The sequence below is a fragment of the Paraburkholderia sp. GAS206C genome (genome assembly GCF_050435645.1).
Classification (GTDB): Bacteria; Pseudomonadota; Gammaproteobacteria; order Burkholderiales; family Burkholderiaceae; genus Paraburkholderia; species Paraburkholderia phenazinium_B.
On sequence record NZ_JBNDKR010000003.1, the window covers coordinates 803,026 to 844,883 of the forward strand.

Sequence of the window (41,858 nt, forward strand, 5' to 3'; positions counted from 1 at the left end):
ATGGTTTCCACGCCGAGAATGCCGACAATCACTTCCGGCGGCACGCCGAATTGCTCATAGGCACGCTGCAGTGTGGCCTGGTTGTTACGCCAGAAGCGCACACCCGCGTTGATGCGGATCGGATCGAGGAAGCGCGCCTGATAGGAGCGCCAGTTCTTCACGGACGGCGCGGTCGACGGCGCCGGCGTGACGAGCTTGACTGCGGTCGCCGAGTAGCTGACGCCGGCAAACAGCGCGTGCAACGCGGTGGGATCGAAGTCATAGCGCGCCACCATGTCGTTGATAAAGCCGTCGACATCCGGATTGTTTGCGTAGCGCTGCGGAATGATCTCTTCTTCAAAGGTCTGCCCTTGCGGTACCGCCTGCTGGGGCTGACTTTGCGCGACCAGCAACGGAGGTCTGGCGACGCTGGTCTGTGCCTCGGCCGGACTGGCTGCCGCGAACGCGCACCATGCAACGTATAGCGCAGCGGCCATGTTCTGGATGCATAGCCGGTTTCGTGCGGACAGAGCAAGCTTAACGGTCATAGTGAACTGGGAGCGCAGTGCGAAGGGGTCGGAGGGCGGCAGAAGATTACGGGGCAGTATACCCGAGGCCCATTGCAGAACTGTGCAGAACCGTTGCTACAGTCCGAAGCGTGCAGAGGGTGTGGTAACTTGATGGTGTTGGGCGCGCCGCACGTGCGCGCCTTTGGACGGAGACACGCGGTTCGCGTTCGCGCGACGCGTCGCAGAAGAGAATCATGGCAACAGCCTTCTATTCCCACGCAGACTGCCTGCTGCACGAGATGGGCGCATGGCATCCGGAATGTCCAGCGCGCCTGCAGGCAATCGAAGATCAACTGATCGCAAGCCGGATCGACGCGCTGATCGAACGCGAGTCGCCGCCGCTTGCCGATGAAGCCGCGCTCCTGCGCGTACATACCCAGGCGCACGTCGACTATGTGCGGAGCCGTTCACCAGACGCAGGTTACGCGGAGATCGACCCGGACACGTCGATGAATCCGCACACCTGGCAAGCCGCGCTGCGTGCCGCGGGTGCCGCGGTGGCCGCGACCGATGCCGTCATTGAGGGACGCTACGACAACGCCTTCTGCAGCGTGCGCCCACCGGGTCACCACGCCGAGCCGGCCCGTGCGATGGGCTTCTGCTTCTTCAACAACGTTGCGATCGCGGCGCGTCATGCGTTGGAAGTGCATGGTCTGCAGCGGGTGGCGATTATCGATTTCGACGTCCACCACGGCAACGGCACCGAGGCCGCTTTTTCCGGCGACTCGCGGGTGCTGATGTGCAGCTTCTTCCAGCATCCGTTTTATCCATACACCGGGGCCGACAATCAGGCGCCCAACATGGTCAACGTGCCGATGCCGGCGCGCTCGAAGGGCATGGAAGTGCGCGAGGCGGTGGACATGCTGTGGCTGCCGCGCCTGCATGCGTTCAAGCCGGAGATGGTGTTCGTGTCGGCGGGTTTCGACGCGCATCGCGAGGACGATCTCGGCAATATGGGCCTCGTCGAGGCCGACTACGTGTGGCTGACCGAGCAGGTTCGCGAGATCGCCAACCGACATGCGAATGGGCGGATCGTGAGCTGTCTGGAGGGTGGGTATAACCTGTCGGCGCTTGGGCGCAGCGTGGTCGCGCACTTGAAGGCGCTGGCGGAGATCTGATTGCGTCGATGCGCCTCTGAGCGGTGTTCGCGGACTTCTTCGCGAGGTCGGAGCGCCGGGTGAACTGGGCGAACCAAAGCGAGGGTGGATGATGAATTCGGACAATCAAACCTCTGGCATGGCTGGCACAAGCGCTTCGGGAGCCGGCAGGGGAGGAGCAGGCGCTGCAGAATCCTGCGTCGCCAAAACTCCTGAGGCGGCAAACGGCGCAGCACTCGTCGAGGTTACGCATGATGCCTATGGCGTCCTCGGTGTCGTGCGTTTGACGATGAACCGGCCCGAGGCGTTTAACGCGTTGTCCGAGGCCTTGCTCGACGCGTTGCAGGACGCGCTCGCGTCCATCGCGCAAACGGATGCGCGCGTTGTGGTGATCGAAGGCGCGGGTCGCGCCTTTTGCGCGGGACACGATCTGAAAGAGATGCGTTCGAAGCCATCGCTTGCCTACTATCAGGCGCTGTTCAGCCGCTGCACGAAGCTGATGTTGGCGATCCAGCGCTTGCCGCAACCGGTGATTGCACGTGTACATGGGATTGCGACCGCCGCCGGTTGCCAGCTGGTCGCGATGTGCGATCTGGCTGTTGCGGCCGACACGGCGCGCTTTGCGGTATCCGGGGTCAATCTGGGGCTGTTTTGCGCGACGCCTGCGGTGCCGTTGTCACGTAATCTGTCGCGGAAGGCGGCGCTCGAAATGTTGCTGACCGGCGACTTCATCGATGCGCACGAGGCCCGTCAGCAAGGCCTCATCAACCGCGTTGCAGCAGCGGACGAACTCGATGCGGCAGTCGCCGCGCTGGCGTCGAGCATTTGCGCGAAGCCCGTCGAGGCGGTACGCGCCGGCAAGGGCCTCTTTTACCGCCAACTCGAGATGGGCGTCGAGGCAGCGTATCAGCTCGCTGGCCAGACGATGGCTTGCAACATGATGGACGAGTCCGCGCTCGAAGGCGTCCAGGCCTTCATCGACAAGCGGGCCCCGGACTGGCACCGCTGAGTTTGAGAGCTCCCGGCGTGCTGGCGCCGCGCACAGGCATCCCTCACTGCGCATCGGTTATACGAGGCTCAACTGCAATGCGCCTCAATCCATCCAATCAGTTCACCGATCACCCGCTCGCGGTCGAGGTCGTTCATCGTTTCGTGATAGCTCGCTTCGTGCAGCGTGAGCGTTTTATCGGGCGAACCGGCATGCTTGCCGAAAACGCGGCTACCTTCGGGTTCCGTGAGTTTGTCAGCGGTGCCGTGGTACACCAGCAATGGCACACGCAAACCCGCACGGCCGCGCTCGATACGCTGCATTGCCAGCAGAATCTCCGCGCCGGTGCGCGCGGGAATCGAACCGTGGTGCACCAATGGATCGTTGCGATTCGCCTCGACCACTGCGGGGTCGCGCGAGAGCAGCGCCGCGTCTATCTTCATGGCCGGAAAGCCTGGCCAGACGCGGCTGATGATCTGACTCATGGTCAGCATCCAGCGCGGTACGTCGCGCCCTGGGGCGAGTGCGGGGCTCGACAGGATGAGACCCGCCAACTTATGACCACTGCCCGGCAGACGCTCGATGGCATATAGCGCGGCAATTGCCCCGCCCATGCTGTGGCCCATCAGAAACAACGGGGCATTGTCGTGCGCGGCGACGCTGAGCAAGGCCTCGGCGTCGAGCAGATAGTCGTCGAAGCGCTCGATGCGGGCCCGCTTGCCGGGCGCGCTGCCATGGCCGCGCAGGTCGATGGCGAGCAGTTCGATGCCGGCGGCGTTCAGTCGCCCGGCGAGCGCCGCGTAGCGTCCTGCATGTTCCGCTAGCCCGTGAACCAGTGCGACCGTCGCCCGCCGGCCGCCGACGGCGGGCCAACGGTACAGCGGCAACTCGGTTCCGTCGCGGGTCGTGACAGTCGACAACGCGGCCGCACCGCCTCGTTTCACGGCGTCCACACCGGTCGCACCGCCTGCATCTCCCGCTGCTCCTGCCGCACCCGCAGGCGACGGCCGAGCATTGTTGTCCTGAGTAGTCTCCATATCCGCCGTGTTTATTCATTGTGGTTCTGATGCGCCCGATCATAGCCGCACGCTCGTGACACGCGCGAGCACCGCGCGCGGGACTCGCCTCTAATTCCTCCCAGTTATGAAAAGATCGGAATTGATTATTAAAGGGAATGTCGACGCTGCGGTAGAATCGCGGCTCAAATCCCAAATAAAAGTCACGGCGGCCGCTTGCCGGGAGCGCATCTACGCTCGCGGGCAGTTCCGCCGTTTCGTTTTTTCATGATCGAAATACGTAATATTTCCCAGCGCTTCGCTGGGCCCCGGGGCTGGGTTGAGGCGTTGCACAAGGTCAACCTGTCGATTCCGGCGGGCGAGGTGTTCGGCATCATCGGCCGCAGCGGCGCGGGCAAGAGCACGCTGGTTCGCACCATCAACCTGCTGACGCGCCCCTCCGAAGGCAATATCGTCGTCAACGGCCGCGATCTCACGACGCTCTCCGCCGCGCAACTGCGCGAGGCGCGTCGCGAGATCGGCATGATCTTCCAGCATTTCAACCTGCTCTCATCGCGCACCGTGTACGAGAACGTCGCGTTGCCGCTCGAGCTCGCCGGCATGAAGCGCGACGAGATCGACGCGAACGTGCTGCCGCTGCTGGAACTGGTTGGCCTCACCGCGCAGAAAGACCGTTATCCGGCGCAGATCAGCGGCGGCCAGAAACAGCGTGTGGGGATTGCCCGGGCGCTTGCCAGCAAGCCGAAGGTGTTGCTGTCCGACGAGGCCACCTCGGCGCTCGATCCGGAAACCACCCGCTCGATTCTCGAACTGCTCGAGCGCATCAATCGCGAGCTCGGCCTGACTATCGTGCTGATCACCCATCAGATGGATGTGATCAAGCAGGTTTGCGACCGCGTCGCGGTGCTCGATGCGGGCAAGGTCGTCGAACACGGCAAGGTCATCGATGTCTTCCTGCAGCCGCATCACGAAGTGACACGCGCGCTGATCGGCGACGTGATCGCCCAGGAGCTGCCGCCTGCGCTGAAGGCGCGCGTTGCCGAGCGCCTGAAGACCGGCCGCGGCCATCTGCTGCGGCTCGCTTTCACGGGCACGGGTGTCGATCAACCGATCCTTTCTGAAACGATTCGTCGCTACGAGCTCGATTTCAACATCCTGCACGGCCAGATCGACGAGATCCAGGGGCAGGCATTCGGCTCGCTCGCGGTGCTCGCCGGTGGCGAACCGGAGAAGGTAGCGCAGGCGCTGACGTATCTGCGCGAGCAAGGCGTGGTGGTGGAGGAAATGTCCTATGTTGAGTGAAATGCTGGATATGTTCGTCCAGTCGTTCTGGGAGACGCTCATCATGGTGGGCATCTCCGGACTGGTGGGCGCTGCGGTGGGCTTGCCGCTCGGCGTGCTGCTGTATCTGACGGACCGTCAGGGCGTGTTGCAGAACGTCGCGCTGAATCGCTCGATGGGTGTCGTCATCAATGCGGTGCGTTCGACGCCCTTCATCATCCTGCTGGTCGCTGTGATTCCGTTTACGCGCATCGTGGTCGGTTCGTCGATTGGTACCGCTGCGGCCGTCGTGCCGTTGACGATCGCCGCGGCGCCGTTCATCGCGCGTCTGGTGGAAACGGCGCTGCGTGAAGTAGACCGCGGTCTGATCGAAGCCGCTCAGGCGATGGGTGCTACCACCAGTCAGATCGTCTTCAAGGTGCTGTTGCCGGAATCGTGGCCTGGCGTGGTCGCCGGTCTGACGATTACGTTCGTGTCGCTGGTGGGCTACTCGGCGATGGCCGGCGCAATCGGCGGCGGCGGCCTCGGCGATCTGGGCATCCGTTATGGCTATCAGCGTTACGAGCCGGACGTGATGTGGACGGTGGTGCTGATCCTGATCGTGTTTGTCCAGTTGGTGCAGTCTTTCGGGGATTGGCTCGTGCGGCGTCTGAGCCATAAATAAAACAAGGGTTGGCGAAACCCGTTTGAAGGGATTGGAGAAGGTCAGTCATGCAACGTCGTTTTATTCTGAAGGTCGCGGCCGCTCTCGGCGCGGCAACATTATTCGCCGCCAACACTGCGGCTTACGCTGACGACACGATCAAGGTCGGCGTCACGGGCGGTCCGCACGCGGAGTTGATGGACGTGGTGAAGAACGTCGCCGCGAAGAACGGTCTGAACATCAAGATCGTCGAATTCGCGGACTACGTGCAGCCGAACGCCGCGCTCGCCAGTGGCGATCTCGACGCCAACAGTTATCAGCACGACCCCTACCTCGAAGCGCAAGTGAAGGATCGCGGCTACAAACTGATCCGCATTGCCGATACGGTGACCTTCCCGATGGGCATCTACTCGAAGAAGATCAAGTCGCTCGCCGAGTTGCAGCCGGGCGCGAAGATCGCCGTGCCGAACGATCCGACCAACGGTGGCCGCGCGCTGCTGCTGTTGCAAAAGCAAGGACTGCTGAAGCTGCGGACTGATGCCGGCCTGAAGGCCACGCCGCTGGATATCGTCGACAATCCCAGGAAGCTGAAGATCGTCGAACTCGACGCTGCGCAGATCCCGCGCTCGCTCGGCGACGTGGATGCGGCGGCGATCAACACCAACTACGCGATGCAAGCGGGGCTGAAGCCGAAACAGGACGCGATTGCGATCGAGGATCCCAAGGGGCCGTACGTGAATGTCATCGCAATTCGAGAGGCTGACCGGAACAAGCCTTGGGTCGCGAAGCTGGTCGCGGCGTATCACTCGCCGGAAGTGAAGCAGTACATCGACACGAAGTACGGCGGCGCGGTGATCGCCTCCTGGTAAGGCCCACCGTCAGATACCGCATGAGTTCTATCGACGGCAAACGATGAATTAGAGTCGCGAATCGGAACCCGGGGTTGTCACCCGGGTTTTTTCGGGATTAAAATAGAACGATCGTTCGTTATTGCTGTCACGCCGCTGAGGAGCGCTATCCTCGATGTAAACCAGCCTGCGGCACGGCTGTCGCCGAGAGCCAGTCGTTATAATGTCCGTTGGGTTGACGTATTCGTAACTTTGGAGCGTGTGCATGAAAATCCTGGTGCCAGTGAAGAGAGTGGTCGACTACAACGTGAAAGTCCGGGTGAAATCGGACGGCACGGGCGTCGACATTGCGAATGTAAAGATGTCGATGAATCCGTTCGACGAGATCGCCGTGGAAGAGGCGGTGCGTCTGCGGGAAGCGGGCGTGGCGACCGAAGTGATCGCCGTGTCGGCGGGCGTGACGCAGGCGCAGGAAACGTTGCGCACGGCGCTCGCGATCGGCGCGGATCGCGCGATCCTGATCGAGTCGTCGGAAGAACTGCAGCCGCTGGCTGTCGCCAAGCTGCTCAAGGCGCTGGTCGACAAGGAACAGCCATCGCTGATCATTCTCGGCAAGCAGGCCATCGACGACGATTCGAACCAGACCGGCCAGATGCTGGCTGCCCTGGCAGGGTTGCCGCAGGCGACATTTGCGTCGAAGGTTGTCGTGGCTGATGGCAAGGCAACGGTATCGCGCGAGGTGGACGGCGGCGCGGAAACGCTGTCGCTGACGCTGCCGGCTGTGGTCACCACGGATCTGCGCCTGAACGAGCCGCGTTACGTCACGCTGCCGAACATCATGAAGGCGAAGAAGAAGCCGCTGGAGACGCTCAAGCCGGAAGACCTCGGTGTTGACGTGACTCCGCGCCTGAAGACGCTGAAAGTCGTCGAGCCGCCCAAGCGCTCCGCTGGCGTGAAGATCGCCGATGTGAAGACGCTGGTCGAGAAGCTCAAGACCGAAGCCAAGGTGCTGTGAGGAGACGGACGAAATGACGATTCTGGTAATTGCGGAACACGACAACGCATCGCTGAAGGCTGCGACGCTGAACACGGTGGCAGCGGCAGCCAAGATTGGCGGCGATGTGCACGTGCTGATCGCAGGTCACAACGCGCAGGGCGCGGCGGACGCTGCAGCCAAGGTCGCAGGTGTCGCCAAGGTGTTGCTGGCCGATGCGCCGCAACTCGAAGCAGGCCTCGCGGAAAACGTCGAAGCGACGGTGCTGAACATCGCGAAGGACTACTCGCATATCCTCGCGCCCGCTACCGCGTACGGCAAGAACATCGCCCCGCGTATCGCAGCGAAGCTCGACGTCGCACAGATCAGCGATATCACCGCCGTGGATTCCGCCGACACGTTCGAGCGCCCGATCTACGCAGGTAATGCGATCGCAACGGTGCAGTCGAGCGATCCGGTCAAGGTCATCACGGTGCGTTCCACCGGCTTCGACCCGGTGGCAGCAGAAGGTGGCAGCGCAGCGGTCGAGAAGATCGAAGCCGCAGCCGACAGCGGCCTGTCGCAGTTCGTGAGCCGTGAAGTCACGAAGCTGGACCGTCCAGAGCTGACGTCGGCGTCGATCATCGTTTCCGGTGGCCGGGGTCTGGGCAGTGGCGAGAACTATACGAAGGTGCTCGAGCCGCTGGCGGACAAGCTGAACGCGGCACTAGGTGCCTCGCGTGCCGCAGTGGACGCCGGCTTTGTGCCGAACGACTATCAGGTGGGCCAGACGGGCAAGATCGTCGCGCCGCAACTGTACGTCGCGGTGGGCATCTCGGGTGCGATCCAGCATCTGGCCGGCATGAAGGACTCGAAGGTCATCGTGGCGATCAACAAGGATCCGGAAGCGCCGATTTTCAGCGTCGCCGATTACGGTCTGGTGGGCGATCTGTTCACGGTAGTGCCGGAACTGGTGAGCGAACTCGGCTGACCATAACAGCGCCATAAAAAAGGCGTCTGGCAGCAAACGAAGGGACGCAGGGACCGATAAGTCCAGCGTCCCTTTTTATATCGCAGGCAGGAGGAGAACTGAAATGAGCTATACGGCGCCCGTCAAGGACATGTTGTTCGTGATGAAAGAACTGGCCGCACTCGAAGACATTGCGAAGTTGCCCGGTTTCGAAGATGCCAACCTCGACACCGCGCAGGCCGTGCTCGAAGAATCGGCCAGGCTGTGCGGCGAAGTGCTGGCGCCGTTGAACGTCGAAGGCGATCGCAACCCCAGTAGCTGGAAGGACGGCAAGGTCACGGCAACGCCGGGTTTTGCCGAGGCGTTCCGGCAATTCGCCGAGGGAGGCTGGCAGGGTGTGCAACATCCTTTGGACTACGAAGGTCAAGGGTTGCCAAAGCTGATCGCAACGCCGTGCGTCGAAATGCTCAACGCGTCCAATCTCTCCTTCGCGCTATGTCCGCTGCTCACCGACGGCGCGATCGAAGCGCTGTTGACTGCCGGCACGGAGGCCCAGAAACAGACCTATGTGCCTAGGCTGATCTCCGGCGAATGGACCGGCACGATGAACCTCACCGAGCCGCAGGCCGGCTCGGATCTCGCGCTGGTGCGCACGCGTGCCGAACCGCAGGGCGACGGCTCGTTCAAACTGTTCGGCACCAAGATTTTCATCACTTGGGGCGAGCACGACATGGCGAAGAACATCGCCCATCTCGTGCTGGCCCGCACGCCGGGTGCGCCGGAAGGCGTGAAGGGTATTTCGCTCTTTATCGTGCCGAAGTTCCTCGTCAATGACGACGGCTCGCTCGGCGAGCGCAACGACGTGCATTGCGTGTCGATCGAGCACAAGCTCGGTATCAAGGCGAGCCCGACGGCCGTGCTGCAGTTCGGCGATCACGGTGGCGCGATCGGTCATCTGATCGGCGAAGAGAATCGCGGTCTCGAGTACATGTTCATCATGATGAACGCCGCGCGCTTTGCAGTGGGCATGCAGGGTGTGGGCGTATCGGACCGTGCGTATCAGAAGGCGGTCGCGTACGCCAAAGACCGCGTGCAAAGCCGGCCGGTCGATGGCTCGGCCAGGCAGTCGGTTTCGATCATTCATCACCCCGACGTGCGCCGCATGCTCGCGACGATGCGTGCGTTGACCGAAGGCTCGCGCGCACTCGCTTACGTCGCCGCCGCGCATTGCGATATCGCGCACCGTCACCCGGACGAAGCGAAGCGCAACGAGCACCAGGCGATCTACGAGTTCCTCGTGCCGATCGTAAAGGGCTGGAGCACGGAGTTGTCGATCGACGTGACCAGTCTCGGCGTGCAGGTGCATGGCGGCATGGGGTTTATCGAAGAGACCGGCGCGGCCCAGTACTATCGCGACGCGCGGATTCTGCCGATTTACGAAGGCACCACCGCGATCCAGGCGAATGACCTCATTGGACGCAAGACGTTGCGTGACGGTGGCGCGGTGGCGAAGTCGCTGCTGGACGGTATTGCGCAAACGGTCGAAGCACTCGGCTCGCAGCAAGGCGCGGCTTTCGAGTCGATGCGGCGTCAGCTCGCGCAGGGACATCGTGCGTTGACGGCGGCGGTGGAGTTTGTTGTCGCCAACACGAAGCGCGATCCGAATGCGGTGTTTGCCGGCAGCGTGCCGTATCTGAAACTGGCGGGCATCGTGCTCGGCGGCTGGCAGATGGCGCGTGCGTTGCTGGTGGCTGCGGAGAAGCGTACCGAAGATCCGTCGTTCTATGGGGCGAAAATCGCGACCGCGCAGTTCTACGCGGAGCATGTGCTGCCGCAGGCGGTCGCGCTTGAAGTGGCGATTGTCAGCGCGAAGGGGGATGAGGGTGTGCTGGCGCTGTCGGAGGATCAGTTTTGACGTTGCGCGTGAATTGAGTGCGAGACTGCGTGATCGATGAGATCACGCGAAAAACAAACGGCGCCTGGAAGCTTGCAGGCGCCGTTTGTTTTGAGAGGGGCGGACAGCGTTACTGTCGTTCCGGTTGGTAACTTGCCAAATCGCTCAGGCGTAAGCCGGACGCGTTGCACCACCCGTTTCGCCGAGGTAGCGATGCACCGACAGGTCGTCCGCCTGAATGGCAGGCTGCTTGCCCGACATCAGGTCCGCCAGCAGTTGGCCCGAGCCGCACGACATGGTCCAGCCGAGCGTGCCATGGCCGGTATTCAGGAACAGGTTCGACACCGGCGTGCGGCCGACAATCGGCGTGCCGTCCGGGGTCATCGGACGCAGGCCGGTCCAGAAGCTAGCCTTGGCCGTGTCGCCACCGCCCGGGAACAGGTCGTTCACGCACATCTCGAGCGTCTCGCGACGCGCCTGACGCAGCGACTTGTCGAAGCCAACAATCTCCGCCATGCCGCCGACGCGAATCCGGTCGTCGAAACGCGTAATCGCAATCTTGTAGGTTTCATCGAGCACGGTCGACACCGGCGCGGCCGCGGCATTGACGATTGGCGCGGTGATCGAATAGCCCTTCAGCGGATACACCGGAATCTTGACGATGTCCGCGAGGAACTTCGTCGAATACGAACCGAGCGCCACTACGAACGCGTCGGCGCGTACCAGTTCACTACCGCATTGCACGCCGGCGATCCGGCCGCCCGCCATGGCGAGCGCGTCGATCGGCGTGTTGTAGCGGAATGTCACGCCCAGTTCTTCAGCCAGCGCCGCGAGGCGCGTGGTGAACATCTGGCAATCGCCGGTTTCGTCGCCCGGCAGACGCAGGCCGCCCGTCAGCTTGTGGGCAGTTGCAGCGAGTGCTGGCTCGGCACGCGCGAGTTCGTCCGGCGACAGCAGTTCGAACGGCACATTAGCGTCTTTCAGCACGGCGATGTCTTTCGCGGCGCCGTCGAATTGCTGCTGCGTGCGGAACACCTGCAGCGTGCCGCCGGTACGGCCTTCGTACTGGATGCCGGTGTCGGCGCGCAGGGCCTGCAGGCAGTCGCGGCTGTATTCGGCAAGGCGCACCATACGGCCCTTGTTGACCGCATAGCGCGACGACGTGCAGTTCTGCAGCATCTGCCACATCCATTGCAACTGGAATTGCGTGCCGTCGAGGCGGATGGCAAGCGGCGCGTGCTTCTGGAACATCCACTTGACAGCCTTCATCGGCACGCCCGGCGCGGCCCACGGCGACGCGTAGCCCGGCGAGATCTGGCCAGCGTTGGCGAAGCTCGTTTCGAGCGCCGGACCGGCTTCGCGGTCGATCACCGTGACTTCATGACCGGCGCGTGCAAGATAATAAGCGCTCGTCACCCCGACGACGCCACTGCCCAAAACGACGACTCGCATAGCTGCTCCAGAAGGTTCTTTGGGGCTCGCGCGTCCTTGGAGAAATCAGCTCGTTTGTAGATAATTCGATTAACGAGGTGATACGCTTTCAGCCCAGTGTTATCCGCTATAGTATTGAGTGTCAGGTAGGTTTTGTTATTGTATTTTTCAGATTTTTAGTAAAAAGACCATGCGAACACACCGTCAACCGATCCGTGCGCTCGACAAGCTCGATCACAAGATTCTCAGGCTGCTTCAGCAGGACGGCCGGATGGCGATGAAAGACCTCGCCGAACAGGTTGGGCTGTCGGTTACGCCGTGCATCGAACGGGTCAAGCGGATGGAGCGCGACGGCGTGATCACCGGCTACCACGCGCGTGTCAATCCGGCTGAGCTGGGCGCTGCGCTGCTGGTGTTTGTCGAGATTACGCTCGACCACAAGAGCGGCAACATGTTCGACCAGTTTCGCCGCGAGGTGCAGAAGATTCCCGAGGTGCTCGAGTGTCATCTGGTGTCGGGCGACTTCGACTACCTCATCAAGGCCCGCATTGGCGAGATGGCCGACTACCGGAAGCTGCTCGGCGATATCCTGCTGCAGCTGCCCGGGGCGGTGCAGTCGAAGAGCTACGTGGTGATGGAAGAAATCAAGGAAACCTTGACGATCGCGGTGGGCGAATAGGCCGCCGGTAAGGTAAAGACGGGACTCGACAAACGGCTCAAACACTGTATATTTATACAGTACCGGTAAGCCGTTTTTTCGTTTCCGTTTTCTGTTTTGGCCTGACCTCGCCGTGACTGATTCCGTCCCCGAATATCCGATCGCTCCGCCTACGCCCCACAAAGGGCGCGGTGCCGTGACGAACCTGCAAGGCCGCTATGAGCTTGACCAGCGCGAAGCGGTGGACGACGGCTGGGCGCTAAATGAGGAAGAGGACGGCAGTTCACCCAAGTTGCGCACGCAGATCTTTGAAGAGCGTGCCAAAACCATCCTGACCCGCAACGCATCGCCCGACATCCCGTTTAACGTCTCGCTCAATCCTTATCGCGGTTGCGAACACGGCTGCATCTATTGCTTCGCGCGACCTACCCATAGTTATCTGGGGCTATCGCCGGGACTCGATTTCGAGAGCCGCATTTACGCCAAGGTCAACGCGCCGGAACTGCTCGAACGGGAGCTTTCGAAGAAGTCGTACGTGCCGGAGCCGATCGCACTCGGCGTCAATACGGATGCCTGGCAGCCGGTCGAACGCGAGTTGGGTCTCACGCGACGGGTAATCGAGGTGTTGCACGCGCGCGGTCATCCGTTTGCGGCTATTACCAAGTCGTCATTGATCGAGCGCGATCTGGATCTGCTTGTACCTATGGCGGAGCGCGGCCAGTTCATGGCGGCCATCACCATCACCACGCTGGATGCCGAGATTGCCCGCACGCTCGAACCACGAGCAGCAACGCCGGCACGGCGGCTGCGCACAATCCGCACGCTGAGCGAGGCCGGAATTCCGGTGGGCGTCAGTATTGCGCCAGTAATTCCGTTCGTCACCGAGCCTGACATGGAGCGGGTCATGGAGGCGTGTGCGGAAGCGGGGGCGACCAATGCGAGCTATATCGTGCTGCGTCTGCCGTGGGAAGTCGCGCCGCTATTCAAAGACTGGCTCGCAGCGCATTTCCCGGATCGGGCCGAGCGGGTCATGAACCGCGTGCGCGACATGCGCGGTGGCAAGGACTACGACGCCTCCTTTGCCACACGAATGAAAGGTGAGGGTTTGTGGGCCGATCTGATGAATCAGCGCTTCCATAAAGCCGCGCGTCGGCTCGGTCTGAACGAGCGTCGGCGAGGCATTCTGGATATGTCGCAGTTTGTCCGCGCGCAGCCGCCGGCGCCGATCCCGGCGCGCGACGACGGGCAAATGGATCTCTTTTAGCTGGGGCGTACGAGGGTTGGCGCCGTCAGCTCGTTAAATCGATCTGTTCTGCCGAAGCCCCTCGAATCGCCTACATCGACGATTCGAAATAGGTATCGAATGCAACGGCAAGGCTCGCCATCATCAGCATGGCGCCGATGAACAGCGAGAAAATCACGACGAAGATCACCGGCCAGCCGGAACGGCTGCTTTGCGCGCTCTGCGGGTTGAATTGCGCATCCCACTTTTCGTCGGGACGCAGTCCGTAGACAATCGCTGCAAGGAATGCGGAAAACAGTGAGATTGCGCCCGGGACCGCCAGCACCCAACCGAGCGCCGAGGTCCGCTGGGTGAGGATCAGCAGCAGAACACCCGGAATGCCGAACAGCGTACAGATCAGGTGAATCCAGCCATACAGGTCGCGCTTTCCATATAAGTAGAAACGGTGCGCGCCGAGGCTGCCGAAGAAGAAGGCGAGTGCCGCGGTAATCGTCTTGGACCTGAAGCGCGGTGAATTCGAAACGCGTGTGGACATGGGGGCAAGAGTTCAGTGACGGGCGGTCGTGAGGACTGGTGCGCAACGGTGCGCGGACCGAGGCGCATTCTACGCCCCGCGGCGTGGCGCAGGCCACGTCGCAAGCTGATTGATGGAATTCGCTGACGCCCAGGTTGCCTCGTAGGTGACGCGGTAAGTCGGGCCCGTGCGACAGGCGGGAACCGGGCGGAAAGGGCGGCGGGCGGTACGGTAGCGAGGCGAGGTTTGCGGGCTTTCCGTCAGGTGATCGGGCGATTTGAAGAGGGCCGGCCGGACGGACGACAGCCCCAGCGCAACGATGAATGCTAGTTTTCCCCGTAAGTGTTTGTTATGGCTTCAGTTTCCCGCTATAATCGCCTGTTTCAGTGGTTCCGAACCCCGGTTTTCAAGGATTCTAGTATGGTCATCATCCGCTTGGCTCGTGGCGGCTCCAAGAAGCGCCCGTTCTACAACATCGTCGCAACCGATTCGCGTAACCGTCGTGACGGCCGCTTCATCGAACGCGTTGGCTTCTACAACCCGATCGCTACGAAGGGTGAGTCGCTGCGTATCGCTCAAGACCGCCTGACGTACTGGCAAGGCGTTGGCGCGCAACTGTCGCCGACGGTCGAGCGTCTCGTGAAAGAAGCGCAAAAGGCGCAGCCGGCTGCTTAATGGTAGCTAGCATGTGCATCGCCGGCGGCTCGCGCAGCTTGCGCGAGGTGTCCGATGCGCGAGTTTTACTGCGCGTTTTGCTGAAGCAGACGTCGAAGGTGGTAACGAACTTCGACTTGAGGTGTGGTCTGAGGTGGCGTCATGTCTGAGCGTGATTCGGGAAGTTCAGGCCGCGCCAAGCCGGCCCAGCGCGCGCAGGCAGCAGGTGACGCACCGTTCGGCGCGTTTGTCCGCAAGCCGGTGGAACGCGTCAAGGCCAAGGCCCCCGGTGCAGCCAATGTCGATTCCGGCGCCGCAGCAATGCGTGCCGAAACCGTCGAAAGCTGGCCGGACGACGCTGTTGAAGTGGGTGCAATCGTCGACGCTTACGGCCTCAAGGGCTGGGTCAAGGTAGCCGCGCATGCGGATGCCGGACGGGGCGGCGATGCATTGCTGAGCGCGAAGCGCTGGTGGCTGATGAAAGGCCACGAGCGCAATTCGGCACCGGCGCTGCAGGCAAAGATACATAGCGACAGCGTCGTTGCCCACCTGGGCGGCGTGACTGACCGCGACGAGGCGCTCGCATTGCGTGGCGCTCGCGTGTATATCTGCCGCAGCGATTTCCCGGCGCTGGAAGCTGACGAATTCTACTGGGTCGATCTGCTCGGCCTGGATGTCGTGAACCTGACCGGGGTTGCTCTCGGCAAGGTGGCTGACATGATCGACAACGGTGCGCATTCGGTGTTGCGCATCGAATATCCGGATACTGGTAAAGACGGTAAGCCGGTGACTGGCGAGCGGTTGATTCCGTTCGTCGGTGTTTTTGTCAAAACGGTGGACCAGGCGGCGAAGCAAATCGTTGTCGACTGGGAAGCTGATTATTAAATTAGCTCGTTGACCGGAGAGAGCGATGCAGTTCGATGTCGTCACGCTCTTTCCCGAGATGTTTCGTGCGCTGACCGATTGGGGCATTACCAGTCGCGCGGCGAAGCAGGAGCGCTACGGTTTGCGCACGTGGAATCCCCGCGATTTCACCACCGACAACTACCGTACGGTCGACGATCGCCCGTATGGTGGCGGCCCGGGCATGGTAATGCTGGGCAGGCCGCTGGAAGACGCGATCGGCGTGGCGAAAGCCGCGCAGGCGGAGCAAGGCATTACCGGTTCGCGCGTCGTGATGATGTCCCCGCAAGGTGCGACGCTCAATCACGAAGGGGTGATGCGGTTTGCCGCGGAACCTGGTCTGATCGTGCTGTGCGGCCGCTATGAAGCGATCGACCAGCGTCTGATCGATCGTTGCGTCGACGAAGAAGTGAGCCTCGGCGACTTCGTGCTGTCGGGCGGCGAGTTGCCGGCAATGGCGTTGATGGATGCGGTGGTGCGTCAGCTACCCGGTGTGCTGAACGACTCGCAATCGGCAGTGCAGGACAGTTTCGTCGACGTGCTGCTGGATTGCCCGCACTACACGCGTCCCGAGGAATACGAAGGCGTGCGTGTACCCGATGTGCTGCTCGGCGGCCATCATGCGGAAATCGAGTTGTGGCGTCGCCGTGAAGCGCTGCGCAACACGTTGGACAAACGGCCCGATCTGATCGAAAAGGCCAGAAAGAACAAGATGTTGAGCCGTGCCGATGAGGCATGGCTTGCAAGTCTCGCGAAGGAAGCATCGAAGGCGTAGAGCCCCGGTGTCACTCGCGAATAGGCGGCGCCGCACATGCGTGTACGGTGCCTGATGTGAACCCATCCTCTATCGGGGCCGTAGCCGAGCAGTGTTCTGTGAGGCAGGTACGAACGTCGACAAGATGGACTTAGGAGTCAGTGATGAATCTGATTGCAAAACTCGAGCAGGAAGAAATCGCGCGCGCCCTCGGCGAGAAGACCATCCCCGAATTCGCCCCTGGCGATACGGTGATTGTCAGCGTGAACGTGGTTGAAGGTACGCGTAAGCGTGTTCAGGCTTACGAAGGCGTCGTTATCGCCAAGCGTAACCGTGGTTTGAATTCGTCGTTCATCGTCCGCAAGATTTCGTCGGGCGAAGGCGTCGAGCGTACGTTCCAGACGTACTCGCCGCTGCTGGCAAGCATCGTCGTGAAGCGTCGTGGCGATGTGCGCCGTGCGAAGCTGTACTACCTGCGCGACCGTTCGGGCAAGTCGGCCCGGATCAAGGAAAAGCTGGTCTCGAAAGACCGCGCCGCTTCTTAAGCGTAAAAGCTGTAAGAAAAAGCACCCTTCCCGGGTGCTTTTTTCTTTGTTGGGTCAAAATAGCGGCATGTCCTACAAAAGCTCGTTCCGAGAGTCCCGTTGACCCGACCCGTCTTCCAACCCGAAACGCTGCCTGTCGAATCGACCGGCGACGATCTGCCACCGGTTGCCCCCACACGTCTGACGCCTGATGGATTACGCGCCCGCTTCGAGCAGCGCCTTTCCTGGACGCCGGAGCCGGGTGACGCCCGCTGGAAGGAGTTCGGCGATCCGCGCGTCGCAGCGGTACTCGTACCGCTAGTGGTGCGCGACGACGGGATCACGGTGTTGTTGACGCAGCGAGCCGATCACCTCAACGATCACGCCGGCCAGGTCAGTTTTCCGGGCGGTCGTCACGAACCGTTCGATGCGAACGCAACGGCCACGGCGTTGCGTGAAGCGCAGGAAGAGGTAGGTCTGGACCCCGCACGCGTCGAGGTGCTCGGCGCCATGCCCGACTATCTGACCGGCACAGGCTTTCGTGTCACACCGGTAGTGGCGCTAGTACATCCGCCGTTCACCGTGGAAGCCGACTCGCTCGAAGTCGCCGAAGTCTTCGAAGTGCCGCTGAATTTTCTGATGGACCCCGCTCACCATGAGGTGCGCGTGTTCCGCTGGGAGGGTGGCGAGCGGCGCTTTTTTGCCATGCCTTATCCTCGCGGCGACGCGGCCGGACACTACTTTATCTGGGGGGCGACGGCCGGTATGTTGCGCAATTTCTATCGCTTTCTTGCTGCATGACGCACGCCAACCCGCTCGAAGCGGCTCAGGTGTCGCAGCTTTGCAACCATCAGCGCGCCCGGTCGGATCCGACCCTGTGCTATCGTTATAAAACAATCGTAAAAACCCGAAAAGCACGGCGCATCGCATGACTTTTTTCTCCGTATTGCTGGCTCTGATCATCGAACAGGTGCGCGCGTTATCGCCGAACAATCCGGTGTCGGCGCTGCTTCAATATCATGCGGAGTCGGCGGCGCACGGATTCGACGCCGGCAAGCCCAAGCACGGCCTGCTTGCGTGGCTCGTGGTGGTGGTGCCGTGGACGCTGGCCGTCGCGCTCGTCTACTACGTGCTCTATCACATCAACTTCGTGCTCGCGTTCTTGTGGAACGTCGTGATCGTCTATTTCACGCTAGGATTCCGCCAGTTCAGCCACTACTTCACGGACATTCACCTCGCGCTCAACAACGACGATGTGCCGCGCGCGCGTGAAATCCTCAATGAATGGACGGGCCTCGATACGGTCGACATGCCCGTCAGCGAGATCGTCCGTCATACGCTGATCCACGCGGTGGTGGCTTCGCACCGTCATGTGTTTGGCGTGTTCTTCTGGTTCCTCGTGCCGGTGGGACCAGCGGGTGCGGTGCTGTACCGGATCGCCGAGTACCTGGCGCGGACGTGGTCGCGCCCGACGGACGACCGCACCGTGGCGTTCTCCAGTTTTGCGCAGCAGGCGTTTTTTGTAATCGACTGGGTGCCGGCGCGGCTGACGTCGCTGGGCTTTGCGATTGTCGGCAATTTCGAAGACGCGATTTATTCATGGCGCAACCATGCGCGGCAATGGCCCGACACCAATGACGGGGTGTTGCTCGCGGCCGGCAGCGGTGCGCTCGGCGCACGTCTGAGCGGCCCGCTGGCGGAGCCGTCGAGTCTCGATGCACTGGCAACCGGCGACGGCGATCCCCTGCAGGTGGGCGACGACTGTACGCCGCGTACGCTGCAATCGGCGGTGGGACTGGTGTGGCGTGCTGTCATCCTGTGGATGATCCTGCTGCTGATGCTGACGATAGCGGTCTGGCTCGCCTGACGCGAGTGTCAGTCATATGACTACGTGACAATGCCACATGCGTGAGCAGTATCTCGATTGAGGCCGGTGACCCCGGCCTCAAATTGTTTTGGCCAACTGAGCTACCCACGCCATCGCTTCGCGCCGTCACCCGTCCAGCGGATTGCGCGCGGTCCCGCATTGCCAGCAAACCGTGAACTGCGCCTCGAGCGTCTCGCCGCATTGAGCGCAACGCCATGACGGCGAACCCGCGCTGGGTCCATGCGCGGCCACCTCGATAAGCTTGCGGGCCATCATCTCGTCGCGTTCGTCGACGAGCCACAACTCCGGCGCGCACTGATCCGCTGGAATTTCCCCAAGCGCGCCGTTCAGGTAGCGGTTGTGCAGTTCACAGGCAATGCCCGCGGTCGCCAGCACATTGATCCAATGCTGTCCGATCAGCAGATTCGGCGCGCGCATCAGTTTCATCATGAGTGTCGACCGGTGGAGTCTAAATAAGACGGGTTGATGGAGATCGGGAGATCAGGAAGGGCAGCGCGCCAGTTGCGCCAGGCAACCGACCGCCCACGCACAAAAGCATCACAAAAGCATTGCAAAAGGCTCAGCGAACGATCTGGCTCGCCTCGTGGACCAGCTGCGCATACAACGCATGCCGTGCCGGCGCAATCCGTCCATCGGCGACCGCTTCGAGAATCGCACAGCCCGGCTCCTGCAGATGATGGCAGTTGTAGAAGCGGCAGTTGGGCAGCAGCGGCCTGAACTCAGGGAACGCCCTCTCAAGCTTGCCCTCGGTCAGGTGGTGCAGACCGAATTCCTGAAACCCTGGCGAATCGATTAGCGCGCCGCCGTCCGGCAGCGGGTAAAGCCGTGTGAAAGTGGTCGTATGGCGGCCGCTGTTCAAAGCGGTGGAGATCTCGCGAGTCGCTACTTCCGCATTAGGCACCACGAGGTTGACCAGCGTGGACTTGCCCATTCCCGACTGGCCGAGCAGCAGCGTGGCGTGGCCGTGCAGATGTTCCTCGAGCGTGGCGTGTGCGGCCTCCGGCTGGGTCTTGATCGACAGTTCCACGACGGTATAGCCAAGCGCCTGGTAGCGCGCGAGCCGCTTTCGCGCGCCCGGCAACTCGGCCTCGACGTCGGTCTTGTTCAACACGATCAGCGGCTTCAGTTCGTTCGCCTCTGCCGCCACCAGGGCGCGGCCGAGCAGGTCTTCGCTGAAGTGCGGCTCGGTGGCGAGCACGATCAGCAACTGATCGAGGTTCGCCGCGAACAGTTTCGATTTGTACTGGTCCGAGCGATACAGCAGATTGCGCCGCTCGGCTATCTCGACGATCACGCCCTGATCCGCCGAAGTCGGCTCATAGATGACTCGATCGCCGACCGCTACCTCGCTGCGCTTGCCGCGTGGAAAACACTGCAGCATCGCGCCGCCGTCTTCCGGCGCCACCAGGTAGTGCCTGCCATGGGCCGCAATGACGAGGCCGCCCACCCGCGTCGTGGACGGCAGGCGCGCCGCTTTCTGGGGACGGGCGGTCATGCGTGCCGCAGCAGGCGGTCGATCCGCTGCGATGCTGGCGGATGCGAATAATAGAACGCGGTGTAGAGCGGGTCGGGGGTGAGGGTCGACGCGTTGTCCTCGTAGAGCTTGACGAGCGCGTTGACGAGATCCTGTGCGTCAGTCTGGGTGGCGGCGAACGCATCGGCTTCGAATTCGTGCTTGCGCGAACTGAGACTGCCGAGCGGCGTCACGAAGAACAGGAACACCGGCAGCGCAAGGAAGAACAGCACCAGCGCGAGCCCGCTGTTCCCACCCAGCAGCGATGGCCGCACGCCGAGCCCCTCATAGAACCAGACGCACTGCATCAGCCAGCCCAGCAGCGCGAGCATCACGAGGCTGAGCGCGAATATCACCACCATCCGCTTGATGACATGGCGGCGCTTGAAGTGACCGAGCTCATGCGCGAGCACGGCTTCGATCTCGCTGCCCGACAGGCGTGCGAGCAGCGTGTCGAAGAACACGATGCGCTTGGCCGCGCCGAAGCCCGTGAAATACGCATTGCCGTGCGCGGAACGGCGGCTGCCGTCCATCACGAACAGTCCCTTGGCGGCGAACCCGCAACGCTTCATCAGCGATTCGATCCGGCTCACCAGGGCTTCGTCCTTGAGCGGCTCGAACTTGTTGAAGAGCGGCGCGATGAACGACGGATACAGCACCAGCACGAGCAGCTGGAACACCACCCAAACGACCCAGGTCCATAGCCACCACAGGCTGCCGGCCTGGTTCATCAGCCACAACACGACAAACAGCAGCGGCAGGCCGAAGGCCGCGCCGAGCAGCAGGCCCTTGATGCGGTCGGCGAAGAAAATGCCCTTGCCCATGCGGTTAAAACCGAAGCGCTCTTCGATGACGAACTGCCGGTAGTAGTCGAACGGCAGGTCGATCACGCCGGTAATCGCAATGACCGCCGCGATCAGCGCGATCTGCCCGACGTAGCCGCGGCCAAGCCAGTCCGAAATCGCCAGATCGAGCGCCTGCACGCCGCCCAGCAGCGTGAGTCCGATCAGCACGGCCGCGCCGACGACAATCTCGATCATCGTCAGCCGCGTGCGCTCGACGGTGTAATCGGCCGCACGTTGATGCGCGGTCAGGGCGATGGTGCCCGCAAACTGGCCGGGCACCTGCCCGCGATGCGCTGCGACGAAGCGGATTTGCCGCGACGCGAGCCAGAGCTTGGTGCCGACCATCGCCACTACGGCGACGGCGAACAGAACGGTGAAGTACAGAGTAGGCATCCGGGGAATCCGTGGTATCTATGCGAGAATTATATGTTTCTTCCCGCCGGCTGGCGGGGTCACGCTAAATCGAACTGTTTCAACGGCGCACAGGGCCGTCCCAAGGGGGCGCGCGGCGCTATTCACCAGGGTTGCCTCCATGACTGACATCCTCGAATCCGCTGACGGGCCGTCGCTCGTGCGCAGCGACATGAACCTGATCTGGCTGGACATGGAAATGACCGGGCTCGAGCCCGACACCGACCGCATCATCGAGATCGCCGTCGTGGTGACCAACTCGACGCTCGACAGAGTGGTGGAAGGGCCTGTCCTCGCCATCCACCAAAGCGACGAAACGCTCGCCAGGATGGATCAGTGGAACCAGAACACACACGGCCGTTCGGGGCTGATCGACCGGGTGCGCGCTTCGAGCGTCGGCGAAGCGGAAGCCACCGAGCAGATCCGCGAATTTCTCGGCCAGTACGTCCCACCGGGCAAGTCGCCGATGTGTGGCAATTCCATCTGCCAGGACCGCCGCTTCATGGCGCGCTGGATGCCGGATCTGGAGCGCTTCTTCCATTACCGCAATCTCGACGTGAGTACGCTCAAGGAACTGTGCCGCCGCTGGCAACCGGCCATCTACAAGGGCTTCCAGAAGCGTGCAATGCATACGGCGCTGGCCGATATCCACGAATCGATCGACGAGCTCAAGTACTACCGCGAGCACTTTCTGATCCCGGCGGCGAGCGCGCCGGTGGCGGAACAGTAATCGAAGCGACAATCCGGCGCGTCGCTCACGCCTGACGCGGCGCCCGGATCGCGTTTTTCGGCCGGAAGGCTTTCACAATGGCCGCGTTGGTTTCCACGTACGGGCCGCCGATCAGGTCGATACAGTACGGCACGGCCGCAAAAATCCCCGGCACCTTCACCGCTCCTGCCTCGTCGCGCAACCCTTCCAGCGTTTCCCGGATCGATTTCGGTTGACCCGGCAGATTGACGATCAGTGCCGCGTGCGTCGGCGTTTCGCGGATCACCGCCACCTGGCGCGACAAAATGGCCGTCGGCACGAAATTCAGGCTGATCTGTCGCATCTGCTCGCCGAATCCCGGCATTTCTTTTGTGCCCACCGCCAGCGTTGCTTCCGGCGTCACATCGCGCCGCGACGGCCCGGTGCCGCCCGTGGTCAGCACCAGATCGCAACCGGCCTTGTCTACCAGCTCGATCAGCGTGGCGGAAATCGTCTGCGCATCGTCCTGGATCAGCCGGGTGACGGCCTGCCACGGCGAGCTCAGCGCCGCGCCGAGCCATTCCTGCAAGGACGGAATCCCTTTGTCTTCATAAACACCCGTGCTCGCCCGGTCGCTGATCGAAACCAGCCCGATCACGATCTCATCGGGATGATTACGCGCGATCTTCGTCATCGTCGTCGTCCGGGGCGCCGTGCCCTTCGTGCTCATCGTCCTCGGCCGCTTCCGGGCCGTCCGCATTCTTGATCCACTGGAACAGCTCGCGGAAATAGCGCGGCGGCTTGCTCTGCTGCGCTTCCTTACGGGCGTTGCGGATCAGCGTGCGGCCTTCCTGCGGGTCGGCGGCGGGGTGCTGGCGGATGAAGTCGGTCAGCGCGGTGTCGTCGGCGAGCAGCTTTTCGCGGGTGCGCTCGATCCAGTGCAGACGCGCCGTCTCGGCCTTGTTGATGCCGTTGTACGAATCCAGCGCGGTGCGCAGCGCGGCCGTCTCGTCCTCGAGCAGCGAGCGCATCACCCGGCCGACGTACTGGACCTGGCGGCGTTTGCCTTCGTGATCGGTGATGCGGCGGGCTTCGCGCACGGCGTCGTCGAGCTTTTCGGGCATCGGCATGCGCTTCAACGCATCTTTCGGCAGCGCGATCAGCGCCTCGCCCAGCTCCTGCAGCGCGTGCATTTCGCGCTTGAGCTGGGATTTGCTGGGACGGTCATACCCGTTCTCGTCGATCTCTGGCTCGGCGGCGGGTTCCATCGGTTGAATGCGGGTTTTACGTGTCATACCGTTATTGTAGCGTGCCGTGCCGTCGAATCCCGCGGTCACGCCAGTGGCGCCGCCGGTCCGCGCCTCTTGCCAGTGACGCAAGACGTCGGCGAATGCCAGGTACGCTCGCGCGGACCTTGCTATGATCGCGGGATACGTAGCGACGTACTTGAGAACACACCGGAGGGCCGCTCCCGGCCCCGACCAGGACGCAACGAAGGACGGCAACGAATATGGCAGCAGACATGGACGTCAGACAGCGCTTTTTCCCGCATACCCAGGATGAGCTGAAGGAAATCGCCTCGGACATCCTGCGTCACGCAAAGTCGCTCGGCGGCACCGACGCCGCGACTGAAATCTCCGAAGGCGACGGCCTGTCCGTCTCCGTGCGGCGTGGCGAGGTCGAGACGATCGAACACAACCGCGACAAGATGGTCGGCGTGACGGTGTTTATCGGCAACAAGCGCGGCAACGCGAGCACCTCGGACTTTTCTTCGCAGGCGTTGAAGGATACGGTTGCAGCCGCTTACAACATCGCCCGTTTCACGGCGGAAGACGACTGCGCGGGCCTCGCCGAGGCCGAACTGCTCGAAACCGCGCCGCGTGACCTCGATCTGTATCATCCGTGGAATCTCACCGCCGACGAAGCGGTCGAGATCGCCCGCCGCTCCGAAGACGCAGCGTTCGCCACTGACCCGCAGATCCGCAATTCGGAAGGCGCAAGCGTCTCGGCGCAGCACTCGCAGTTCGTGCTCGCCACCTCGCGCGGTTTCCTCGCCGGCTATCCGTATTCGCGTCATTACGTGGCGTGTGCGCCGATCGCCGGCAGCGGGCGCAACATGCAGCGCGACGACTGGTACACCTCGCAACGCAACGCGGCAGATCTGGCCGATCCGGAAGCCATCGGACGTTACGCCGCGCAGCGGGCGCTGGCGCGCATCGGTGCGCGCGGCCTCGACACCCGCAAGGTGCCGGTGCTGTTCGAAGCGCCGCTCGCGGCAGGCATCCTCGGTGCGTTCGTGCAGGCGGTGAGCGGCGGTGCGCTGTATCGCAAGACCTCGTTCCTCGTCGACAGTCTCGGCAAGCCGGTGTTCGCGCCGCACGTGCAGGTGGTCGAAGACCCGCACGTGGCCCGCGCCATGGGCAGCGCGCCGTTCGACGAAGAAGGCGTGCGTACGAAGCAGCGCTCAGTGGTGAAAGACGGCGTGGTGGAAGGCTACTTCCTGTCCACCTACTCGGCGCGCAAGCTCGGCATGAAGACCACCGGCAACGCGGGCGGCTCGCATAACCTGAAGCTGCTCAGCTCGAAGACGCGTCCCGAGGACGATTTCGAGGCCATGCTGAAGAAGCTCGGCACCGGCCTGCTGCTGACCGAGCTGATGGGGCAGGGCGTCAACTACGTGACCGGCGACTATTCGCGCGGCGCGTCGGGCTTCTGGGTCGAAAACGGCAAGATCCAGTATCCGGTGGAAGAGATCACGGTGGCGAGCACGCTGCAGGAGATGTTCCACCATATCGTCGCGATTGGCGCGGACACGCTCGTGCGCGGCACCAAGCAGACCGGCTCGGTGCTGATCGAGCGGATGACGATTGCCGGGCAGTAAGCCGGCACGCAGTCAGTAGGGCCGCCACAGACAGAAACGCCAGAGAAGACAGCTTCTCTGGCGTTTTTTTATGCCTGCCCCTCCGCGCGATTACGCCTGCGGCGGCTGCTCTCCCGCTGCCACATCCGTGCGGCGGTACGTCACGAACGCATAGTCGAATTCGTTTGGCGCGTGAGCGCGGTGCGTCTCATGGGCTACTTCTTCCCATTCCTCCGGATCGAGCGCGGCAAAATGCGCGTCGCCGTCGAAGTCGATTGAGATTTCCGTGATGATCAGCTTGTCGGCGTGGCGCAGCCCCTCTTTGTAGAGTTCGGCGCCGCCGATCAGGAACGCTTCCGGTGCCTGGTCCTGGGCCGCGAGTTTGAGCGCATCGTCGAGATTGGTGGCCGTATCGCATCCTGCGAAGCGGCGGCCCGCATCGCGCGAGACGACGATATTGCGCCTGCCGGGCAGCGGCCTGCCGATCGATTCATGGGTCTTGCGGCCCATGATGATGGGGGCGCCCATGGTCGTGCGCTTGAAGAACGCAAGATCCTCGGGCAGGCGCCAGGGTAGCTGGTTGTCGCGGCCGATCACGCCATTGCGGGCGCGAGCGACGATCAGGGTGAGCGTCGTCATCGATTGGAGAAGGGAACGTAACCGCTCCGATTCTACCTGACGCCCACGCCACCCCAGCGACAACGCCGTGCGCCGGGGCGCGGCGGCGTGCGCGGCGGACCTTCACTCGGCCGCGCGGGCGCCTTCGGCCGGCAACACCTCGTCCTCTGCACCGACCGCGTCGCGCATGCCATGCGTATCCAGCAGGCGCGACAGCGTCGCACGCGACACGCCCAGATCTACCGCCGCCTCGTTCAGACGATGCCGATGACGCAACAGCGCGGCTTCGATCGCGCGCTTCTCGGCCGATTCGCGAGCCTGCGCAAGGGTCACGCTTTCCTGCGCGGTGAAGTGGGCCAGATCCAGGTCTTCGGCCGAGATCAGCTTGTTCTCCGCCATGACGATAGCGCGGCGCACGCGATTGATCATTTCGCGCACGTTACCGGGCCAGTTGTAGGTGTACATGGCCTCGATCGCCGAGGGCGCAAAACCGCGGATCTTGCGCGCGCTGTCGGTCTTGAACTTGTGCATGATGTGATGGGCGAGGATTTCGATGTCCTTGCCGCGGGCGCGCAGCGGCGGCTCGTCGATGCGCAGCACGCACAGCCGGTGAAACAGGTCGGCGCGGAAGCGCCCGTCGCGCATCGCGGTTTCAAGGTCGATGTGAGTCGCCGAGATGATCCGCACGTCGACGGGAATCGAATCGCGGCCACCCAGCCGCTCGATCTTGCCCTCCTGCAGGAAACGCAGCAGGCTCGCCTGGCTTTCCATCGGCAGATCGCCGATTTCGTCCAGCAGCAACGTCCCGCCGTCCGCTTCTTCGACCCGTCCGATCTTGCGCTGGTTGGCGCCGGTGAAGGCGCCGCGTTCGTAGCCGAATAGTTCGGACTGCAACAGATGATGCGGAATCGCGCCGCAGTTGATGGCGATGAAAGGCGCCTTGCGGCGGCGCGAGCGTTCGTGGATGGCCAGCGCGGTGAGCTCCTTGCCGGTGCCCGATTCGCCGGAGATGAACACGCTGGCGTCGGTGTTGGCGACCTTGCGGATGGTGCGAAACAGATGCTGCATGGCTTCGCAGGTGCCAACCATTTCGTCTTCGTCGCTGGCCGGGGTGCTCTCCATCATGTCGGGATCGCACAGTGTCACCATTCCGAACGCGTGACTGACGAGGTAATCGATCGTTGCGTTGGCGACTGGCATCTTGACGTAGTCGAAACAGTAATGGCGGATCAGGCGCCGTACTTCAGGATCGGTCAGACGTTCGGAGGTGGACAGCGCAATCCAGCCGATCTGTTGCTGACGTAAGCTCGCTTCGAGGCCGCCCAGGTCGCGCGGCGCGAAGCTCGCCAGATCGACGATCCCCGCACAGACGACGTCGTGCTTGATGAGGCGGCTCACCTCGTGCGCCGAACGCGCGGCCATGACGTTCCAGCCACGGCTTCGCAGATGGGCGGTGAGCGTCTCGTCAGGCGTGCGTGCGACGTAGAGCAGGGTCCGCCCGGTCTGCGCGTAGGGGCCTTTCGGTACCGCCTGAGCCGCGGCGCAGGCGTCTCGCGGCCGTCCGATGGCAGCTTCCTTCGGCCGGCCCACAGGCAGCTCCTGTGGAAGTCCCGCGGAGATTTCCTGCGGCCGTACCGCAGCAACTTCCGTCGGCCGTGCCAGAGAAAGATGCGTGCCTGAGGGCGGTGCAACACTGGTCAGATGGGATGATTCGCGCACGATCAACCTCGTATCGTTGGCACGTCAAAAAGTGTAGGGAAAGCGCACGCCGATCACGAAATTCGGTGTGTCGGGCGTGAGCCCCACGGAGACCGAACCATTGATCGTCAGGTGCTTGTTCACTACGTGATTCAGGCCGAAAGTCAGCGCGGCAGCGGTCGTTTCGCTGCCCGGCACCTTCGAATAGGAGCCGCCAGGCGCCCTGGTCTCTGACTCCGGCTCCAATGCCATCGTGTACGACACGCTGGCCGAGTCCTTGTCCGAGAAGGCCAGCGCGGCGCCGCCGCCGAACTGCACCACGTCGCCGATCTTGACCGTCGCCGGCTCGGTCTGGCCGATGACCGAAGAGATGTCCGAGAACGAACGCGCGATGTTGTAGGTGTACGAAAGACTGCCGAACAGCACGACCGGGTCATAGGTCTTTAGGACGGACAGCCCCGCTGTGACGTTCCAGAAGCCGGTGCCGGTAGGCAGCTTGCTCGGGGCGACGAGGTTCGTGTTGTCGGCATCGACCTGCTGCAGCTTGATGCCGAACGGCGACGAACCGGTCGGCGCCTTGATGCGCAGGCTACCTACCAGGTCCGGCAGGCTGTTGGTTTCCTTAAGAAACTCGTAGTACACACCGAAGTTGACGTCGCCGATGTCACTCGAATTGGCCGACGCGTCCGAGAGCGTGCTCGCTGCACCGCCGGCGCCGCCGACGATGAAGTTGCTGTGCCGGTAGATATACGGCACGTCGAGATCGACGCTCAGCCGGTCGCTGAGGCCGTAGCGGGTGTCGAGGTCCGCCATCACCTGGTGTGATTTGGTCTCGCCCAGGTTGATGTTGCCGAGGAAGATCGCATCGAGCGCGAGGAAGCCCGAGAGTTGCAACTGGCGGCGATCGTAGTAGGTATCGCTGATGCCCCAGTCGAAGGTCAGCTTGTGGTCGAACAGCGGCGTGTGCTGCTGGCTCTGCACTACGGCGTCTTCCGATTGCGTGCGCACCGGCTCCGCGGCTTTCTGGGTCTGGCCGACCGCGCCTGTGCCATCGGTCGCAGGCGGCAGGCCGCCGCCGTTGCTGTTGCCGCTATCCGGCACCGGCGGATTGACCGGTACGCCGGTCGCGGTGCCCGTACCGCTGCCAGGTGCACTCGACTCGGGGTTGATCTGGGCGAGCGGCGGCAGCGGCGCCGGCAGCCCATCTGCGCCCGGCTGCTGGCCGGCGGCGATGCTGCCGTCGGCCGACGCACCGGCCCCCGGCAGGCCCCGGCCGCGCTGCGACATCTCGAGGTTCGTGACCTGTTGTTCGAGCGAATTGATCTGCTTCTGCTGTTCGCTGATCACCCGCATCAACGTGTTCAGCCGGTCTTCGACCGATTGGTCTGCGAGCGCCTGGGCGTGGGCGCCCTGTGAAAGTGCAAACAGCATGACCGCCGCAGGGATGGCCGCTAACATCACGCGCGGTGTCCCGGTCGTTGAGAATCTCATCATTTTGTGCTCCCCCGGTATTCTGACTGCGCGTCGCATATCTCCATGTGCTTCGCGCGGCCGTTCTGATACTTCGTTTTCCTACGTTTTTATCGGGTGGCGGCCCGTTTTTATCTCCTCACTGTGTTTTGCAGTGCTTGTAGTACGCCGAGCTGGCGGAGCATCGACGCCGACATCTGTTGCGTCTGCAAATGCAGTTGCAGCGCGTTGGCGACTTGCTGGTTATTGCCTGCAATCTTGAGTAGTTGGGAGATCATGCCGGCCTGTTGTGAAGTACCCGGCGCGATGGTTTGCGTGGCGATGCCCGCCGGCGTTTGCAGTGCGATCGACATGGCGCCGTTGCCGAACGTGACGCCGGCTTTCACGGAGCCACTCGCGTTGCTCGCGGAGGCTGAGGTCTGGTTGTTAAACGTGCCGGTAGACAGGGTGCTTGCCGGCGAGTTGAAGTCGATCACCGCCTGGTTGGCGCTGTTGTTGCCGTTGCCGGCAACCTGGGTGATCTGCGAGACGCCGTTGACCGTGACGTTTTGACCGCCCGTGGCGCTCGCGTTGGGATTGGCCCCACTGCCTGCGGAGGTGTTCGGTCCGATGACGACCGCGTTCGAGCTGACCTGGACGTTCGTCTGGTTAAGCGCGTTGGTCACGATCGAGAGTGCGCCCTGCGCGAGGGCGGTGGTGCCGTTCGGCAGATTCCACTGCGACAGCAGATTCACGACGACGCCGGAGATGACGTCGCCACCGATGCCTTTGCCGCTTTGCGAGGCGAGGACGTCGTCGTCGACAGGTTGCAGATTGACGGCGGCGGTGTCTTCAACGATAAAGGGGGCCGTCGCCTCGGCAGCCTGGGCGACGGACGCAAGACCACACGTTGCGAAACACAACGCGCAGCCGATAGTGATTAGGTTTCGTTCCATGACGAGTCAGAACAACTCTGCCTTGATCAGCCCATATTCAACAAAGGGAGTCGCTGCCGTACCGTCTTCCAGCGCACGTTCGCGCAGTTTGAGCGCGAGCGACTCGTTGCCTTGCAAGAGCGGAGAATCCTCCATAAATGGCTTGCCGACGACCGCGAATACGAGGCCGTTCCACTTCGAGACGAAGTCGCTTTCCATGACGATGCGGTTGCCCAGTGCAGGGTCGGCCACAAAGATGCGGCCATCTTCCGCGTGCTTGACGATCACGAAGTGTTCGTAGCCGTCGCTGTTCATCAGCACGATCACGGGAATCTGCAGGTGGTAAAGCGCTTCGGGAGCAACCCGGAAGCCGCGGCCACGCAGGCCGATCGTTTCGACGAACTTCTTCATGTCGAGCATCGAGAAGCCGTTTTTCACCACCACTTCTGGTTTCGAGAAAACCATCATGCGGCGGATCATTTCGGTCTCCGGAATGTCGATGCCGTAGCCGAACTTCAGCAATGTAGCGAGCGCAGCGGAGCCGCAGCTATAGTCGTAGCGCTGGGAGACGATGTGGTTGTAGCGGAGATCGCGGATCGAATGCACGTTCATGTCGAACGGCACACCCGCGGCGGCATACATGTTGAGCGCACTCTGGGCGTGACCCGGCTGTGACAGCCCAAGTCCGGCGAACAATGCCAGAAAGAGACAATGCGTTACCCTGCTCACCCCGAACATGGTCATTCCCCCTGCGGAGACAGTCGGCCAGCCCGAAGGCTGACCGTTGTCTTCCTGCGTTGATGCTCTTGTTACTAGTGCGACACGCTGGCGACTGCGAGGCCGTTGTGTTGCAGGTTGCCTACCCCCGACGCGATGTTCACGCCGATGTTGCCTGTTGCGTTGGCGAGAGCGCCGGCGCCGAGCGTGGCCGAGCCGGTGAACTGGCCGTTGACCATGGCGTCTGCGGTCTGGCAGTTCTGGTCGCTGGCGATCGCTTCGCCGCCGCTGCCCCAGTGGTTGCTGGCGCTGGTCGTCGTGGCCGAAGCTGCGAGGCTGTTGTTCTGCACGTTGCCCAGACCCGATGCCACGTTCACGCCAATGTTGCCGGTTGCATCTGCGAGCGCGCCGGCACCGACGGAGGAGACGAAGTTGAAGTCGCCTACCTTGGCCGAACCGCCCGATGCCTGCGTCGAGTAGATCTGCGCGGTGCCGAATACCGGACCCACATCCATGTTCGACAGCGCGGCGTCGTTGGACTGCGCGTTGTCGACACCGGTTGCGATGTTGACGCCGACGTTGCCGCTCGTCGTTTGCAGCGCGTTGTTGCCGATGCCAGCCGACATTTCCGTCGGTGTTTCGGTGTTGATGTGCTGGGTCACGCTGCCCGTTACCGAGATGTTGCCGGCGTTGTCGGAGTAGTTATGCGTCCAGCCATAAGCGTGGCTGCCTTCCGACACGCTGGCGGATTCCCTGCTGCCGCTGCCGCTGTAGGTCTGCGTAGCCGTGCTCATGCTGTTGGCTGCGTAGCCGCCGTAGGCGACGCCGTAGCCCGCTGCTGCGCCGGCGAAGCCGCCGCCGTAGTTGTCCGAGACGTGCGTGTTGAGCGCCGCGGCAAAGCCTGCTGCCAGTCCGCCGACGATCACGCCGCCGCCACCGCCGATACCGGCGATCAGGCCGGCTGCGAGGAAGCCGTTTGCAGAAGCATGCGTGTTCGCGTAGTTGTAGCCCTGATAACCCGCTGCGATACCCGTTGCGAAGCCGCCGCCAGCAACAAACCCGGCGCTCGACGAGGCCGTCTTCGTCTGCGTGTTGGTCTTGTTGTACTGGTAAGCGCTAGCGTTGTATGACTGGCTGGCGCCCCAGCCGCTGCCGCCGCCGCTGGCGTTGTTCCAGGTATTCGACGTGTCGATGGAGGTCGTCACGTGGCCGGAGGTGTAGCTTTGCGGCGGTGTCTTCATGTTCACGCCGGAGATGCTGACGTTCTGCGTGTTGTTGACGGTGGCGCCCGAGCTGCTGTTGACGTCGACGCGGCCGCGCAGCTGGATGAAGCCGAATTCGCCGATGTCGGTATAGATGTCGGTTGCGGTAAACAGCTCAGCCGGGTCGCAGCCGGCCGTGCATTCTGCGTAGGCCGAGCTGGCTGCCAACGTCGACAGAACAGCCGCTGCAATGAGAGTGCGCTTCATGATGACGCTCCGATAAAGGGTGTGGCTCGTTAGAAAAAGGTGCCCGCCGGGGGACGGAGCACAAAACTGTTTGAACTGACATTGCCTGTACCGGCTGCCTGGTTGATCTGGACGATTCCACTGACGTTCTTGAGCGCATCCGCACCGATGGATACCTCGCGCGCGTCGTGGTTTTGAGCAGAACCAACCGAACCGCCGTTTTTGGCGGTCGTGGCGGATAGCACCCCATCCGCTACGATCTCCCCTTCAACCGGAGCAGCACCGATCAAGGCGCTGTTCCGCTGAAGATTCCCTACACCCGCCGACTGATTCACTTCGATAAGGCCAGAGGTGTTTGAAAATGCGTTACTACCGATATCGCTGCGCGCTGCCGTCGTCTTCGCATTCGTCGACGCGCTCTGCGAGCTGCTGATCAGATTGAGCGGCACCTGTCCGCCCGTCATCACGCCCTGATTGGCTTGCGCGTTGTCGAGACCCGCGGCCTCGTTGATCGCTACGACGCCTGTGGCGCCGTTCGCCACACCGCTGCCGATCAGCGACTGCAGATCGCTCAACTGGGTCGGCACCCCTTGCGCCTGAGCGGCACAGCTGACGCAGCCGAACAGCACGAGGGCGATCGCTGGACGCAACAGGGGCTGGCGTGACGGCAACGTGTTCATGAACGGGGTGCGCGTCGCTTTCATTTCATTGCTCCCATTGCTGCGCCGAGCGGTGCAAGCGCGCCAGTGACCGTTTGTGCAATCGAGCCGCCGATTCCGCCGATGCCACCGAGGCTGGCGCCGGCTCCCACCGGGATGCCGCTGCCGGCAACCGTGCCGTTGCCGGCGAGCAGATGTTCGATCCCGTTGGAGCCGACCAGCGCCGGCATGAAGCTGCCACCGGTGACGCCGGAAGTGCCGTGCGCCCGGGTCAGATCGGTGTCGCTCACCATCGCGCCCATCGCCGAATCGAAGGCGCCGGTCGGGAACGTCTGGACCTGCACAGCGATCGGGTCGTCCGCCTTCGGCACTGGCACGAACGCATCGCGCGGCGTGACCGTGCTCTGGATGATCAGGTTGCCCGGAGCGTCCGCTACCTGCGCTGCGGCCGGAATCGCGGCGCCGGCCGCGAGGCCGCTCACCAGCACGCAGACGAGCGCGGTGCGGGAGTTGCCGGGGCGGTGCTGGCGGGTCATCTGGGTTGAGGCGTTCATGTCGGTTCCTTGCTGGCGGGGTGCGGACGCACGTCGCTCAACTAGTTGCGCTGATAGGTCGTGACGTTGCCCTGGGCCGAGCGGGCTACGTCGACGGGAATCGGCATCGGCGACGGCGGGGCGATTTCGTCCCACAGCGTCACGTGGTTGCCGCCGCTGGCGTTGCCATGCATCAGCTGTGGCGTCGCAGCCACCATCAGCATCCCGCCGAAACCGCCGCGTTGTTGCGACAACGCCTGATCGTCCAGCGCCAGATCATTGGCCGTGGTCGCGGCGGCCGGGATGCTCAGCGGGTCGCCTGCGAGATCGCTAACGGGTGCAGCGGTATTCGCGGTGTTGGCTGAGGGATCGGTCGCGGTAGTTGCTGAGGTAGCTGCGGAGGTAGTTGCCGAGGTATTGGTCGAGGCAGTTGCGGTATCTGCCGTGTCGCTCACCGCGGTATCCGGGGCCGCCACCGCTGCGGGCGTCACGCTCGCGAGGGTGACGGATCCGGTATCGGGAGAACTGGCGGTGATGGGTTCCTGTGCATTGACGCCTGGGGGCAGCGCTGTGAGTAGCAGCGCGGCGCATATTGCTGCGGGCTGCTGGAAGTGGCGCAAGTCGATGCGGAAAGCGAGTCGCATGATGTGTCTCCTTGGTGCGAGACTTTTAGCGAAACATGTGCCATGAGGCTCAACCCGTTGATGCGATTGGGTGCAGGGCAGGGCGTGCAGAGCCACCAGGCAAAAAGGAGGCAAAAATGTTTCAGCCCTGAAACGGGCGGCAGGAAATACCGATAATTCGCATTTGAGGCCCGTACCCAAAGGCTCAGGGTAGATACGTAGCCAACCAGTCTGGAAACGTTTTATTCAAAATGTTCAGACTTGTGGAATGCCCGTCCAGCCTTGCTGGGCGGTAGAGGGCGCGATTAAATTCGCATATTTGTTTTCGAAGCGGCGCGCGTATAGTAAGCTCTCGAAAACAGAGTCACATTTAAAAAAAGCCTGAAGCTGGGCCGTCTCAATCACACACGCCGCTTTTCGGGGATCAGCTGTCCGCACGGAATGGAATGGCCGTTCGGTATTTGCTACGTGCGAATCCCGAGCTGAGTCAATGTGTCTGAAACAAGTTCAGGCGCGTGCCGTCATCCTTAACGTTCGTTGACGAGAGGATCTGAATAATGGAACCCGCAACGCGGCAACTGATTTACGTTTCGCGTGACCCTAGCGCGGAATTGAATACCAGGTTTCACCAACGGGGCTGGAACGTCGAAGTCGTCGGTTCGGCGCGCGACGTGCGCCGTGCCGTTCGCGCCGGAATGGCAGCGGGCGGTTTGCTTGACCTGTCGAGTCATTTCCAGCAGCACGAGATTGCTGCGTTCGAATCGTGCCTGACGATGCCGAACGTGGGCTGGGTCGCCGCAACCATGCCCGGTCAATTGCAGGACGCAGCGCTGCGCCGGCTGGTGCGCGACTACTGTTTCGATTACGTGACGGTGCCTTATTCGGGCGACAGGATTGTCGACTCGGTAGGCCACGCCTACGGCATGATCTCGCTTGGCGAACCCGCTTCAAACGATGGCACGCCGAGCGGCACGGAAGGCGAAATGGTCGGTTCGTGCGATGCCATGCTTGCGCTGTTCCGCTCCATCCGCAAGGTCGCGATGACCGATGCTCCGGTGTTTATCTCGGGTGAATCCGGTACCGGCAAGGAACTGACGGCAGTGGCGATCCATGAGCGTTCGTCGCGCCGCGGCGCGCCGTTCGTGCCGATCAACTGCGGCGCAATTCCTCCGCATCTGCTGCAGTCCGAACTGTTCGGCTATGAGCGTGGCGCCTTTACGGGGGCCAATCAACGCAAGATCGGCCGGGTCGAAGCGGCGAACGGCGGCACCCTGTTTCTCGATGAAATCGGCGACCTGCCGCTCGAAAGCCAGGCGAGCCTGCTGCGCTTTCTGCAGGAGCGCAAGGTGGAGCGCCTCGGCGGCCATGGCGCGATCGACGTCGATGTGCGCATCATCTCGGCGACTCACGTCGATATGAACGCGGCGATGATCGAAGGACGTTTCCGCTCGGACCTGTACCACCGTCTGTGCGTACTGCAAATCGACGAACCGCCGTTGCGTGCACGTGGTAAGGATATCGAACTACTTGCGCGGCACATGCTGGACCGCTTCAAAAAGGATGCAAGCCGCCGTTTGCGCGGCTTCGCGCCCGATGCGATCGCAGCGCTGCACAACTACAGCTGGCCGGGCAATGTGCGCGAACTGATCAACCGGGTGCGGCGTGCCATCGTCATGTCGGAAGGGCGCGCGATCACGGCACGCGATCTCGAACTCGCGGAGTATGTGGAGATCGTGCCGGTGTCGCTTGCGCAGGCGCGCGAAGCGGCGGAGCGTCAGGCTATCGAACTGGCGTTGCTGCGTCACCGAGGCCGCCTTGGCGATGCGGCGCAGGAACTGGGTATCTCGCGGGTGACGCTGTACCGCCTGCTGTGCGCGCACGGGATGCGTCATATGGAAGGCGAGCCGATCGTGCCGCATGGCGAGCCGGCCTCGGTGCCGCATATCTGACCGGGCGGGACCTGAGCCGGACCTCGACGGACTTCAGCGGGACGTGAGCCGGCTTCGCTTGCTAGAATCGGGTTTTGACGTAAAAACTCCCAGGCGCCCGGCGCCGGGCCGAAGGAACCCGAATGAAACAATACCTCGACCTCGTCCGCTCGATTCTCGATACCGGCACGTGGCAGGAGAACCGCACCGGCATCCGCACCATCAGCATGCCGGGCGCGATGCTGCGCTTCGACCTCCAGCAGGGTTTCCCCGCCGTCACCACCAAAAAACTGGCGTTTAAATCGGCGATTGGCGAGCTGGTCGGGTTCCTGCGCGCTTCGCGCAGCGCCGCGGACTTTCGCGATCTCGGCTGCAAGGTGTGGGACGCGAACGCCAATCAGAATCCCCAATGGCTGGCTAATCCGTATCGTGAAGGTCCTGACGACCTGGGCGACGTCTATGGCGTGCAATGGCGCAAATGGCCCGCATACAAGGTGCTGGACGCATCGGCAAGCGAACGGATAGCGGATGCGACCGGGCGCGGCTACCGGGTCGTCACCGAGTTCGAGGAAGACGGCGGCCGCAAGGTGCTGCTGTACAAGGCAATTGACCAGTTACGGCAGTGCCTCGACACGATCATGCAGAACCCGGCCGACCGGCGCATTCTGTTTCACGGCTGGAATCCCGCCGTGCTCGAAGAAATCGCGCTGCCGGCGTGCCATTTGCTGTACCAGTTCCTGCCCAATGCGGCGCGCCGCGAAATCTCGCTGTGCCTGTACATCCGCAGTAACGATGTGGGTCTTGGCACGCCGTTCAATCTGACCGAGGGTGCAGCCCTGCTGCATCTGGTCGGACGGTTGACGGGCTATACGCCGCGCTGGTTCACGTACTTCATCGGCGACGCGCATATCTACGAAAACCAGCTCGATATGCTGCAGCGACAACTCGCGCGCGAGCCTTATGAGAGCCCGCAACTGGCGATTGACGAGCGCGTGCCGGACTATGCTGAAACCGGGGTGTACGAACCCGAGTCGCTCGAGAAGATCGAGCCGGCGGATTTCTCGCTGGTTGGTTATCGACATCACGAGCCGTTGACCGCGCCAATGGCAGTTTGATTCTCACGGCGCACTGCTTTGGCGGCGCGCTGCGGTAATAAAAAGCCCACGCAGAAATAATCCTGCGTGGGCTTTTTGTTTTGCGGCGGCGGGACCGCGGGTTTAAAGGTGATGAATAGCGTTAGTGCGTTTACTACCGAGCGTCCGATTAATTCCGCTCGCTAGTCTGGTTCAGATCCATTCCTGTCGTTAGCCCTTGCGATGCTCCTCGTGGCCGCCGTTATTGGAATGCTGCTCGGGATGCGGCTGAGGCCGCTGAGCCTGCTGCGCCGGACGCGGTTCGGGACGCGGTTGCTGTGCCTGCTGCGGGCGAGGCTCCTGGCGCGGTGCCGGTTGTGGGCGCGGTTCCTGGCGTGGCGCCTGCTGGGCCTGTTGCGGATGATATTCCTGACGCGGTTGTGCTTGCGGCTGCGGACGAGGCTCTTCGCGCGGTGCCTGCTGGGCTTGTTGCGGGTGATATTCCTGACGAGGCTGAGCTTGCGCTTGAGGCTGCGGGCGGGGCTCTTCTCGAGGAGCCTGTTGAGCCACCGGCGGATGAAATTCCGCTGCGCGCGGCTGCGGAGCCTCCTGCGGATGATTCTCTGCGGCGCGCGCCTGCTGTTGCGGCTGCGCTTGCACACCTGCCGCCGGTGCGTGCGGTTCCCGTCCGGCCGGTTCAGGCGCGCGAGCAGCCATCGCCGGATTTTCGCCCGGATGCGGCACGCCGTGCTGCTGCTCACCCTGCTGCACGGCGATGGCGCCCGGCTGCTGCCGGTTCGGCGCTTCGCCTTGCGGTGTGAACGGCTGACGGCCCGCCTCCTGCTGCGGTGCGCCGTGCGCCTGCGCCTGTTGGGCCTGCTGTGCCATCGGCGTATGCGGCTGCGTCCACGCGGGTTCGTGACGACCCTCGGCCGTGGCCTGTTGAGCCGTTACCGGGCCGCCTGCGCCGTGCTGCCCGAAGCCGTTTGGATTGACACCGGCAGCCTGCGGCGGGCGCGGCACGCCATTGTTCGGCTGCGGACGTTCATTTGCCAACTGGGCAGGCCCCCCCGGTGTACCCGGAGCGCCGGCCCGAGCCTGCTCAGGCGCGCCGTGCGGCGCTTGTCCACCGTTCGCCGGATTCGGACCGCCAGCAAACGGACGTGCGCCGTTCGCTGCAGGCTCACCCGGTCGCGGCGCGCCGCCCTCCGGGACGCGCGGCGCAGCACCCGCAGCCATCCGCGGCGAATTGGCCTGCACCACCCGGACGTTCTGCATGGCCGCCGCCGCGGCGGGTGCGCCGTGTGCCGCAGCGCCAGCAAAATGCGCCGGCACCGAAGTGCGCACGACCGGCGCGCCGGCGCCAGGCACCTGGCCGCCGCCTTGCGCGAAACGTTGCGCGAGCGTGTCGCGATAGGCGGCCGGTACGGCCGGGCTGCGCGTGGCTACCACCGGGCGTGCCGTCACAGCTGCGGGCGGCCGGTAGTTGGCGTTACGCATGCCGGAGCCGAAGCTCTGACGTACCGGCGCGATCCCCGGGCTGCCCGGGTTGATCTGCGCGTTGCGCCACTGCGCCGGATCGACCTTCTGCGCAAACCGGCCAGTCGGCTGGCCATGCACAAAGGCAGTCGCCGGCACGGCCGTGACACCGCCCGGTGCACGGTAGTTGATGTAGGTGTTGTGAATGTTGTTGATGTTCGTCACGTTATTGATGTTCGTGACGTTCACATGGTTGTAGTTGTTCACGCGGTTGTAGTAGCCGGGACTCCAGCCGCCTCCACGCGGATGCCAAGCCTCACCGGGACCGAGCGGGAACCATGCGACGCCCGCCGCGGCCACACCGCCGACCGCCAGACTCACGCCCCAGTCGAACGAACCGCCGCCCCCGCCGACGAAGCCGACCAGCGCCGGCGCATACACCGGCGGCGCATCGACGACGACCGGGCCGGGCACCCACGCCCACGAGTCGTCGACGTAGGCCCAACGGCCGTAGTGGTACGGCGCGAAGCCCCACGGCGCGTCGTCGACCCAGGTCCAGCCCCACGGCGCCTGCCAGACCCAATGGCCGTCGTGATAAGGCGCCCAGCCGGCCGGCACTGCATTTGGCGTCCACACCTCGCCGTACTGCGGGCTGCTGCGCCATGTGCCGTTGGCATCGAGATCCTCATAACCGGGCACGTCGCGCGAGACGTAGCGAGCCGACACCGAGCGGTCTTCTTCGGCATCGCGACTGGCGGCCCACTGATCGAAGCCGTCGAGCCCCGGCGCGCCGGTGTCCGCCACCTGCTGCAGCGCGGTACCGGCAAAGCGGATCTGCTGGCCGGCGGCGATCTGCACCTGACCGTTGTCGCCATACACAGTGGCGGCGCCGCCGCGCACGGTGACGGTCGTGCTGCTGCCGTCGGGCGCGACGTCGACACGGTAGTCGCCGGGAGCGGTGATGCCGAGCGCGAGATTCGGCGTATCGATCTCATACGTTGAGCCCGGCGCCAGTTCCCGCACGCGGGTCGACAGCGTGCCCTGCGCGACTTTCAGCTGCGCGTTGGAGTCGTCGAGATTGAGGATATCGAGGCTGGTCGAATCGCCGAGTCGCACCGCGGTCGAGCCGATGTGCATTTCCGCGCGTGCGTTCTGGTCGTCCCAGAGCTGGTCGCCGGTGGTGAGCGGGCGGTTGATCTGCGCGTAGGACCAGTCGGTGGCGCCGGCAGGCTCGGTCGTCACGGCACCGGAGGTATAGTTCAGGCGGGCGACGCGGCCCGGCGGATCGGTATTGCCGGTGCTCTGGGCCGCGCCAGGCGCGTTTTCGGGAGGAGGAGGGGCTTCCTGGGCGAGGACGGTCTGGGCTACGAGCGTCAAGACTGCGGCTGCTATCAGCGTATAACCGCGGGTATAAACGGTGACGCGGCGCGTTGTACGTTGTTCGGTGCTGATCGTTTTCATGTTGTCTCTCTAACGGACACTCGGTGGTTGCATCCGTGAAAGAACTTTAGCGTTGTGGCATGTTTCAAGGCGTCCGCATTTGTAAGCCTCCTTACCTGCCGTGTAACAAAAAATCCTGCCGGTCCGGTTGTACCGGAAACGGCGCCTATGACCCGACCGCACCTGGCCGGGCGGCGCTCAGTTCGTCAGGAACTCGTTGAAGTGCTGGTGACCAGCCGGTGTGATCCGAAGGATGCGCGGCCGCTCGGTGCGCTCCACCCAGCCGTGCGTCGACCAGGCATCGAGTAAGGCCGCGCCGAGTGCGCCACCGAGGTGTGGGCGCCGCTCGCTCCAGTCCGGGCAGGTGCAGGCGAAACGTCGGCGGCGGCTGCGCTGGCCGGTGACGTCGATACCCCAGCGGGCGAGTTGAGCCGCCCCCCTGGTGGTGGCGTCGAGCGTATTGCCGTGCAGGGTCAGGAGGTCGTGGCTCAGCATCCGCTCGAACAGTTGCACGGACAGTTCGCCCGCCATGTGGTCGTAGCAGGTGCGTGCGTAACGCATGTCGACGGGGACCGTGCGGGCCGGACGCGGCGTCATGCGCAGCGGTGCGCTCGCCTGTGCCACGTTGGCAAGCGCTTCGATGGAGGCGGCGATGTCGGGCGAGGCAATCCGGAAGTAGCGATGTCGCCCGCGTACCTCGACGGTCAGCAGACCGCCCTCGGTGAGGCGGGCAAGATGCGCGCTGGCGGCCGACGGCGAAAGACCGGCTACCATCGTCAATTCGCCGGCCGGGCGCGCACTGCCGTCCATCAGCGCCCATAGCATGGCGGCGCGGCCGGGATCGGCGAGCAGCGCGCCGATCCGGCTGAGGCCTGGAAAGTGATTCTGTTCGTCGGAAAGCTGGGCAGTCATGTGAATCTCCCGGTACGGCGCAGGCGAGCGTTCGCCAACGTCTTCACTATAGCGGGAGGCTGCATTCGATGTTTCGGCCTGGCGTGAAGCGTCGAATGCAGCTTGCACTCGCCAGCCTGCCGGGGCGTTTGTGCGCGGCTGCGCCGAGCCAGGCTAGAATCAAAGCCCGACTTCGAGAAAAGCGCCGTCATGAAGCTCCTGCTTGCCATCGCCGTTACCGTGCTTTTGTGCGCCGCCTGTGCGCAGGGTGGCGTGGCATCGTCGGGCGTGGGTTCGGGCAGCATCGATATGTACGGCACGATCGATGAAGGAATTTCTTATCACAAATGAAACATCGTGTCGGCGTAGAACGCCATTTTGGCGGAAATCGACTCGACTTTGTGGCGCCCGCTGACTTCCTCCTGTAACGATCAATCCGGGGAAAATGCTGCGCCGCATCTGGCAAGCAGATCCTTTTGTCTGTGGCAAAACATAGTTACCGACCCTCGCCGCGCCACACAGTCAAAATTGCGCTCGTATAATCGGCTCCTTTAGAAACATTCGTTTGCCCGGAGTCAAGATGAGCACCCCTGTTGCTGCGCCGCTGGACCGTTCGGAAACTACCTTCCGCTTTCTCGCCGAGCCCACCTCGGTCAACTTCGGCGGCAAGGTGCACGGCGGTGCACTGATGAAATGGATCGACGAAACCGCCTACGCGTGTGCCGCGGTCTGGTCCGGACGTTATTGCGTGACGGTCAGCGTCGGCAATATCCGCTTCCGCCGGCCGATTCTCGTCGGCAATCTGGTCGAACTGCGCGCGCGCGTGGTTCACACGGGGCGCACCAGCATGCACATCCACGTATCAGTGCAGGCGGGGGATCCGAAGGGCGGCGAACTGATGCAGACCACCGATTGTCTGGTCGTGATGGTGGCGGTCAACGAGAATGGCCACCCGGTTCCGGTGCCGGCCTATCTGGCGGAAAACGAGGAGCAGAAGCGTCTGGCCAAGTACGCGCTGGACGTGAAAGAGGCGCTCGATGCGATCGTCGAACTGAAGCCGGACGAAGTGGCGCAGGGCAAGATTTAAACGGCAACGAACAAAAGCGCCGTGGCGGGTGTGTGAAACCGCCCCGGGCGTTTTTGATGGGTGTAGCGGGGGGCGGGGCCGGGGGGGGGTGAGCCCCCAAACCCGGGGCACTCAAGCCCGGCACCGGGCAGGCCGC

At 63.1% G+C, this 41,858-nt stretch carries 41 protein-coding genes and 1 pseudogene (1 of these 42 running past the window's edge); 22 read left to right on the top strand and 20 right to left on the bottom strand.

The features are described from left to right. Positions 1 to 527: pseudogene (gene mltB / locus P3T20_RS12005) on the bottom strand (lytic murein transglycosylase B); its annotated part reaches 697 nt to the left of the window's first position; the annotation flags it as partial. Between the two features lie 215 nt (positions 528 to 742). Here mltB and P3T20_RS12010 point away from each other — a divergent pair. Beyond that, entirely contained in the window at positions 743 to 1,666 is a 924-nt protein-coding gene (locus P3T20_RS12010) for a histone deacetylase family protein (RefSeq protein WP_074263733.1), read from the top strand. Between the two features lie 88 nt (positions 1,667 to 1,754). Continuing rightward, the gene (locus P3T20_RS12015) at positions 1,755 to 2,654 is read left to right on the top strand and encodes an enoyl-CoA hydratase (protein WP_254368776.1); all 900 of its coding nucleotides are present in this window, start codon (positions 1,755 to 1,757) and stop codon (positions 2,652 to 2,654) included. A 68-nt stretch (positions 2,655 to 2,722) separates the two neighbouring features. Here the strand turns inward: P3T20_RS12015 and P3T20_RS12020 are convergent, their stop codons facing one another. Next, a complete protein-coding gene (locus tag P3T20_RS12020) occupies positions 2,723 to 3,670 on the bottom strand; it encodes an alpha/beta hydrolase (RefSeq protein WP_074263734.1) in 948 nt (315 codons plus the stop codon). A gap of 246 nt (positions 3,671 to 3,916) precedes the next feature. On the opposite strand from P3T20_RS12020, the gene P3T20_RS12025 reads away from it, so the two are divergent. From P3T20_RS12025 to P3T20_RS12050, 6 genes are all read left to right on the top strand, one after another. Next, the gene (locus P3T20_RS12025) at positions 3,917 to 4,951 is read left to right on the top strand and encodes a methionine ABC transporter ATP-binding protein (protein WP_074265957.1); all 1,035 of its coding nucleotides are present in this window, start codon (positions 3,917 to 3,919) and stop codon (positions 4,949 to 4,951) included. After that, positions 4,941 to 5,594, top strand: coding sequence for a methionine ABC transporter permease (locus P3T20_RS12030; RefSeq protein WP_074263735.1), 654 nt, complete (start codon positions 4,941 to 4,943; stop codon positions 5,592 to 5,594). Before P3T20_RS12025 ends, P3T20_RS12030 begins: the two co-directional genes overlap by 11 nt. 47 nt (positions 5,595 to 5,641) lie before the next feature. Further along, positions 5,642 to 6,442, top strand: a complete 801-nt coding sequence (locus P3T20_RS12035) for a MetQ/NlpA family ABC transporter substrate-binding protein (protein WP_074263736.1) — start codon at positions 5,642 to 5,644, stop codon at positions 6,440 to 6,442. A 244-nt stretch (positions 6,443 to 6,686) separates the two neighbouring features. After that, positions 6,687 to 7,436, top strand: coding sequence for an electron transfer flavoprotein subunit beta/FixA family protein (locus P3T20_RS12040; RefSeq protein ID WP_074263737.1), 750 nt, complete (start codon positions 6,687 to 6,689; stop codon positions 7,434 to 7,436). A gap of 13 nt (positions 7,437 to 7,449) precedes the next feature. Then, positions 7,450 to 8,385, top strand: coding sequence for an electron transfer flavoprotein subunit alpha/FixB family protein (locus P3T20_RS12045; RefSeq protein WP_074263738.1), 936 nt, complete (start codon positions 7,450 to 7,452; stop codon positions 8,383 to 8,385). Positions 8,386 to 8,488: 103 nt separating this feature from the next. Then, on the top strand, positions 8,489 to 10,279 hold the full coding sequence (locus P3T20_RS12050; RefSeq protein ID WP_074263739.1) for an acyl-CoA dehydrogenase: 1,791 nt from the start codon (positions 8,489 to 8,491) through the stop codon (positions 10,277 to 10,279). A 144-nt stretch (positions 10,280 to 10,423) separates the two neighbouring features. Here P3T20_RS12050 and P3T20_RS12055 read toward each other — a convergent pair whose 3' ends face one another. Then, positions 10,424 to 11,710, bottom strand: a complete 1,287-nt coding sequence (locus tag P3T20_RS12055) for a D-amino acid dehydrogenase (RefSeq protein ID WP_074263740.1) — start codon at positions 11,708 to 11,710, stop codon at positions 10,424 to 10,426. Between the two features lie 169 nt (positions 11,711 to 11,879). On the opposite strand from P3T20_RS12055, the gene P3T20_RS12060 reads away from it, so the two are divergent. Together P3T20_RS12060 and P3T20_RS12065 are read left to right on the top strand one after the other, a co-directional pair. Beyond that, positions 11,880 to 12,368 carry an Lrp/AsnC ligand binding domain-containing protein gene (locus P3T20_RS12060; protein WP_074263741.1) on the top strand — a complete coding sequence of 163 codons (489 nt, stop codon included), beginning with the start codon at positions 11,880 to 11,882 and terminating at the stop codon, positions 12,366 to 12,368. 112 nt (positions 12,369 to 12,480) lie between these two features. After that, positions 12,481 to 13,611 (top strand): PA0069 family radical SAM protein, encoded by a 1,131-nt coding sequence (locus tag P3T20_RS12065; protein WP_429286969.1) that lies wholly within the window; start codon positions 12,481 to 12,483, stop codon positions 13,609 to 13,611. 70 nt (positions 13,612 to 13,681) lie between these two features. On the opposite strand, the gene P3T20_RS12070 is transcribed toward P3T20_RS12065, so the two are convergent. Beyond that, the gene (locus tag P3T20_RS12070) at positions 13,682 to 14,125 is read right to left on the bottom strand and encodes a TM2 domain-containing protein (protein ID WP_074263785.1); all 444 of its coding nucleotides are present in this window, start codon (positions 14,123 to 14,125) and stop codon (positions 13,682 to 13,684) included. A gap of 399 nt (positions 14,126 to 14,524) precedes the next feature. On the opposite strand from P3T20_RS12070, the gene rpsP reads away from it, so the two are divergent. From rpsP to P3T20_RS12100, 6 genes are all read left to right on the top strand, one after another. Continuing rightward, complete coding sequence (rpsP, locus tag P3T20_RS12075) at positions 14,525 to 14,779, top strand: 30S ribosomal protein S16 (protein WP_074263786.1); 255 nt, start codon at positions 14,525 to 14,527, stop codon at positions 14,777 to 14,779. Positions 14,780 to 14,920: 141 nt separating this feature from the next. Next, the gene (gene rimM, locus P3T20_RS12080) at positions 14,921 to 15,643 is read left to right on the top strand and encodes a ribosome maturation factor RimM (protein WP_074263787.1); all 723 of its coding nucleotides are present in this window, start codon (positions 14,921 to 14,923) and stop codon (positions 15,641 to 15,643) included. A 25-nt stretch (positions 15,644 to 15,668) separates the two neighbouring features. Further along, on the top strand, positions 15,669 to 16,436 hold the full coding sequence (gene trmD / locus P3T20_RS12085; RefSeq protein WP_074263788.1) for a tRNA (guanosine(37)-N1)-methyltransferase TrmD: 768 nt from the start codon (positions 15,669 to 15,671) through the stop codon (positions 16,434 to 16,436). A gap of 143 nt (positions 16,437 to 16,579) precedes the next feature. After that, positions 16,580 to 16,960 carry a 50S ribosomal protein L19 gene (rplS, locus tag P3T20_RS12090; RefSeq protein WP_074263789.1) on the top strand — a complete coding sequence of 127 codons (381 nt, stop codon included), beginning with the start codon at positions 16,580 to 16,582 and terminating at the stop codon, positions 16,958 to 16,960. A gap of 99 nt (positions 16,961 to 17,059) precedes the next feature. Further along, on the top strand, positions 17,060 to 17,740 hold the full coding sequence (locus P3T20_RS12095; protein ID WP_074263790.1) for a CoA pyrophosphatase: 681 nt from the start codon (positions 17,060 to 17,062) through the stop codon (positions 17,738 to 17,740). A gap of 127 nt (positions 17,741 to 17,867) precedes the next feature. Further along, the gene (locus P3T20_RS12100) at positions 17,868 to 18,806 is read left to right on the top strand and encodes a CobD/CbiB family protein (protein ID WP_074263791.1); all 939 of its coding nucleotides are present in this window, start codon (positions 17,868 to 17,870) and stop codon (positions 18,804 to 18,806) included. Positions 18,807 to 18,932: 126 nt separating this feature from the next. Here P3T20_RS12100 and P3T20_RS12105 read toward each other — a convergent pair whose 3' ends face one another. From P3T20_RS12105 to P3T20_RS12115, 3 genes are all read right to left on the bottom strand, one after another. Next, positions 18,933 to 19,253 (bottom strand): putative signal transducing protein, encoded by a 321-nt coding sequence (locus tag P3T20_RS12105; protein ID WP_074263792.1) that lies wholly within the window; start codon positions 19,251 to 19,253, stop codon positions 18,933 to 18,935. 133 nt (positions 19,254 to 19,386) lie between these two features. Then, positions 19,387 to 20,322, bottom strand: coding sequence for a ribosome small subunit-dependent GTPase A (gene rsgA / locus P3T20_RS12110; protein ID WP_074263793.1), 936 nt, complete (start codon positions 20,320 to 20,322; stop codon positions 19,387 to 19,389). Beyond that, a complete protein-coding gene (locus P3T20_RS12115) occupies positions 20,319 to 21,578 on the bottom strand; it encodes a M48 family metallopeptidase (protein WP_074263794.1) in 1,260 nt (419 codons plus the stop codon). The genes rsgA and P3T20_RS12115 overlap by 4 nt, the downstream gene beginning before the upstream one ends. A gap of 139 nt (positions 21,579 to 21,717) precedes the next feature. On the opposite strand from P3T20_RS12115, the gene orn reads away from it, so the two are divergent. Continuing rightward, positions 21,718 to 22,326, top strand: a complete 609-nt coding sequence (gene orn / locus P3T20_RS12120) for an oligoribonuclease (RefSeq protein WP_074263795.1) — start codon at positions 21,718 to 21,720, stop codon at positions 22,324 to 22,326. Between the two features lie 25 nt (positions 22,327 to 22,351). Here orn and mog read toward each other — a convergent pair whose 3' ends face one another. Together mog and yjgA are read right to left on the bottom strand one after the other, a co-directional pair. Further along, complete coding sequence (gene mog, locus P3T20_RS12125; protein WP_074263796.1) at positions 22,352 to 22,978, bottom strand: molybdopterin adenylyltransferase; 627 nt, start codon at positions 22,976 to 22,978, stop codon at positions 22,352 to 22,354. After that, positions 22,959 to 23,579 (bottom strand): ribosome biogenesis factor YjgA, encoded by a 621-nt coding sequence (gene yjgA, locus P3T20_RS12130; protein ID WP_074265960.1) that lies wholly within the window; start codon positions 23,577 to 23,579, stop codon positions 22,959 to 22,961. The genes mog and yjgA overlap by 20 nt, the downstream gene beginning before the upstream one ends. A 215-nt stretch (positions 23,580 to 23,794) precedes the next feature. On the opposite strand from yjgA, the gene pmbA reads away from it, so the two are divergent. Next, positions 23,795 to 25,165, top strand: coding sequence for a metalloprotease PmbA (pmbA, locus tag P3T20_RS12135; RefSeq protein WP_074263797.1), 1,371 nt, complete (start codon positions 23,795 to 23,797; stop codon positions 25,163 to 25,165). A 90-nt stretch (positions 25,166 to 25,255) separates the two neighbouring features. On the opposite strand, the gene P3T20_RS12140 is transcribed toward pmbA, so the two are convergent. From P3T20_RS12140 to P3T20_RS12180, 9 genes are all read right to left on the bottom strand, one after another. Continuing rightward, a complete protein-coding gene (locus tag P3T20_RS12140) occupies positions 25,256 to 25,783 on the bottom strand; it encodes a dihydrofolate reductase (protein WP_074263798.1) in 528 nt (175 codons plus the stop codon). Between the two features lie 102 nt (positions 25,784 to 25,885). Continuing rightward, entirely contained in the window at positions 25,886 to 27,481 is a 1,596-nt protein-coding gene (locus tag P3T20_RS12145) for a sigma-54 dependent transcriptional regulator (RefSeq protein ID WP_074265961.1), read from the bottom strand. A gap of 24 nt (positions 27,482 to 27,505) precedes the next feature. Beyond that, positions 27,506 to 28,954 (bottom strand): hypothetical protein, encoded by a 1,449-nt coding sequence (locus P3T20_RS12150; RefSeq protein WP_074263799.1) that lies wholly within the window; start codon positions 28,952 to 28,954, stop codon positions 27,506 to 27,508. Positions 28,955 to 29,061: 107 nt separating this feature from the next. Continuing rightward, positions 29,062 to 29,865: a peptidase C39 gene (locus P3T20_RS12155; RefSeq protein ID WP_074263800.1), complete on the bottom strand. Its 804-nt coding sequence runs from the start codon at positions 29,863 to 29,865 to the stop codon at positions 29,062 to 29,064. Positions 29,866 to 29,871: 6 nt separating this feature from the next. Beyond that, a complete protein-coding gene (locus P3T20_RS12160) occupies positions 29,872 to 30,486 on the bottom strand; it encodes a C39 family peptidase (RefSeq protein ID WP_254368888.1) in 615 nt (204 codons plus the stop codon). A 170-nt stretch (positions 30,487 to 30,656) separates the two neighbouring features. Continuing rightward, a complete protein-coding gene (locus tag P3T20_RS12165; protein ID WP_074263801.1) occupies positions 30,657 to 32,030 on the bottom strand; it encodes a hypothetical protein in 1,374 nt (457 codons plus the stop codon). A gap of 29 nt (positions 32,031 to 32,059) precedes the next feature. Further along, positions 32,060 to 32,713: a hypothetical protein gene (locus P3T20_RS12170; RefSeq protein WP_254368784.1), complete on the bottom strand. Its 654-nt coding sequence runs from the start codon at positions 32,711 to 32,713 to the stop codon at positions 32,060 to 32,062. Beyond that, the gene (locus P3T20_RS12175; RefSeq protein ID WP_083611365.1) at positions 32,710 to 33,222 is read right to left on the bottom strand and encodes a hypothetical protein; all 513 of its coding nucleotides are present in this window, start codon (positions 33,220 to 33,222) and stop codon (positions 32,710 to 32,712) included. The genes P3T20_RS12170 and P3T20_RS12175 overlap by 4 nt, the downstream gene beginning before the upstream one ends. Positions 33,223 to 33,263: 41 nt before the next feature. Then, positions 33,264 to 33,845: a hypothetical protein gene (locus P3T20_RS12180; RefSeq protein ID WP_074263802.1), complete on the bottom strand. Its 582-nt coding sequence runs from the start codon at positions 33,843 to 33,845 to the stop codon at positions 33,264 to 33,266. Between the two features lie 536 nt (positions 33,846 to 34,381). Here P3T20_RS12180 and P3T20_RS12185 point away from each other — a divergent pair. After that, positions 34,382 to 35,773 (top strand): sigma-54 dependent transcriptional regulator, encoded by a 1,392-nt coding sequence (locus P3T20_RS12185; RefSeq protein ID WP_074263803.1) that lies wholly within the window; start codon positions 34,382 to 34,384, stop codon positions 35,771 to 35,773. Between the two features lie 122 nt (positions 35,774 to 35,895). Further along, a complete protein-coding gene (locus P3T20_RS12190; RefSeq protein ID WP_074263804.1) occupies positions 35,896 to 36,867 on the top strand; it encodes a thymidylate synthase in 972 nt (323 codons plus the stop codon). 189 nt (positions 36,868 to 37,056) lie between these two features. Here the strand turns inward: P3T20_RS12190 and P3T20_RS12195 are convergent, their stop codons facing one another. Together P3T20_RS12195 and P3T20_RS12200 are read right to left on the bottom strand one after the other, a co-directional pair. After that, entirely contained in the window at positions 37,057 to 39,765 is a 2,709-nt protein-coding gene (locus tag P3T20_RS12195; RefSeq protein WP_074263805.1) for a DUF6600 domain-containing protein, read from the bottom strand. A 177-nt stretch (positions 39,766 to 39,942) separates the two neighbouring features. Beyond that, positions 39,943 to 40,656: an ArsR/SmtB family transcription factor gene (locus P3T20_RS12200; protein WP_074265965.1), complete on the bottom strand. Its 714-nt coding sequence runs from the start codon at positions 40,654 to 40,656 to the stop codon at positions 39,943 to 39,945. 189 nt (positions 40,657 to 40,845) lie between these two features. Between P3T20_RS12200 and P3T20_RS12205 the strand changes: the two genes are divergently transcribed. Continuing rightward, positions 40,846 to 40,986: a hypothetical protein gene (locus P3T20_RS12205; protein WP_429286970.1), complete on the top strand. Its 141-nt coding sequence runs from the start codon at positions 40,846 to 40,848 to the stop codon at positions 40,984 to 40,986. Between the two features lie 229 nt (positions 40,987 to 41,215). After that, on the top strand, positions 41,216 to 41,722 hold the full coding sequence (locus P3T20_RS12210) for an acyl-CoA thioesterase (protein ID WP_074263806.1): 507 nt from the start codon (positions 41,216 to 41,218) through the stop codon (positions 41,720 to 41,722). Positions 41,723 to 41,858: the final 136 nt, after the last annotated feature.

Excerpts from the sequence above, each read along its gene's own strand:
- mog (WP_074263796.1), bottom strand. The coding sequence starts at position 22,978 with ATGACGAAGATCGCGCGTAATCATCCCGATGAGATCGTGATCGGGCTG.
- yjgA (WP_074265960.1), bottom strand. The coding sequence starts at position 23,579 with ATGACACGTAAAACCCGCATTCAACCGATGGAACCCGCCGCCGAGCCA.
- P3T20_RS12050 (WP_074263739.1), top strand. The coding sequence starts at position 8,489 with ATGAGCTATACGGCGCCCGTCAAGGACATGTTGTTCGTGATGAAAGAA.
- P3T20_RS12160 (WP_254368888.1), bottom strand. The coding sequence starts at position 30,486 with ATGTATGCCGCCGCGGGTGTGCCGTTCGACATGAACGTGCATTCGATC.
- P3T20_RS12040 (WP_074263737.1), top strand. The coding sequence starts at position 6,687 with ATGAAAATCCTGGTGCCAGTGAAGAGAGTGGTCGACTACAACGTGAAA.
- P3T20_RS12210 (WP_074263806.1), top strand. The coding sequence starts at position 41,216 with ATGAGCACCCCTGTTGCTGCGCCGCTGGACCGTTCGGAAACTACCTTC.
- P3T20_RS12185 (WP_074263803.1), top strand. The coding sequence starts at position 34,382 with ATGGAACCCGCAACGCGGCAACTGATTTACGTTTCGCGTGACCCTAGC.
- P3T20_RS12200 (WP_074265965.1), bottom strand. The coding sequence starts at position 40,656 with ATGACTGCCCAGCTTTCCGACGAACAGAATCACTTTCCAGGCCTCAGC.
- P3T20_RS12175 (WP_083611365.1), bottom strand. The coding sequence starts at position 33,222 with ATGAACGCCTCAACCCAGATGACCCGCCAGCACCGCCCCGGCAACTCC.
- P3T20_RS12055 (WP_074263740.1), bottom strand. The coding sequence starts at position 11,710 with ATGCGAGTCGTCGTTTTGGGCAGTGGCGTCGTCGGGGTGACGAGCGCT.
- P3T20_RS12195 (WP_074263805.1), bottom strand. The coding sequence starts at position 39,765 with ATGAAAACGATCAGCACCGAACAACGTACAACGCGCCGCGTCACCGTT.
- P3T20_RS12045 (WP_074263738.1), top strand. The coding sequence starts at position 7,450 with ATGACGATTCTGGTAATTGCGGAACACGACAACGCATCGCTGAAGGCT.
- rimM (WP_074263787.1), top strand. The coding sequence starts at position 14,921 with ATGTCTGAGCGTGATTCGGGAAGTTCAGGCCGCGCCAAGCCGGCCCAG.
- P3T20_RS12205 (WP_429286970.1), top strand. The coding sequence starts at position 40,846 with ATGAAGCTCCTGCTTGCCATCGCCGTTACCGTGCTTTTGTGCGCCGCC.
- rplS (WP_074263789.1), top strand. The coding sequence starts at position 16,580 with ATGAATCTGATTGCAAAACTCGAGCAGGAAGAAATCGCGCGCGCCCTC.
- P3T20_RS12030 (WP_074263735.1), top strand. The coding sequence starts at position 4,941 with ATGTTGAGTGAAATGCTGGATATGTTCGTCCAGTCGTTCTGGGAGACG.
- P3T20_RS12100 (WP_074263791.1), top strand. The coding sequence starts at position 17,868 with ATGACTTTTTTCTCCGTATTGCTGGCTCTGATCATCGAACAGGTGCGC.
- P3T20_RS12015 (WP_254368776.1), top strand. The coding sequence starts at position 1,755 with ATGATGAATTCGGACAATCAAACCTCTGGCATGGCTGGCACAAGCGCT.
- P3T20_RS12155 (WP_074263800.1), bottom strand. The coding sequence starts at position 29,865 with ATGGAACGAAACCTAATCACTATCGGCTGCGCGTTGTGTTTCGCAACG.
- P3T20_RS12165 (WP_074263801.1), bottom strand. The coding sequence starts at position 32,030 with ATGAAGCGCACTCTCATTGCAGCGGCTGTTCTGTCGACGTTGGCAGCC.
- rsgA (WP_074263793.1), bottom strand. The coding sequence starts at position 20,322 with ATGACCGCCCGTCCCCAGAAAGCGGCGCGCCTGCCGTCCACGACGCGG.
- rpsP (WP_074263786.1), top strand. The coding sequence starts at position 14,525 with ATGGTCATCATCCGCTTGGCTCGTGGCGGCTCCAAGAAGCGCCCGTTC.
- P3T20_RS12170 (WP_254368784.1), bottom strand. The coding sequence starts at position 32,713 with ATGAAAGCGACGCGCACCCCGTTCATGAACACGTTGCCGTCACGCCAG.
- pmbA (WP_074263797.1), top strand. The coding sequence starts at position 23,795 with ATGGCAGCAGACATGGACGTCAGACAGCGCTTTTTCCCGCATACCCAG.
- P3T20_RS12105 (WP_074263792.1), bottom strand. The coding sequence starts at position 19,253 with ATGAAACTGATGCGCGCGCCGAATCTGCTGATCGGACAGCATTGGATC.
- P3T20_RS12060 (WP_074263741.1), top strand. The coding sequence starts at position 11,880 with ATGCGAACACACCGTCAACCGATCCGTGCGCTCGACAAGCTCGATCAC.
- P3T20_RS12180 (WP_074263802.1), bottom strand. The coding sequence starts at position 33,845 with ATGCGACTCGCTTTCCGCATCGACTTGCGCCACTTCCAGCAGCCCGCA.
- orn (WP_074263795.1), top strand. The coding sequence starts at position 21,718 with ATGACTGACATCCTCGAATCCGCTGACGGGCCGTCGCTCGTGCGCAGC.
- P3T20_RS12140 (WP_074263798.1), bottom strand. The coding sequence starts at position 25,783 with ATGACGACGCTCACCCTGATCGTCGCTCGCGCCCGCAATGGCGTGATC.
- P3T20_RS12020 (WP_074263734.1), bottom strand. The coding sequence starts at position 3,670 with ATGGAGACTACTCAGGACAACAATGCTCGGCCGTCGCCTGCGGGTGCG.
- trmD (WP_074263788.1), top strand. The coding sequence starts at position 15,669 with ATGCAGTTCGATGTCGTCACGCTCTTTCCCGAGATGTTTCGTGCGCTG.
- P3T20_RS12010 (WP_074263733.1), top strand. The coding sequence starts at position 743 with ATGGCAACAGCCTTCTATTCCCACGCAGACTGCCTGCTGCACGAGATG.
- P3T20_RS12035 (WP_074263736.1), top strand. The coding sequence starts at position 5,642 with ATGCAACGTCGTTTTATTCTGAAGGTCGCGGCCGCTCTCGGCGCGGCA.
- P3T20_RS12190 (WP_074263804.1), top strand. The coding sequence starts at position 35,896 with ATGAAACAATACCTCGACCTCGTCCGCTCGATTCTCGATACCGGCACG.
- P3T20_RS12150 (WP_074263799.1), bottom strand. The coding sequence starts at position 28,954 with ATGATGAGATTCTCAACGACCGGGACACCGCGCGTGATGTTAGCGGCC.
- P3T20_RS12025 (WP_074265957.1), top strand. The coding sequence starts at position 3,917 with ATGATCGAAATACGTAATATTTCCCAGCGCTTCGCTGGGCCCCGGGGC.
- P3T20_RS12070 (WP_074263785.1), bottom strand. The coding sequence starts at position 14,125 with ATGTCCACACGCGTTTCGAATTCACCGCGCTTCAGGTCCAAGACGATT.
- P3T20_RS12115 (WP_074263794.1), bottom strand. The coding sequence starts at position 21,578 with ATGCCTACTCTGTACTTCACCGTTCTGTTCGCCGTCGCCGTAGTGGCG.